The sequence below is a fragment of the Capnocytophaga periodontitidis genome (assembly GCF_016126015.1).
Taxonomy (GTDB): domain Bacteria; phylum Bacteroidota; class Bacteroidia; order Flavobacteriales; family Flavobacteriaceae; genus Capnocytophaga; species Capnocytophaga periodontitidis.
In genome coordinates, this window is record NZ_JAEFDB010000013.1 from 1 (window position 1) to 57,671 (window position 57,671).

The window sequence follows — 57,671 nt, forward strand, 5'->3', positions numbered from 1 at the left end:
GCGGAAGATACTCCCGCCCAAGCCTATATTGCGCAAGCGTTCCATTGGTTGGTGATAACTGATACTTCCATTGGTAGGTGCTCCACTGATACCTACCCATTGAGTACGAAACATTCCAAAGAGACTCCCCACTTCACGCGACCCTGTATAAGCAGGGTTAAAGAGCATCGTATTATACATATACTGAGTATATTGAGATTCTTGTTGGGCAAAAATCTCGGTACAGAATAACATTGTTAGTGCTGAAAAAACTGCTTTTTTAATCATTTTATTAAACTTTCTATACTTATTTATCTTGTTAAATTTGGAGTAAAGTCGGGCAAAGGTACATATTTTTTCGCAATAACACAGCTTCTCGTGAAAAATATTTTCACTTAGTGTTTATTTTTTCAAATATAACCAACCTATTTTTCTTTGTTTTTGATGGTTTTCATCGGTATATTCTATAAAGTAAAAATAAGTACCTATGGGTAATTCTAAAGATTTTTTAACTGTCACTTCCCCTTGTGTAAAACCTTTAAACGATTGGTTTTTATTATCATAGCCCGTTACTTCAAATACTTTAAGTCCGTTTTTATTATAAATTCGGACTATATTCTCAGGGTATTTTTCAATGCCTTCTATATGGAAATAATCATTTTTGTTATCCCCATTGAGAGAGATACCATTATAAGGAGTTAGTGAAGTGGCAGGGTTATCATCTTGAGATTGAGGAGGTATAGGAGGTGTAGGAGTAGTAGGAGTAAGCACATCAGGCACAATTACTTCAACTGTTGTAGCGTCGCAAATGGTGAGATTTTCTATACACAACTCATAATTAAGTGTATAAGTACCTGCAGGTGTATGAGTAGGCACAAGTACATCACCTGTAGCTGTATCTATGTAAGGTTCTTTATCGGTAGGTTCTTCAGCTTCGATATTGATATCGTCGTCGGGTAGTTCGATAGGGTTATCGTTGATCGTATCGTTATCCAATATATTCCCAACGATTGTATTCCCCGTATAAGTGAATGTATCGGGTGTTACCACCAAGGTAGGAGGCGGTGCGGAGGGAGGAATTACGGACACCCTCACCGTAGCACTATCACAATTAGAACGATGATGTACATCGCAAATGCGATATTCCAAAGTATATGTACCAATGGGCGTAGCTTGAGGAATAAGTACATTTCCTGCTAAATTAACTGACAAAATATAAAAATTATTACTGTCTTTGCTACCGCCAATGGCTTGGAAATTAACCAAAGAAGCATCAACCATTTGATCGCCTATACTATCGTTGTGGTATATACTTTCGGTAATGGTAGTCGTTCCTATAGTAACAGTATATGTATCATCGCGAGCTACAACAGGAAGGATCGGGATTTCAGTTATCACCACTGTAATGGTAGCCGTAGCACAATTATGTATGTCGTTCATATCACAAATGCGATATTGTAAAGTATAAGTACCCGTAGGGGTACCTTGAGGAATAAGGATATTCCCCGCTAAATTAACCGACAGAATATAGAAGTTATTACGGTCTTTGTTACCTCCAATCGCTTGAAAATTAACCAAAGAAGTGTTAGCCGTTTGCTCACCTATACTATCGTTGTGGTATATACTTTCGGTAATGGTAGTCGTTCCAACTGTAACAGTATACGTATCATCACGGGCAATCACGAGAGGTTTGCTAACAATTACTGTAACAGTAGCCAACCCGCTGCAATTATAAGGAGCTACTTTGGCACAAAGACTGTAGGTTAGCGTATAAATACCTGCAGAAGTGTTTGCCGGTAGGACAACTTCACCCGTAGAAGTAGCAATGTATGGTGCATTTGCCGATGCAGTGGTGGTGCTAATAGTAACACTCACTGTGGTTATCGATTGAGTGTTGTAACTATCGTTGGTGAGGATATTACCTAAGACAGTGCTGTGAGTCGTTGTGGTGTGAGTAAAAGTATCGTTGGCGACAGTTAATTGTATAGGGGAAGGATTTACTACTACTGTAACAGTAGCCAACCCGCTGCAATTATAAGGAGCCTCTTTGGCACAAAGACTGTAGGTTAGCATATAAATACCTGCAGAAGTGTTTGCCGGTAGGACAACTTCACCCGTAGAAGTAGCAATGTATGGTGCATTCGCTGATGCAGTAGTGGTGCTAATAGTAACACTCGCTGTGGTTATTGATTGAGTGTTGTAACTATCGTTGGTGAGAATATTACCTAAGACAGTGGTGTGAGTCGTTGTGGTGTGAGTAAAAGTATCGTTGACAACAGTTAGTTGTATAGGGGAAGGATTTACTACTACTGTAACAGTAGCCAACCCACTGCAATTATAAGGAGCTACTTTAGCACAAAGACTGTAAGTTAGCGTATAAATACCTGCAGGAGTGTGAGCAGGTAAAAATACTTCACCCGTAGCTGTCGCTATGTAAGGGACATTTGTCGATGCAGTGGTGGTGCTAATAGTAACACTCGCTGTGGTTATCGATTGAGTGTTGTAACTATCGTTGGTGAGGATATTACCTAAGACGGTGCTGTGAGTCGTTGTGGTGTGAGTGAAAGTATCGTTGACAACAGTTAGTTGTATAGGGGAAGGATTTACTACTACCGTAACAGTAGCAACCTCACTACAATTATAAGGGGCTGTTTTGGCACAAAGACTGTAGGTTAGCGTGTAAATACCTGCAGAAGTGTTTGCGGGTAGGACAACTTCACCTGTAGGAGTAGCGATGTAAGGCGCATTTGCGGATGCAGTAGTGGTGCTAATAGTAACACTCGCTGTGGTTATCGATTGAGTGTTGTAACTATCGTTGGTGAGGATATTACCTAAGACGGTGCTGTGAGTCGTTGTGGTGTGAGTGAAAGTATCGTTGACAACAGTTAGTTGTATAGGGGAAGGATTTACTACTACCGTAACAGTAGCAACCTCACTACAATTATAAGGGGCTGTTTTGGCACAAAGACTGTAGGTTAGCGTGTAAATACCTGCAGAAGTGTTTGCGGGTAGGACAACTTCACCTGTAGGAGTAGCGATGTAAGGCGCATTTGCGGATGCAGTAGTGGTGCTAATAGTAACACTCGCTGTGGTTATCGATTGAGTGTTGTAACTATCGTTGGTGAGGATATTACCTAAGACGGTGCTGTGAGTCGTTGTGGTGTGAGTAAAAGTATCGTCGGCGACAGTTAGTTGTATAGGGGAAGGATTTACTACTACTGTAACAGTAGCCAACCCACTGCAATTATAAGGAGCTACTTTGGCACAAAGACTGTAGGTTAACGTGTAAATACCTGCAGAAGTGTTTGCGGGTAAAACAACTTCACCCGTAGGAGTAGCAATGTATGGCTCATTTGCCGATGCAGTAGTGGTGCTAATAGTAACACTCGCTGTGGTTATCGATTGAGTGTTGTAGCTATCGTTGGTGAGGATATTACCTAAGACAGTGGTGTGAGTCGTTGTGGTGTGAGTAAAAGTATCGTTGACGACAGTTAGTTGTATAGGGTGCAATAAGAGGTCGTCTATAGGAATGGTTACTTCTTTTTTGATTGAGGTATAGAGGAGTGCAGCCTCGCAAGCTCCATTACCACTTTCTTCTGTGGTGTAATACACCATCTTTGAGGTAGGTACAAATGATAGTTTTTCATTGGTTTGCAACTTTAAGGTATAATCAAAAGAATCGTTTTTCTTCTTTCCTTGTGGTAACAAAAAAGTATGTTCTACCAACCCTTCTGGTAACTGAAATACTTTTTTCACGCCTCCTAATGAAAATATAGGAGTAATACCTTTAGGTAATTGCACTTTTAAATACGATTTTTCACCCGTTTGGAATGTTTTATCTTTTGTACTTATTGTAGCCTTGCCTTTATATAGTACTTCATCAGTTATTTTTCCAGTTATTTTTCCTTTTTGGTAAGACAATTTGTTTAATACTGTATAGTTAGAAACTATCTTTTTAGTTATTTCACTAACTTGAAAGAAACCTTCAGTTGAGAAATCACTTCCCCAATAAACTTGATATTGTATAGGGGTTGGTGAAAAACAATTGTCAATCTCATATTCTTGAGCAAGAGAGAGTTCAGCATCCTCTTCTTTTTTCAATAGTTTTACATTTATTTTGTACAAATAGAATCCTTTTTTAGCAAATTCTTTGGGGACTGCTGTTTCAGGAGTGAGCAGGTGGTAGTTAAGTCCTTTTTTGTAATAAAGAGCTTTGTTTTTTATGTTATCGGGATATTGTATAGATAGGTAAAACTCCTTTATATAACCCTCACCTAAATTTTTCACAGTCAATCCTCTTCTATTTTCTCCTTTGGAGCCTACCTCTATAGGATCCATTGCTGTGGTTAATTTTGGGAATTTGAGCTGGTAAAATTCTGAGGTTTGTTTTTCTACTGTTTTACCTCCAAGTATAGCTTCTACTACATCACTATAATTTACATTGGCTTTTACTTGTTTATTAAAATTTCTATGAATTAAAATTTTCACAACACTTTCGGGGGCAGCTGTAATTATAAAAATAGGTTGATTAGCTGTAGAAGTTGTTGTTTTTTCTATCTTGACAGAAGTTTTTTCTTGTTGAGGTATTTCTATTTTTGAATAGCTTATCCCTTCGGGAAAAGAAACTTTTAAGCCCACTGAGGTCTCTCCTTTAGGTATTTTTACTTCAACCACTAAAGGAGTGGCAAACTTTGACATAGCAATATGAATAGATGTATTAACAGTGAGTTTATTGATAATATTCTGGCTATGAACAGTGCTTATTAAAAAGAAAAGCAGTAGAGTGTTCATAAATATTTGCATTTTCCTACACATTTTCTCGTATCATTTAATAAATACGGTGCAAATATAGGAATTTTTCATTAACAAAACAACAAAAAACATTAAATATTTTTTATCAATATTTAACAAGTATTTTTTAATCAACGATAAACTCTACACGTTTATTAGCCTGATGTTCTTCTTCGGTACAAGGTACCCCTTTTTCACAACCATTTACCAACTGGGTAGCCCCATAACCTTTGGCGGTGATACGATGGGAAGCAATCCCTTGTTTGATAAGCCATAGTTCAATAGATTTGGCTTGTGTTTCAGTGAGTTCTCTGTTGTATTTATCGTTTCCTCTACTATCAGTATGTACTTTTACAATGATATTTAAGGACGGGTTTTCTTCTAAAAAAGCGACTATTTTAGCCAATTGTACAGCGGCATCTTTACGGATATTAGTATGACCAAAATCGAAGTGAATATTATCAATATTGAATATATTTGCGAGATTATCACCTTTGTTCACCTCAAAAACATTAGGGAACAAGGTATATACTTTTTGTTGAGCTGTAGTTAAAACAATAGGCTGACTCATCAGTTCGTAGTTAGGTTTTTGTATTTCGATATAGGCTTCTTGGAAGTTAGGATATATTTTATTAACAGAAAAGACGAAAAATCCATTTATATCGGTAGTATCGGTGAGAGTTTCGCCATCAGCATTTATTAAAAGGATTTGTGCCCCCTCTACTACAGTTCCTTTCTCGGCATCAGTAACTAATCCCATTAAATCATTTGGGGTTGTATTGGGGTGTTTAGTAAAAAGCAATTGCATTTTATCATCAAAGATATTCATTTGCTTTTTAGCTTCGCTATTTTTATTAGTTTTTTGCAACAATACAGCATAGCGATAATGCTCTATAGGTTCTAATTGGTAGCCTATCCCTCTCATCAATTTTTGGTAGTATTTAAGTGCTTGCGCCTCGTTATGAGTACTGTAGTAGTAGTTCGCTAAACGCGTAACTACTTCTTGTGTTTCATAACCACGCTCTACTACTTTTTGATATAGTTGAGCGGGAATCACTTGAACTTGAGCTGTAGCCAAAGTAAGATTGACCAATAACAGCCATAATAGTTTTGCTTTCATATTATTATATCTTTCTTTCCGACTACAAATATACAAAAAATAAATGAAAGTTGTATCTATAAAAGTAAAAAACACCTCTAAAAGTATTAATTTAGAGGTGTTTTTTGAAAAATTCATTAAGGTAAGCCTATACTTTTAGAAAAGTATGTAAGTTAAACCAAATGCTGCGTGGCTTCCAAAGAAGTTGTTAAACTCATTGATGTTTACATTAAATTCATTAGCAGCTTCACTATTTTCAGGCTTAAGAGATTTGAATGATACCACATCAGCTAAAACAAAGTTGATAGCAAGTTTAGGAGTTACGAAATAATTAACACCTGCTCCTACTCCAATACCAAATTGTGTGTATTTGTCTTTTTCAGTACCACTTGCTCCTTGTCTTCTAGGGAAATTTAAAGATGCACCACCTTCACCATACACTTTGAAACGTTTTCCTAATTCAAGGAAGTAGTAACGTCCAAAAACATCAAAACCAAAAGAGGTGTTCTTACTTACTTGGCTTCCATTACTTTTTTGTTTTTCACTTGTAATGATCAGTCCTGCACCCAAAGCAAACTTATCAGTTAGGAAGAATCCTGCCTGTGGAGTAAATGTAAGTGTATTACTTTTTGTTGATCCTACAGAGGTAGAATGAATCTTAAAGTTACCGTCTAAAAAAAGATTACCTTTTTTAAAGCCAAAATCGCCGTCCTGAGCTGAAGCAATGCCAAAAGCAAATACGGCCACTAATGATAAAATGATTTTTTTCATCGTATAAATGTTTTTAGTTAAAATTTATAACGCAAAGATAAATCTTATTTTTATATCTACCAAATAAAATGTAAAAAATTTTATACCATTTTTATAAAATGTTTGAAATACAACATTTTATAATTATACAGTAATTATTTTTTTTTACATTTTTTAATAGGCTTTGGCAAATAGTACACGTTTAGCAGAAGGTTTACCCGAATAAATACATACTCCGGCTTCTTCTTTGGTATCCAATGGAATACAACGTATAGTTGCTTTTGTTTCCTCTTTGATACGTTCTTCCGTTTCAGGAGTACCATCCCAGTGAGCTGAAAGGAAACCGCCTTTGGTTTCGAGTAACTCTTTAAATTCGTCATAGCTATTTACTTCAGTAATATGGGTGTTACGATACTCTAATGCTTTGCTATAGATATTAGCTTGTATATCCTCTAATAGTTGCTGGATATGTGCTACAATTTGATCACCTGTTACGGTTTCTTTGGTAAGGGTATCGCGACGAGCTACTTCAAAAGTATTATTTTCTATATCGCGTTGCCCTACGGCTAAACGTAGAGGCACTCCTTTAAGTTCGTACTCGTGGAATTTAAATCCAGGAGACTGAGTATCGCGATCATCGAATTTTACACTAATACCGCGTTTTTTAAGTTCTTCGACTAAAGGTTGTATGTGAGTGCGCACTTTCTCTAATTGTTCTTCACCTTTATAGATAGGTACAATCACTACTTGTATAGGAGCTAATTTAGGAGGTAAAACCAATCCGTTGTCATCACTATGGGTCATAATCAAAGCCCCCATTAGGCGGGTGGAAACACCCCAAGAGGTCGCCCATACATATTCTTGTTTACCCTCTTTGGTAGCGTATTTCACTTCAAAGGCTTTAGCAAAATTCTGACCTAAGAAGTGTGAGGTTCCTGCTTGCAAGGCTTTACCATCTTGCATCATTGCCTCTATACAAAATGTTTCATCAGCACCTGCAAAACGCTCACTTTCAGTTTTTAGTCCTTTTATCACAGGCACTGCCATAAAGTTCTCTACGAAAGTAGCATAGACGTTCATCATTTTTTCAGCTTCTTCAAGAGCTTCGGCTTTGGTAGCGTGAGCGGTGTGTCCCTCCTGCCATAGAAACTCAGCGGTGCGCAAAAACAAGCGGGTGCGCATCTCCCAGCGCACTACATTTGCCCATTGGTTGATGAGTATTGGCAAATCACGGTAAGACTGAATCCAGTTTTTATAAGTACTCCAGATAATTGCCTCGGAAGTAGGGCGTACAATTAGTTCTTCTTCTAATTTAGCTTCGGGGTCTACTATCAATTTACCTTTTTCATTAGGGTCGGTTTTGAGACGATAGTGGGTTACTACCGCACATTCTTTAGCAAACCCTTCAGCATTTTCTTCTTCAGCTTCAAAATAACTTTTGGGAACAAATAGCGGAAAATAGGCATTGGTATGCCCCGTTTCTTTGAACATACGGTCGAGTTCTGCTTGCATTTTTTCCCAAATAGCATAGCCATAAGGTTTGATTACCATACAGCCACGCACGCCTGAACTTTCGGCTAAATCGGCTTTTACAACCAATTCGTTATACCATTTAGAATAGTCTTCACTACGTGATGTTAAATTCTTGCTCATATATTTTTTAAACTCTTTTATAGATTAGCAGTTCTTCTTCTTGTTTTTGATTTGTGAGGAGTAACGTTAGTATGCTTTGTTTTGTAGTAATACAAACATTTTTCTATGTAAAAATCATTTTGATTGCGAATGAGCCCCGCTACATTATCGTTGAACCAAATTTCGGCTAAACTCGCTTTGAGATATTTGGAAATATCGGCTATATTTCTGTTAAAATCTATTTGGATACGCCTATTTTTCAAGAAAGCGGCAAAGGCTTTTAGCATTTCTTTTGATATTTTATAATCGGTGATGAAATACGCTTTAGAGGGTCGTCTGTTTTGTGATGGGTGTTTATCTAAATACTCAAACAGAAAGAAATTAGTAAGCCCCGAATTGAGTACCTCGTTCACCATATAAGTTTCGGGTTTCATATCTATAGGGACATACACATCGGGGTAAATTCCACCACCTCCATATACCACTTTCCCTTTAGGGGTGATAAACTTCAATGAATCAGGGATAGAAGCTTCATCTATTTCAAAACTTCGGCGCTGGTGGCGCAAGTTATAAGGTTTTTGGATAGAACGCCCTGTAGGGGTGTAGTAACGGGCAGTGGTGAGACGTACTGCTGAACCATCGGGTAAGGGCATTTCGCTTTGTACCAATCCTTTACCAAAAGTTCGACGCCCTACAATCACTCCCCTATCGTTATCTTGCAAAGCTCCCGCTACAATCTCACTGGCAGACGCACTATTCTCGTTTACTAAGACGAATAGAGGTTTATTTTCAAAAAGACCACCATCAGTAGCATAAGTTTCTTCAATTTCTTTGCGATTGTTTTTAGTAAATACAATCATCTTGTTCTTATGCAGAAACTCATCGGCAATTTGTATACCTACATTGAGGAACCCACCTGAATTGTTTCGCAAGTCTAAAATCAAACTGTTAATACCTTCTTTTTCTAAGGCTTTCAAAGCAGATGTAAATTCATCGGTAGTGGTTTCGGCAAAGCGATTCATACGAATATAGCCCAGTGTATCATTCACCTTGTAGAAGCAATCTATACTCCTAATAGGGATAAACTTACGCTCTATAGACAATTTGAAAATACTATCACTGCTTTTGCGGTAGATTGTCAAATCGACTTTAGATTCCATTTCACCTTTGAGGATATTTTTGATTTTATCGGTGTTTAAATGTTTTTTAAACAGCGTATCACGTCCAGCCATCAAGATACGGTCGCCAAAGCGGATACCTTTGTGCATTGCATCGCTCCCTTCAACAGGTTTGATTACAGCAATTGTATCATTATACATATAAAAGCTAATGCCTACACCGACAAATTTACCACTCATTGTTTCGGCTACCTCTTGAATATCGTTTTTAGAGATATAGGTAGAATGAGGGTCTAACTTGCGCAAAATGCTATTAATCGTAAGATCGACGATGCTATCGGTATTTACCTTATCCACATAATCTTCCTCAATATAATCTATAAGTTTACCGAGCTTTACCTTATAAGGATTTTCGGGTACCGTATCTATATCGGTGATAGGCATAGGCACGGGAGGAGGCGGTTTGGGAATATAGAAGTTCGCTAACTGACGACCTAATATAAGCCCCAATGCCAAACTTAAACCTATAAGAATTGGGAGTATGTAGAGTTTGTTTTTCATTGAATGATATTATTTGCCAAAGGCTTTAATCCCCTGTTTGAGCCATTTGTAAAACTCATCGGGGTCGTCGGTATCGAGGGTATAACCAATAGGGGCTACCAAGTTCTCTCCTTGGTGATTCATCAACACATAAAAAGGTTGAGTGTTAGCTTTATACTTGAGAGTTTGAAATTCACTCCATTTTTGCCCAATAGTTTTAATCATCTTGCCCTCTCTGATTTGCGATGGTTTCACCTCGCTCTCAGGGAGTTCTCGTTTGTCGTCTACATATAATGAAATCAATACCACTTCATTTCTAAGGGCATCGAGTACTTGAGGATTAGGCCATACGTTTTGTTCCATTTTACGGCAGTTCACACAAGACCAGCCTGTAAAATCTAACATTACAGGTTTATTCACTTGTTTGGCATAAGCCAATCCTTTTTCATAATCATCAAAAGTAACAATATTGTGAGGTTTGAATAAGTGAGCTCCTTCAGGTAGCGCGCCTTCTTCTACCCCAACGGCTCCTTTACCTACTCCATATGGCGATTCGCTGTAGTGTTGTGGGGGAGGAAAAGCGTTGATAAGGTTCAGAGGGGCACCCCATAATCCTGGTATCATATAGATAGTGAAACTTAAAGTCAGTAGCCCCAAAATGAGTCTCCCTACTGATATGCGGTCAGAAGCATCATCGTGTGGCAAACGTATTTTGCCAAATAAGTATAACGAAAGGGCACCAAATATTGCTATCCAAATAGCGATAAATACTTCGCGTTCTATCCAGTGGTATTGTACCACTAAGTCAGCATTCGATAAGAATTTAAATGCCAATGCCAATTCCAAAAATCCCAATACTACTTTCACAGTGTTCATCCAACCACCTGATTTGGGGAGTGATTGCAACCACCCTGGGAAAGCCGCAAATAGTGCAAAAGGCAAGGCTATAGCTAATGAAAAACCAAACATTCCCATAATAGGGGCGATACCCCCTTGCGAGGCTGCTTGTACTAATAAAGAACCTACTATAGGCCCTGTGCACGAGAAAGATACAATGGCTAAGGCCAACGCCATAAAGAAGATACCTACAAAACCACTGCGGTCGGCTTGGGCATCAATCTTAGTACTCCACGAGCTGGGTAAGGTGATTTCAAAAGCTCCTAAAAATGAGATAGAAAAAACTACTAAAATAAGGAAGAATATAAGGTTAAATAAAAAGCTACTTGAAAATGCGTTTAGCACATCTGCCCCAAAGATAGCAGTTACTACCGAACCTAATAACACATAAATCACAATGATAGAGATTCCATAGATTACAGCATTTTTAATGCCTTTAGCTTTTGTTTTGCTCTGTTTGGTAAAAAAGCTCACCGTCATCGGTATCATAGGGAAAACACAAGGAGTGAGCAAGGCTGCAAAACCAGCTAAAAACGATAAAAGGAATATCGTCCAAAGACCTTGATGTGAGATAGGGGTAGTTGCAGGAGCTTTTGGTGTTGTTTGGCTTACAGTAGTTGCAGGAACTGTATTATTTGCATCGGTATTATTACCAAAAGTAAACTGAGGAGTTGCCCCTTGGTTAGCAGTAGCTGTTCCTGAAAGGAAAAATTCTAAATCCACAGTATCAGGAGGGAGACAGTTGCTATCGTTACAACTCATAAACTCAACTTCAGCTTTGATAGAAGTAAGTTCGCCCAACAGTTTGATGCGTTGTTTGAAAACTGCTTGTTTATAGAAATAAGCAATTTCCATATCGAACACCTTATCGTGTTTTACTATGGGTTTAGACTCTTCTGTTTTTCCTACTAACTCAAAAGTAGGTGTTTGGGTGTATTTAAAGGAGGTAGGTACCGGTCCGTTAGGTGGGATGTTTTGTCCGTAGAGTTTCCAACCTGCCTCAATGGAAGCTGTTGCTACCAAATAATATTCGTTATCGTTGATTTTTTCAACCGCTGTTTTCCATTTTACAGGGTTGTGTATTTGAGCATTTGCTATAGTTGCAAAAGCAATAAGCAGTAATGTAATGAGTTTTTTCATTTGGTCGTTTTATTTAAGGGTGCAAAATTACAACAAAATAATGATATAGGCAATAACAAGCTTTTATAAAGTCTTAAAGCCTCTAAGTTACTTACTTAGTAATTGCTAACAATCCTAATTTACAAAAGTAATTAACGTGAGTTCAATATAATTAATCACTTAACAATCAGCAAAATATTTTTAATCTCCCACGAATTTCACGAATTTACACGAATTTGGGACTGTATAAAACTCTTCGCTTTATATTATCTCACGAATTTTCACCTTACGGTGAATTATTTTGTGAATATATTGTGATACTTTAAAAGTAATTGATTATCAAGGTTATCAACTTTGCCAAAGGTCGTAACACGACGAGCAATTAAAACTTTGGCAAAGTGTAGCAACACAAAAGGTTTATAATAGTAGGGCTAATTGCTATTAGCCCCTACAACATACCTAAAAAGCAAGTCTCGCCATATAGAAGCCATCGTAACCTGATTGATGTGCAAATATCACTTCTTCAGCCTCTAAACGAAAATCTTTTCCGGCTTCTGAAGCTAAGAATTTTTCTACTTGTTGGTGGTTTTCACTCGGCAATATAGAACAAGTTGCATAGACGAGTTTTCCTCCTTTCTTAAGTAATTTACTATACTGTTGTAAGATTTCTTGTTGGGTAGCGCGTATCTCATCTAAAAACTCAGGGCGCAATTTCCATTTGGCATCGGGGTTGCGGCGCAATACTCCCAAACCACTACAAGGGGCATCGATAAGCACACGGTCGGCAGTGCTTTGCAAGCGTTTGAGCTGTTTAGGGTCTATCAGTTTGGTTTCTATGTTGAAAGCTCCATTACGGCGCGCTCGGCGTTTGAGTTCTTGTAACTTCTGCTCATAGATATCCATTGCAATCACCTGACCTTTGTTTTGCAATAGGTTAGCTATATGGAGCGTTTTGCCTCCTGCCCCAGCACAAGTATCGATTACACGCTTCACGTTGCTATCTATCATCATAAAAGGAGCAACTTTTTGAGAGGAAGCATCTTGCACTTCAAAGAGACCATCGGCAAAGGCTTGAGTTTTAAAGATATTGCCGCGTTCTACTAATTGCAACGCATTAGGATAGTCACGCAAGGGATAAGTAGCCACTCCTTCTTGTTGTAAAAACTGTTGCAAGCGTTCCAAAGAAGTTTTAAGGATATTGACACGCAACACTACAGGTGCTAAACTATTGAGAGCGTGGAGTTCGTTATTCCACAAGTTTTCTCCTAACTCTTGTACTCCCAAGGAATCTAACCAATCGGGGACTGATTCGCGGAGTTTTCTGACCTTAGAAAGCTCATCAAACTTGCCTTTGATACGACGGGCAGGGGTATCCTCAAAGTAATTTCCCCAATCGGGCAAAGTAATACTTTTTAGGGTTGCCCACACGGCAAACATACGGCGCAGGTTATGTACTGTAAAGGGTTCGTGTACTTCTGCTATTTCGGCATAAAGACGTTTCCAACGCACGATGTCATAAATAGTTTCGGCGATGAAAGCTCTATCACGAGCGCCCCAACGTTTATCTTTTTTGAGTTGTTTTTCAACTACTTTATCGGCATATTGCCCTTCATTGAAGATAAAGGTAAGCCCCTCTATCACGGCATCAACTAAGTTTCTGTGTAATTTCATTATACTAAAAATGAGACGGCAATTTTTTTATTACCGTCTCTTTTTTGAAGGGCGAATTGCAATTCGCCCCTACAATATGATACAAAAGTAATTCTAATTTATTTAATTAAAAGAGCTGAGCAGTAAAGGTAAACAAGAAGTTACCATAAGTAGATTTGATTTGAGCATTATCAGTAAGTACACGATCGTACATTTGGTATAGGTTAGTTTGTTTAGCAATATCATAAGAGGCATCTAAACGAATACCACCTAAAGTAACTCCTGCTCCAAACGAATAACCTGTAAGGTCACCTACAGTAGCTATAGCTTTGCGATATGGACTTTGCTCGTAACGATAACCTGCCCGAAGGCTTACATAGTTAGTAGTTGCTGGATTATCTTTGAGCAGTTGGAAAGGAATACGGAACTCTCCTCCTATGCGCAAAGTAGAAGTGTCACCTAAATCATTATTGAAAGCTGTGTTATAGCCTTTCATATTATTACTTGTGTATTTCAGGTTTTCATAAGCTTTATAAGTATAATCTACACTCAGGATAGCTCTTTTCATTATAGTATAAGCAATACTTCCCGTCCAAGCGCTGGGGGTGCGGAATTTATATTCTCGTTCGTACCAAATTTCATCACCATAGCGATTTATAAGGTCTATATCGGTATCCATTTCCTTCCCAGTATTTGTATTGAGTACTGTTGCTTTCAATTCTTGGTGAGATTCTTCTTTCATTGTATACCATGTAGGTGATTGGTAACTAACTCCTAAACGCAAATTTTCAGTAGCTTTTATAATTGTTCCTAATTGTAATGAAAACCCCTCTCCTTTTGTATTGATATATTGTTGATGATTTGCATAGCGCAAAAATGGATTAGCTGCTTGAAAATCATTATCTCTTAAACTATAAAAAGCTTTTTCATTGATATTGTGAAAATTCAAGTTTAACCCTAAGTTAATAAAATCACCCAACTGTGAGGCAAAGTTGAAATTATACTTATTGGCATAACCAGAACGCTCTACTTCATAGAGCTGTAATCGTTCTAAAGCATCGCCATTTGCGTGATAGGCAGTTTCAGTAGCAGCTCCAGAGTTAGGAGATATCACCTGACTTAAAATTCCTAAATAAGCCATTTGAGCTGCATAACCTTGTCGTTTACCTAATGTAGCGAAGAATTCTCCTATATCTCTTTGATTATTTGCTGTAACGCGGTCGGGACCACCAGAAAAAGTGCCTAAAGGAAAAGGATTTCCGTTGTTGCCATTTGTAGCATAATCAAAAAAGTAGTTATCTATTCCTCGACGATTATAGGCTGAATAAGAGAATTTATCATTATCTAACACTTTTGTTTGTAGATAATTAAATCCGAAGCTTATTTTTTTCCAAGTTTCTGAAACATTAGGTAGTACAAGCACTATTCCAAAATGATTTAGATTAAAATCATTTTTTGTTTGTTTACTACTTCTATCAAGAAAAGTAATATTTCTCTTGTGATTATTATTAGTTAAAGAAAATGAAATTTCTGATCCACTAAAAATAGCACTCCCAGCAGGATTGACATTAATAGCTGAAAAATCACCTCCTAATGCTCCAAAAGCACCACTCATAGCTTTAAAACGAGCTGTTCCTGTAAGATCTTCTGTTCCATAACGAAAGATATCGGTATATTCTTGTGCTTTTACATTAGCTACTAACAAAGAAGCTCCTAAAAATAATATGTAATTAATTCTTTTCATTTGTTTAATAGTATTTATCGACGGTTAGAACTTCTGTATCCTTCATTAGAAGAAGAGCCACTACTATAATTACCTCCTCCACTACTGTAATTACCACTTCCCGAGTTACCATAGTTAGAACTTCTACCAGAATTCATTCCTGAGTTCATAGAGTCGTAATTTCTTCTGTTTTCATAACCTGTAGGAGGTGTATTGTATTGTTGTTGACTTTGGTAAGAGGGTCGTCCGCTATAATTAGTGTTGTTATTGTAGTAACCTTGACTTTGTGAGCGATTATAAGAGCCCCTACCTTCTTCATAACGATTAGCATTGCTTCTGTAATTGTCATCTCTTATAATAGCGCGCCCTCTACCACTATATTCTCTTCCATAAGAGCCTCCAGGTTCATAATAGTAATCTCTTGGACGGTAATAGTAATCATAATATCCTCTGTAATAAGGATAATAACCGTAAGGATAGCCATAATAAGGATAATAGCCATAACTATACCCATAATAAGGATAATAGCCATAATAAGAATAATAGCTATAGTATGGATCATAACCATAGTAAGGGTAGTAACCTCCATAGTAGTAGTTATCCCAATAAGGGTCGTAATAACTACCCCAACCTAAAGATAGACTCCAACCAGAACGATAAGAACGGTAGTATGGATAATTATAATATCCATAGTAAGGATTTGTCCAACTGTGATTGTAGACATTTACATTCACTTGTGAAGGGTTAGAACCCCAACCGCCATAAGAAGAAGTTCCTGAAGCATAGGCATTAGAACGGTAGCTATTTACATCGGTAAAATGGGTAAAACTGCTATCGACAGCAGGATTTTCATACTGTTTGGCTTTATCTCTAAAATAGCTATTATAACCATTGTCGGCATAGCGATTTTCGGGTGGATAATCATAACGTTGAGGAGGCATTTCTCTCTCTACATAACGTGGCCTTTCGGGCACGGGGTCGTTATAAATGCCATCGGCATAGTAGTAGCCGACGCAAGAAGTGAATGTGAATGAAACTACGATTGCCAAGACAAGTTGTTTCACTACACTTGTAAGTTTTGCATTCTTTTTCATAGTCATTTTTATTTTAGTTAATAGAGATGAGTTAATAGTTTATAGTCACAAATCAATTTTTATGCCAAATTCTTTTTGTTTTCAGTCTTCAGTTTTCACTTCTTTGAGTTGAGTTCCCCAAAAAAGAACTTTCTCTCCAAAAGTTTCGGCAGCTTGTTGTAAAAGTTGAGGAATGGTATTTTCAATAAAATGCATTAACTGAGCGGGAGATGAGGTTTCACAATGTACTGCATAATGTTTTTCGGGAGCGTCTAACAATTTGAATACTCGTACTTTTTCTATAGTTTCTGAGGCTTTTACTATTGGTAAATAAACAGATTGCAGCCAATCTTGCCAAGATAAAAACACCTCATCATTCACTACCATCGTTAAATTGTATACATACATAACTGATTTATTTTTTGCAAAGATAAGAATTAATTTGTAACTTTGCCGGCAAATCACCAATAAATTAAAAACGTATGGCAAGCATTCGCATTTTAAAAAAAGAGATCAACTATGTGTTGGGAGATATCATTGACGCTGTGTATTTCACTGGCAAGATGGGCACTGAAGAAGGTAAAGCTCTTGTAGGAGAAATACTAAATGATTTTGACTCACTTATTGATAAAGTAGCTGATAAATCAGTAGAAAACAGAGGAGTTCATCTCAAACAAGTAAGAAGAGAGTTTGAAGAAAAAGCAGCTATCTTGATTGGAAAACTCAACGCCTTAGCGTAATTTCACTTTGCTAAAGTCATAATCTGCCTTTAGCAAAGTTTTTTAATAACAAAAAGAAAACAATAATGAAAAAAACATTACAATACATTCTTATCAGTGGTGGTGTAGTACTGCTTTCAGGGTTCTTAGTAAACGCTATGTCGGTTAAAAAAGAAGATAATAATATTTTTGAACAAGCTGAAGCTGAACTAACTGAAAATCCTCTTGCTGTTGAAGATGCTGCTCACCACAAAGATGATTTTTTTGATAATTATAGAGTTTACGCTATTGACTTACCTGAAAAGTTAGATTTTGCAGGTGAAAAAGTGCCTATGGATGACCCTGATGTATATGAACGATTAGACCGAGAATTTCTCGTGAATGTTTATTGGCAGTCCAACAGTTTATTGTTATTCAAGCGCGCTAACAAATATTTCCCCATTATAGAACCTATACTCAAACGCAATAATATTCCCGATGATTTTAAATACTTAGCTGTTATAGAAAGCGGGCTCACCAATGCTGTATCGCCCTCAGGAGCTAGTGGTTTTTGGCAGTTTATGAAAGCTGCCGCCCAAGAGTACAGTTTAGAGGTAAGCGATCAAGTAGATGAACGTTACCACCTAGAAAAAGCGACACAAGCAGCTTGTGATTACCTGAATAAAGCTAAACGTAGTACGGGTTCGTGGACAATGGCGGCAGCTGCCTACAACGCTGGTGTAGCAGGAATGAATAAACAGACTACTTTTCAGCAAACAAACAACTACTACGATTTGTACTTAAACAGTGAGACTTCGCGCTATGTATTCCGTATTTTGGCAGTTAAGGAAATAATGAAACACCCCAAAAAGTATGGATTCATTTTTGATAAAAAACACTTATACAACGAATTTCCTACTTATAATGTAATGGTAGATAGCACCATAGAAAATCTTACTGATTTTGCTAAAAGCCAAAACGTAACTTACAAAGAGTTAAAAAATTACAATCCTTGGCTACGTGATAGAAAACTTGACAACAAAGATGGCAAAACCTATTACATCAGGATTCCTAAGAGATAGGGATTAGGAGATAGGAATTAGGAGTTAGGAGCTGAAAATTAGAAATTAGAAATTTGCAAGTTTTCTAATCCTTTTTCTTTGGGGGCAAATTGTTTTAATACTTCTGTATTACCATTGGCAAGCCAAAGGTGTTGTGGTATTGCTGTTGTATCTTCGTTGAGCAAATGGTGTTGCAACAGTATATTTCTCGTTTGTTTAGCAACAGCATAGCCCGAATCTATAACTTTGATATGAGCTGGAATGAGTTGTTGTATCTGTGGTAACAAATAGGGATAATGGGTACAGCCCAATACTAAATAATCAATACCTAAGGCGACCATTGGCAAAAGGTGGCGGCGCAACAATTGAGTCATTTCGGGGCTTTCTATACGTCCTGCTTCTATAAGGTCTACCAGCCCCTCGCCTACTTGTTCTATAATTTCGACTTGTTCTTCTTGTTTTAGATGCTCGCTTGTTTTGGCAAAAAGATCGCTCGCAAGAGTGCTACGGGTAGCTAAAACCCCTATTTTTTTTGTTACACTCTGTAAACTTGCTGGTTTGATAGCAGGTTCGATACCAATAAAAGGCACATCCTTATACTTATTCCTCAAATATGAAATTGCATTAGTAGTACCAGTATTACAAGCTACTACTATAATTTTAGCTTTTTGAGCCAACAAAAATTGAGTATTGGCATCACAGAGTGCTATGATTTCTTCCTTAGTTTTTTCTCCATAAGGAGCATTCTTATTATCAGCTAAAAAGAGAGTACTTTCATTAGGCATTAGGGCATTAACTTCCTTCCAAATAGTAGTTCCTCCTACCCCTGAATCAAACAAACCTATAGGAGCAGTACGAAATGTAATCTCATTCATTTTTCTATTATTATTTTATATCTATGATAGTGCAAAAATAGAAAAAAGTGTTCAGATAGGGAACACTTTTTTCTGTAAAATAAAACCATTTGTAATATGTAATTCTTCAATTAGAAGCCTAATTTCTTTTTCACACTGCTGTAGAGGTCTTCACCAGTAGCAACAATCACGCTTGAACCAGCACTTGAATCTAACACATATTGCAAGCCTTTTTCTTTAGCGATATTTTCGATAGCAGTTTTTACTTTTTTAAGCAATGGTTCTACGAGTTCTTGTTGTTTTTTTTGCAAGCTTTCAGCAGCTGTTTGTTGAGTTTTACGGATATTTTCTTCCATTGTTTTTATTTCCTCAGATTTTTTAAGGAACTCAGCCTCTCTTGCTTTTCTTTGAGCTTCGGAGAGAGCAGCATACTCATTGTCGTATTTTTGAGCTTTAGCTTGCAATTCTTTGATAGCAGCTTGAATGTCGTTCATATAGCCTTGCTCTAATTTTTTTAACTGAGCTTCAACTGACTTTCTTTCAGGCATTTCTTCCAAGAGTTTTTGCACATTTATATGGGCAACTTTCACTTGTGCAGTGAGCATTGTAGTAGCTCCGAAAAATAGAGCCAATGCAATCATCAATGTTCTAATGTTTCTCATCATCTTGTTTGTAATATTAGTTATTTTAAAATTTTTACTTAATTTGTAGTGCGCGTTTGAGTTCGCACTTCTTGTTGTTTTTGCAAGCGTTCTGCCTGTTCTTTTTCGCGTTGTGCTTTTAGTGCTTCACGCTCTTGTTGCATTTTCTGTACACGCTCAGCTTGTTCTTTTTCACGTTGTGCTTTTAGTGCTTCACGCTCTTGTTGCATTTTCTGTACACGCTCAGCTTGTTCTTTTTCACGTTGTGCTTTTAGTGCTTCACGCTCTTGTTGCATTTTCTGTACACGTTCTGCTTGTTCTTTTTCGCGTTGAGTTTTTAAAGCTTCACGCTCTTGTTGTGCTTTTTGTTGGCGTTCCGCTTGTTCTTTAGCGCGTTGTGCTCTAAAGGCTTCGCGTTGTTGTTTCATTTCCTCTGTTTTGCGCAAACGCTCTTGTTCATACTGTACGCGGCGTTCTTCACGTGCTTTTTCGGCTTCTTTGCGTTTTTTCACACGTTCTTCCACAAACTCAAAATCATAACTTTCTTTCAAGAGTTCTGCCATATCCTTATTACGGTCGGCAGCATTATCTTTTTTCTTCAAGGCACGGAGTACTACTTTGCTAAGATTGTGTTGTTCATTAGAGAACAACATAGTCGCATCGCTTTTTTCAAATATAAAGTCGTACTTACGCATTTTTCCTATTTCTTGGACTATATTGAACACTTGGTCTTGAATAGGTTTGGCGAGCAAGAACTTTTGATTGATATACTCTCCATTTTTAGCGTCAAATTTCTGTTGTTTATAAGCATTGAGATTATATTCCATCAAAGCGATTTCCTCTTCCTTATCTTTTATCAATTCGGGGGTGAGCAAAGCTTTTTCAGCTTCTAACTTATCTTTTTCAGCTTGTATTTTAGTTTGTCGTTTTTCTATTTCTGCCTGCCATTGTTCTACTTGCAATGCAAACTGTTGGTTTGCAACCTTGTAGTCTTCCAAATTAGCCAAAATATAGTCCATATCCACATAGCCTATACGTGAAGGTTTCTGTGCGAATGAAAGTGTTATTGTTGCCAATAGCACTACAAAAAGAACTGGTAACTTTTTCATAGAAAATATCGTGCCAAAAATTAGAATTGTTGTCCAAAAATGAAATGGGTTTGCCAACCACTGCGGTTTGTACTATTGGCCGGATTATCAAAACCATAGCCAAAATCAATACCTAACATACCGAATTGAGGCATAAAGAGTCTCAATCCTAAACCAGCAGAACGCTTGAGTTGGAAAGGATTAAAGTTTGAGAGACCATCGTGTACATTACCACCTTCGGCGAAAGCTAACCCATAGATAGAGGCCATTGGTTTTAGGGTGATAGGGTAACGCAACTCTAATGAGAATTTATTGAATACAGTTTCACCACTATCAGAGGAGAGAGCATAATTCTCATAACCGCGCATTTGTATGTTCTCACGACCATCCATAGAATAATAACCTAAGCCGTCGCCTCCCATAAAGAAGCGTTCAAAAGGTACTATACCGCGATTGTTGTTATAAGCACCGAGATAACCAAAATCGGCACCAAATTTCAATACAAACTTACTATACAAATTAGTGTACCAAGCTGAAGTGAATTTGAGTTTATAGAATTCCAACCAACGGAAACGTTGTTGGTCTATAGAGGCTATCTTATCACTATCGTTGTTAGCAATAGCTTGTGTACGTTCGTCTAACAATTTAGCATAATCCACTCCATTGAACAGAGAGTAAGGAGGAGTAACCTTTGCACTGATGTTGAAACTACTTCCCGTCATAGGGTAGATAGGGTTAGGGCCACTAGAGTTACGCGATAGAGCAATAGTGTAAGCAAATGAGTTAGACGAACCATCTTTGAAAGTAAAGAGTCCTAAATTAGGATAGTCTTTCAAGTCGTAGTGTTTATAGGTGAGAGTGTGAGCTATTTGGAAATAGTCGTCGGGGACTCTAAGTCGTTTTGCCAAACCGACGTTAAACTCGGTGATGTATACGCGGCGGCTTTTATCGACATCATAACTTCTGTAACTATAGCCAAATTGTTCAGTACGGCTAAAGGATACTGAGAACTGCACTGGCTGTTTACCTCCCATCCAAGGTTCGGTAAAAGAGAATCCATAAGTGCGATAGTATCTACTCACTTGTAAGCTGAGTGATAAGCTTTGACCATCACCCATAGGTACAGGTCGGTAAGCTTTTCTATTAAATATATTTTTGATAGAGAAGTTGTTGAATGACAGAGCTACTGTTCCGATGAAAGAGCCTCCCCCATAACCACCTTGTAATTGTACTTGACTTGAACCTGTTTCGGTGAGGTTATACTCAATATCTACTGTTCCTGCATTAGGATCGGCGTTTTTAAATTCGGGGTTGATATTTTGTGCATCGAAGAGTTGCAACTGTCCTAACTCACGTACGGTACGCACAACAGCATCCTTACTATATAAGTAACCAGGACGGGTACGCAATTCGCGATAAATCACATAGTCGTTAGTTTTTTCGTTACCTTTTACTGTTATTTTATTGAAATAAGCAGGTTTTCCTTCTACGATACGAATTTCAAAATTGATAGTATCGTTGACCACTGAGGTTTCTACGGGGTGTACTTGAGAGAAAAGATAACCACTATTTTGGTATAAGTTGGTAATATCTTCGGCATCGGGTTTGGTATTGTCCTGCACACGTTTTTTAAGTAAGACTCCATTATACACATCGCCTTTTTTGATTCCTAAAATTTGGTTAAGTACACGGTCGTTGTAAACGGAGTTTCCAAGAAAGCGGATATCACCAAAATAATAACGTTTTCCTTCTTCCACAGCAATATTTAAACTCACATTACCGTCTTTTTCTTTAATAAGAGAATCACTTACTACACGGGCATCTCGGTATCCTTTTTCTTTATAGAAATCGATAAGATTCACGAGGTCTTCATCGTAATTCTTTTTAACATATTTAGAGCGTTTCCAGAAACGACCAAACTGTATTTGTTTAGTTTTTTTGAGTTTTTTGCGCAACTTAGCAGAAGTGAATTGCTGGTTGCCTTCAAAAACGATTTTGTCTATTTTTATTTTGTTACCTTTATCGATATGTATAAGCATATCGACTCCGTTTGCATCGGTAGTATCTATTTTAGTATCAATAGTTACTTTAGTATTTAGGTAACCGTCTTTTCGGTATTTATTGGTGATATAGTTTCGGGTATTTGCAATCAAACTCTCATTTACTTTCACACCTTTTTTAATATCCGCATCTTTGAGGAGAGTTTCACCTTTTTTCTGACTAACACCAGATATTTTCACATCAACGAGAGAAGGAGTTTCTCTAATAGCTAATTCCAAAAATACGGTATCACCTTCTACCTTTTTAATATAGATATTGATATCGCTAAACAACTTATAGCTCCATAGTTTATGGATAATAGCGCTAAATTTTTCACTGGGAATTTCGATTACATCGCCCACTTTCAAGCCAGAAGTAGTGAGGATGGTTTGTTCGTTATAACGTTTAGCACCAGTAACTTCGATGCCACCTATGGTATATTTTTTTCCTTGTCCTAATGATATTCTTTCTTCTTCTTGTGCATTCACAAGGCTTACCAAAGCCAAAAAGGCGAGTAATATAATTTTTTTCAGCATAGTTTTACGTAAGTTGTTCGCTTGTTTTTCCAAATCGTCTTTCTCTATTTTGATAATTAAGGAGCGCTTCCTCTAAGTGTTTTTTAGTAAAGTCTGGCCATAGAACCTCAGCAAAATAGAGTTCGGCGTAGGCTATTTGCCATAACAAAAAGTTACTAATGCGGTATTCACCACTGGTACGGATGAGCAAATCTACATCGGGTAGATTATTAGTATACAAATGTTGTTGTATAGTTTGCTCAGTGATTTCATTGGAGGTTAGGGTACCATTTTTCACCTCAGTGGCAATCTGTTTAACAGCGGTGAGCAATTCCTCTCGTGCTCCATAGCTAAGGGCTAAGGTAAGGGTAACCCCCGTGTTGTTTTTTAGTTTATCAATAGTAGCGAGCAATGTTTCACGGGCTTTGGGTGGGAAGCGGTCTAAATTGCCTATTGTATTCAATTTCACATTGTTTTTCAGTAGGTTATCCATCTCTTTTTTTAAGAACTTCACTAATAGTTCCATTAAGGCTTTTACTTCTAAGGCGGGGCGGTTCCAATTTTCAGTAGAGAAAGCGTATAAGGTAAGATAAGGGATTTGATGTTCAACACAATATTCCACTACTTGCCTTACTGTTTGTACACCTTTTTCGTGACCGAAAGCTCTGAGCAAACCTTGTTTTTTTGCCCAGCGCCCATTGCCATCCATTATAATAGCCAAGTGTTTCGGGTATTTGGTTATTTCCATTTAAATTTCACTAATTTCTACAATAACAAGGCCATTCTCCAAAAGTATAGGTAAGAGTGAGTCCTGAAAGGGTATACCAATCATAACTTCTACCTATATTGCCAAAAACAAAGGGGCGGTTTTTAGGCGCTGTACCATCTAAGTTGTTGGTAAGGGTAAAGTGGAACATCACCTCACCTGCCAAGACCAATCGGTTTGTAATTTTAGCTTTTACGCCAAAAGCTACAGGTACGGCAAAATCAAAATCTCGTCGAGAGGTATCAATAGCGTCTGTAGGTTTAGGGTAAGCAGGATCAAAATACAAATCGTCGTGCCAAAATCCTGTAATTCCTCCAAAGATATAGGGGGTAATGGGGCGATCGAGCAGGTTTTTGATTTTGTAGCTAAAGAAATGCCATTCGACACCAGCGGTCATATCGGTAACATCGGTACGGAAGGCAAACTGACGATTGCGTTTTCCTGGGATATCTGATTGAGCATCATTACCACTGATAACTGTTTTAGTAATCTGCACACGAGCAGACATACGTTCGTGGAAGTTCCATTTGAACAATCCTCCGAAAGCAAATTCATTAGGGTAGACGTAGTGAGTGCGACCAATATCAGCAATAGGGTTACTTCCTCCTAAGAAGACCCCTAACTCATATCGCTGTGCTGAGGCGAGTTGCGCCACCAATACTATAAATACGATGTATAACTTTTTGTACATATATACTATTCTATGCAAGGCGCAAATATAGGTGTTTTATGCGACATAACACTCATCATTTGTTATTTTTTTGTTTTATTTAACATTTATAATTCTTTAAAAAACACAGTTATATAACTGATTATTAAATACATACAAACAAAAAACTACTCCTTTACAAAAAATCGCACTACAAGAGTTTGCTACCAAGATTGTGCCAAAATAACAAAATTGGGATATAAAAATAAAAAAAGGTGAGATGGTTACAATTCAATTTTGCCAAAGTTCGCATCATAATGGGTGATAGAACTTTGGCAAAATTTTGTGTTATTATTATTTTACGCGTGGATAGCACGATTTTCGGTAGCTGCTAAGGCGGCTTCTTTTACAGCTTCGGTGAAAGTGGGGTGTGCGTGGCAAATACGAGCTATATCTTCAGCACTAGCACGGAACTCCATAGCTGTAACGGCTTCGGCTATCATATCGGCAGCACGAGCTCCAATGATATGTACTCCTAATACTTCATCGGTTTGGGAATCTGCTAAGATTTTTACAAAGCCATCGGTATCCATACTAGCACGCGCACGCCCTAAGGCACGAAATGCAAACTGACCTACTTTATAAGCAACTCCATCGGCTTTGAGCTGTTCTTCAGATTTTCCTACTGAGGCAACTTCAGGCCACGTATAGACCACCCCTGGTATGAGATTATAGTCGATATGAGGTTTTTGTCCAGCGAGTTGTTCTACTACTAATACCCCTTCTTCTTCGGCTTTATGAGCGAGCATAGCGCCACGTACCACATCGCCTATAGCATAGATATTAGGCACATTAGTTTGCAAGCGGTCGTTTACCACTACCCTACCCCGTTCATCTTTTTGTACACCAGCAGCTTCGAGATTGAGTCCACGTGTATAAGGAAGACGTCCAACGGCTACCAAACAGTAATCACCTTCTAAGCTGATAGTTTCCCCTTTAGGAGAGTTTGCTTTTACAGTCACTATATTACCGTCGCGAGTTACTTCGGTTACTTTATGGCTTGTATAGAGATTAAATCCTTGTTTTTTTAGCACTTTAGTAAGCTCACGTCCTAAACCTCTATCCATTGTAGGGATAATACTATCGGTATATTCCACTACGGATACTTTAGCCCCGAGACGGCTGTACACTTGTCCTAATTCCAAGCCAATCACACCGCCCCCTATTACAATAAGATGTTTAGGTACTTCGTTGAGTTTAAGAGCTTCGGTAGAGGTAATCACACGTTCTTTATCGAGTTTGATAAAAGGTAAAGTTGCGGGTTTAGAGCCTGTAGCTATGATGGTATATTTAGCTTCGATAATTTCGGGAGTACCTTCTTTAGGAGTAATTTTAATTTGGGTAGGAGATTCAAAACTACCTACGCCTGTAAAAACATCTACTTTGTTTTTTTCCATTAAGAATTTTACTCCGGTACAGGTTTGTTCAACCACAGCCGCTTTGCGTTCAATCATTTTCTCTAAGTTGAACTTCACTTCACCTGTAATTTCGATGCCGTGATCCTCAAGATGTTGTGTTGCTTCCTCGTAATGATGAGAGGAGTCAAGTAAGGCTTTAGATGGAATACAGCCTACATTGAGACAAGTACCCCCCAAAGTGTTGTATTTTTCTACAAGGGCAGTTTTGAAGCCCAATTGTCCGGCGCGAATTGCAGCCACATAGCCTCCTGGACCAGAACCGATGATAACGATGTCGTACATTTTCATAATAGTTGATATTTATTTGTCAATTAGTTTTTTTTACAATTCTATTTGGTATTGCAATACAAAGGTACCTAAGCGGGTACTCACCTTTTTGTCAGTAGCACTAAAAACAGGACGGTTCTCATACGCTAAAGAAAGTTTGCTTTTTTGTCCTTTGAAATAAGTATTTACACCAACAGAATATATATTTATATTGTTATTAAGAGCTTTATAACTTGCAAAACGCCAACTTGCATTAGGCTGTAGACGGATGTCAGAATTTTCCCATTTAGGAAGCAGATAACCCAATTGCAAGAACAAGCTACTGCCTGTACCTACTGCAGGAGAGGCATTACCGGCACCATTGAGTGAAGTTCCTCCTTCAAAAATGCTATTTGCTCCTACAAATCTCACATAATCATTACCAAAATAGATATTATTAAAACCTACATAAGCTGTAATAGCATCATTTCGTTCGGAAATAGGGGTATCCATAAAGAAATCGACTCCTAAATTGAAATAATCGCGATAAGAAGTATCAGTAGTATTGGTAAAAGTTCTGGCTTTAGCTTGATATTCATACCCCAAACCGAGATTCATAATATGTTTATTACCTATATAAGTGCCATTTCCACCACTAGAAGGCAAAAGATTTCCCTCATTATCCCAAAATTCGTATTTTAAGTAAACCGATGTAAAGGGTTGAGGATGCCCTTTACTATAGTTGAATGAAGAAGGAGGTATAGTTGAGTTTTGCAAGGCAGCAAAATACTCGAATTTACCTAACTGACCTTTGGCATAAACACCTATTCTACGCCCCATATCATCGAAGTGATTGAGTGTATTGAGGTAATAAACTGAAGGGTCGAGGGTAAGCATAGATGCATTAGAAAATCCGTTAGAATAACGCCCTGCACCGAGGAAAGTAGTTTTGGCTATACCAATACTTAATTTTTCGCTAAAAGTATACTGAGCAAGAGCATCGAGGAGGCGCAAATTAGCAGTGCGAAGGGTGCTCTGGTTGAAGTTGTTATTTCCTAACAACACATAGAACAACCATTTCTTTTCTACTTGGGCATAGACTCCTAAACGGACACGGCGCACTGAAAAGTCAAACACATTGTTCACCACTTCACCATTCACAGCGGTACCAGGGTTGGTTTCGGTATAACGCGCCCAAAACTGAGCACGAGCGATACCTTGAATGAAAGTATTGCCCTCGTCGTCGAAATTATGACGTAACAACTGAGCTGAAGCAGGCATTACCATCCATAAAGTCACTAAAAACAAAAATACTATCTTTTTCATATTTATGTATTGGGTTAAAGTTTATCATACACCCCGCAAAGATATAACTTTTTTCTTATTTATCACATTCTATTTGCAATTATTTCTTATTTTTGCGCTCTAAACGGATTTTACCTCTCATTGAATGAATTACATAGAATACACTTTTACCATTGCCCCTATGGGGGTTGCTTCTGAAATATTAGTTGCCGAACTCGCCGAAGTAGGCTTTGAGAGCTTTGTAGATACCGAAGCCGGTTTGCAGGCTTATATACAAGAACCCTTTTGGAATGCTAATATACTCTCTGATATACAGATACTTCACAGCGAGGAGTTCCAAATTACCTACACACATCAAACTATTGAACAGGTGAATTGGAATGAGGAATGGGAAAAACACTTCGAGCCTATCACCGTAGACGATAAGTGTACTGTACGTGCTACCTTTCACCCCGAAGCACATACCCCTTATGAAATTGTTATCGACCCTAAGATGAGTTTCGGTACTGGTCATCACGAAACTACTTATATGATGTTGCAATTCCTTTTAAAGGAAGAACTCAAAGGCAAAAAGGTGCTCGATATGGGTTGTGGCACGAGCGTACTTGCTATTATGGCAGCCAAACGCGGTGCTACTGAGGTACTCGCCATTGATGTAGACGAATGGTGCGTAGAGAACTCCATTGAAAACGTAGAACGCAATGGTTGCGATCACATCAAAGTACAGCTGGGAGATGCTTCCTCACTGGCTAATGAAAAAAACTTCGACCTTATTATTGCGAATATCAACCGCAATATTCTCTTAAACGATATACCGCAGTATGTGCCAGCTCTCAAAGCAGGAGGCACTCTCTTGCTCAGTGGTTTTTACAAGGAAGATATACCTCTTATCCGCGAAAAAGCGGAAGCATACGCTCTGCAATACATCGAGAACTTAGAACGCAACAACTGGGTAGCAGTAAAATTTGAGAAATAATAGTTATGATTAGTAAAGAGGCTTTAGATAATTAAGAGCCTCCTCATTTAAAAACCTCTCCCCCGTTCCCCCTCCCCGAAGGGAAGGGGGACAATCCGTAAAAGTGAATATTTAGAATACTCTAATGTTGTATTGGAATAAATGAATAATGTTAAAAAACATAATGAAAAATAATACTTTTGCCGATAGAGTTATTAACTTCAACACACATTTGGCATACAACGATGCCCTGCCTAAGGGTTTTGATGTGTTGAATCCTTATATGGATAACCCTGAAACTATGGAGGTAATGCGTGCTTTTTATCACAAGTTCTACAACGATAATCGCAAGCGAAAATTCATTATAGGTATCAATCCCAGCCGGCACGGTGCAGGGGTCACAGGCGTTCCTTTTACTGATACCAAGCGATTAGAAAGCGAGTGTGGCATTACAATGAAGTCGGCACATACACACGAAGTATCATCTGTTTTTATGTATGATATGATAAAAGCATACGGTGGAGTCACTAAGTTCTACAATGATTTTTATATCAATTCTCCTTTTCCTTTGGCTATTGTGCGAAAAGCCTCTGACGGCAAATGGCTCAATGCTAATTATTACGATGAAGAGGCACTCTTCAAATCACTAAAGGACTATATGATAGAAACTTTAAAAAAGCATATCGCCTTGGGAGTAGATACTCAAAAGGTGTTCGTATTAGGCAAAAAGAACGCTACTTTCTTACAAAAATTGAATAAAGAAGCTACTTTATTTAATGAAATGGTAGTATTGGAGCACCCTCGCTTTATCCAACAGTATAAATCAAAAGAAAAACAGCTGTATATCGATAAGTTTTTGACGAGTTTTGGAATATAGACAATGAAGCAATACGATGTTTTGGTGATAGGTAGCGGACTCTCGGGGCTTTTTTCGGCTTTGCTCTTGGCTAAAGCAGGAAAGAACGTGTGTGTATTGGAGAAAAATGAGCAGTATGGGGGTAACCTGCAAACTTTTGTGCGCAATAATACGCTGTTTGATACAGGAGTGCATTACATAGGAAGTCTCGCAGAAGGTCAGGTACTATATGAGTATTTTAAAGATGTAGGTATTGCCTCTCATCTTTCCTTAGAACGCCTCGATATAAACGGATATGACCGCATTTGTTTTGGCGATACACCTAACGTGATGTATCCTCACGCTCAGGGGTATGAGAACTTTGTACAACAACTCCTCTCCTACTTCCCCAATGAAAAGAAAGCCTTAGAAGAGTATGCTCACACAATGCAATCTATTTGCGATAAGTTTCCACTCTACCGCCATAAACAAGCCGTAGCCGATTACGATGTGCATACACTTTCCTTAAACCTCTTAGATTTCCTCAACAGTATCACTACTAACGACCGACTCAAAGCAGTGCTCTTAGGCTCTAACTTTCTCTATGGAGGTGCTGACGAACAGACACCCTTATACGTACACGCACTTTCGGTTAATTCGTATATAGAAAGTGCGTGGCGACTCACACAAGGGGGTAGCCAAATCACCAACTTGCTCATTGAAAAATTGCACCAATACGGTGCTGACCTTTTCAACCAAAGGGAGGTCATAGGCTTTGAATACAGTGAAGGGAATACTATCAACACAGTACTCACCAAACAAGGAGAGCAGTTTGTTGCAAAACAAATCATCTCGGCTATAGATGTAAAGCAACTACTCAACATCACAGGCAAAACGCCTTTTAAGCCTTCTTTTTGCAAACGCGTGCAAGGCTTACAACCTACGGTTGCTGCCTTTTCATTGCATTTAGTACTCAAGCCAAATGCTTTTCGCTACTTGCCCTATAATGTGTATTGGTTTAAGGATAATAACAGTGTTTACCACGCTACTAATTACCCTACTAACGACTTCCCTATTTCATATATGCTCTCTATGAATCCTCCCAAGGACAGCAGGGAATATACTGATAATGTTACTATCCTCACCTATATGAACGTCAATGAATTGCAACGCTGGCAAGATAGTTTTACTACCAACACCGAGGGTAATCATAGAGGCAACCAGTACGAAGTTTTCAAAAGTCAGCGTGCTATGGATTTATTAGATGTAGTCGCTCAACAATTTCCTACACTCAAAAGTGCTATTGCTCATTACTACACCTCTACACCGCTTACTTACCGCGATTATATAGGCAACCCTACGGGAGCACTGTACGGCTACAAAAAAAACGCTAACCATATAATGGAAAGCGTTTTTATGCCACAAACTCACATCAAAAATTTGTATGTTACAGGGCAGAGTGTTGCAATGCACGGATTAGTAGGAGTTACTATCAGTGCGGTGCTCACCTACCAAATTTTGATGCGGTCTTCAGGTTTTTTATAGAGTTTATCACCTTCTTTTACATCAAAGGCTTTATACCAAGCATCTACATTCACAAGCGGACCGAATGAACGGAAATATCCTGGGCTGTGAGGGTCAGTTTTTACTTGGTTTGTAAGGTATTTATCAGTAGAAAGCGTACGCCATACAGTACCCCAAGAGATAAAGAAACGTTGATCTTGAGTGAAATTGCTTATTTTACCTATATTACCTTTGTCTTTTAAGTACATTTGCAAAGCATCAAAAGCGATGTTCACCCCACCGAGATCGGCTATGTTTTCACCACTGGTGAAAGTACCATTTACAAATACACCTTTTACAGGTTCGTATTGGTCGTATTGTTTAGCAAGGGCTTTGGTAGCGTTCTCAAAGTTCTTTTTATCTTCAGGAGTCCACCAATTTTTTAGATTACCATCGCCGTCAAATTCAGCACCACTATCGTCAAATCCGTGTGTCATTTCGTGACCTATTACAGCACCAATACCACCGAAGTTCACCGCAGGGTCGGCTTCGAAATTGAAGAAAGGAGGTTGTAAGATAGCCGCAGGGAAAACGATTTCATTATACAACGGATTGTAATACGCATTCACTGTTTGAGGCGACATACCCCATTTAGTTTTATCTACAGGCTTGCCTACTTTTTCCAAACTTTTTTGGTAAGCCCATTCACTCACGCGTTGCAAGTTAGCAAAATACACCGTTTTAGCAGCCGGTTCAATAGTCAGTTTAGAGTAGTCTTCCCACTTATCGGGGTAACCTACTTTCACTGTAAATTTATTGAGTTTAGCCAAAGCCTTTTCCTTAGTAGCATCTGACATCCAAGTTACATCTTTGATATGTTGTGCAAAGCTCTTTTTGAGATAATCTACCAAAGTAACCATTTCTTCTTTAGCTTTAGGTGGAAAATACTTTTCTACATACAATTTACCAAAGGCTTCACCCAAAATACCATTGATAACGCTTAGAGCGCGTTTGTTCATCGGACGTTGTTCTTGTTGTCCTTGTAACTCTTTGCTATAGAAGTTAAAAGAAAGCTCATCGAGTTCTTTGGTAAGGTTGCTCGCGTTATCAGCTACTAATTGATATTTGAGGTAATCTTTGATAAGAGGCAAGTTCTTTTCGTTGATAAACTTATCGTATTGTTTGTACAAACGAATTTCAGAAACAACTACTTTATCAGTGTTCACCCCTACGTTTTTAAGAAACTGAGGTAGATTGAGGTTCTTCACTAATTTGCTGAGCTCAGCCATTGTTTGAGGGTTATAGCTAAGGTTAGGATTGCGGTCTTCCTCATTGGTGAGCATTAGTTTGGCTATAGAACGTTCAAAATCTACCATTTGTTTAGCTTTCTCAGCAGCTTTATCGTCTTTAAGCACTTTAAAGATAGCCTTTACATAATCTTGATACTTTTGTAAAGCCTCAGTATTCTCCTTGTTGTCTTTTTGATAGTAATCGCGCCCCATACCGATGCTAAAGTTGCCGAGATACACAGTATTCATATTAGAATCCTTCATATCGGCATATACCCCCCAAGCACAGATAGGGTTTTCGCCCTCGCGAGTTACCTCTTCCAAATACTTTTGAAGGTCTGTGAGGTTTTTAATAGCCTCAATCTTATTCAAATAACCTTCAATAGGTTTGAGTCCTTCGGCATCGCGCTTTTTCCAATCGATAAACGATTCGTAGAGGTCTTTTATTTTCTGACCTTCAGTACCTTGAGCAAAGTTTTCCTTGAGGAGATTATCCAAGATAAGCAAGCAATTCTCATCGGTTTTCTCGCGCAAAATATGAAAAGAGCCCCACGTAGGTTTATCGGCTGGTATTTTGGCAGTTTTAGCCCACGTACCGTTCACATAGTTGTAAAAATCATCTTGCGGACGTACCGTAGTGTCCATTTCAGCAAGGGAAAGCCCCTTGTCAGCATTTTTGTCTGTCATTGCATTTTCTGATTTTTTGTTATTTCCGCCACAAGCAACAATGAGTGCTACCGACGAAAACAACAGTGCGGTTTTTACTGTTTTTCTCATCATCTTGTATAATGTTTTTGTTTAATGAAGCAAAGGTAAAAAATAATTAGCAATTAACAATAAAGAATATAAAAAAAAGCTTTGCTAAACCTTGTAAGAGTTTTAGCAAAGCTTTCTTTTTTCTTATCTTAGATAAGCCATTACTTAATACTGAAATTCAAACCTTTGTGTTCTCCCAATCCGTAATAATGTTTAAAGTTATAGATAAGTGGTTTCCACTCTAATGGATTGATTTTATTACCTTCCATTACCAAATGGTCTTCAGCGTGTACTTGCACAAATTCCAACTCTACAAGTACATAAGCATCGCGATCATTCACGTTTCTCACTTTAGCTTCTGCCTGAATAGGGCATTCGGCAATACGCGGAGGGCGTACTTTTTCTGAAGGTAATTGGGTAAATCCTCCAATACTAAACTTGTCGTCAGTATAAGTGTATTTACCCATTTTTTGAGGAGGCACAGGGTTTTGAGCGGTATAAGGGGCAATTGCCTCGACTTTTTCCCACATAGCTGCCGTAGGGAGGTTAAAAACTACCTCGGGCACTTCCATCACATTATAATAAGCCTTGTTTAGTTTTACAAGCGCTATCACAGCATTCGCACCTAAAGTAAAGGTGCTTGAAATAGGCGTTACATCGGCGTTTCCATCTTTATCAGTAGTAGTAAGAAGTACTACAGGAAACCCGTAATAAAACATAGTTGGTAAAAAAGACTTCATACTATTTTTTTATTTGATGGCACAAAAGTAAGAAAAAAATAACAATTGACAATGAAAAGAATAAAAAAAACTTTGCCAAAGTTTCAACTTTAGCAAAGTTCATCATTCGTAACTTGTAATTTGTAACTCGTCATTAAAAAAATGCTGCTTTTACTTTTTCTACGAAATCTAATTTTTCCCAAGTAAAGAGTTCTACTTCTATCGTTTTTGTTTTGTGATAAGGAGATGAGAATACTTTGGTTACAACCTCAGGAGTACGCCCCATATGTCCATAAGAAGCAGTCTCGCTGTAGATAGGATTGCGCAATTTTAGGCGTTGTTCTATATCATACGGACGCAAAGGGAAGATCTCTTGTATCTTCTTCGCTATTTCGCCATCTGTGAGGTTTACTTTGGCAGTACCATAAGTATTTACGTACACGCCCGTAGGTTCGGCTACCCCTATGGCATAACTCACTTGTACCAATATTTCATCGGCAACGCCTGCTGCTACTAAGTTTTTGGCGATGTGACGCATAGCATACGCCGCACTGCGGTCTACCTTGCTCGGATCCTTACCAGAGAATGCACCGCCGCCGTGCGCCCCTTTACCACCATAAGTATCCACGATGATTTTGCGACCAGTAAGCCCTGTATCGCCGTGAGGACCTCCAATCACAAAAATACCTGTAGGGTTGATGTGGTAAATAATTTTATCGTCAAAAAAAGGTGCGTATTGAGGATACTTTTTAATCACACGCGGAATGAGAATTTTCACGATATCCTCTTTAATTTTTTGAAGCATTTTCTTTTCGGTATCAAAGTCGTCGTGTTGGGTTGAAATCACAATAGTGTTCACACGCACCGGCTTGTTGTCATCGCTATACTCAAGAGTTACCTGACTTTTAGCATCGGGACGCAAATAGGTAATCTCCTTGTTTTCACGGCGTAATACTGCCAATTCTCTCAGTAAAGCGTGTGAAAGGTCTAAAGCGAGTGGCATATAATTTTCGGTTTCGTTTACCGCATAGCCAAACATCATACCTTGGTCGCCAGCTCCTTGCTCTTCAGGTTTTCCGCGATCTACTCCTTGATTAATATCGGGTGATTGTTCGTGAATAGCCGAAAGTACCCCACACGATTTGGCTTCAAACATATAGTCGCTTTTGGTATAGCCAATTTTCTCAATCACGTTGCGCGCGATTTGTTGTACATCGATGTAAGTATTAGATTTTACTTCACCAGCCAATATAACCTGACCGGTAGTTACTAATGTCTCGCAAGCCACTTTAGAGTGGGGGTCGAAAGCGAGGAAGTTGTCGATAAGTGCATCGCTAATTTGGTCAGCGATTTTGTCTGGATGTCCTTCTGAAACGGACTCAGAGGTAAATAAATATCCCATTGATAATTATGATTTAGCAGGGGACGCCATTGTAAAGAAGAACTGTTTTAGCATTTTTTGGGAATACCCCAAGAGGTTGCAATCAGTACAAATTTGTCCTCTTTGTTATTAATTGGCGGCAAAATTACAAAATAATTGACAATAGGCAAATAACAACGAACAATTTTTAGTTGCCAAAGCTAAGACTTCTCTGAAATCCTATCTTCTTCTAAATTTGTTAATTCACTAATTATTTACTACCTTTGCGCCCTCAATTACTGATAGTTGTGGCATATTACCTCGTAATAACAACTATCAACTAAATAGCTAACGACTAATTTATACAATGAAAAACATACGTAACTTCTGCATTATTGCACATATCGACCACGGCAAGAGTACCCTTGCTGACCGCCTACTCGACTTTACCCAAACCGTAACCGAACGCGAAAAACAAGACCAATTGCTCGACAATATGGACTTGGAGCGCGAGCGCGGCATCACTATCAAAAGCCACGCTATACAGATGGAGTACCTGTATAAAGGCGAAACTTATATCCTTAACCTTATCGATACCCCCGGTCACGTGGATTTCTCTTACGAAGTATCGCGCTCTATAGCAGCTTGCGAGGGGGCGCTGCTGATAGTAGATGCAGCCCAAAGCATTCAGGCTCAGACGATTTCTAACCTCTATTTGGCTCTTGAAAACGACCTCGAAATCATACCCATACTCAACAAAATAGACCTACCCAGCGCTAACCCTGAGGAGGTGAAAGACGATATAGTAGACCTACTGGGCTGCTCGCCTGAGGATATTATCCCTGCCAGTGGTAAGACCGGCTTGGGCGTAGAGGCTATTTTAGAGGCGATTATCGAGCGTATCCCTGCCCCTAAAGGCGACCCTAAAGCACCGCTGCAAGCGCTTATCTTCGACTCGGTGTACAACTCTTTCCGCGGGGTAGAGACTTACTTCCGCGTGATGAATGGCGAGATACGCAAAGGGCAGAAAATCAAATTTATGTCCAACGGCAAGACCTACGATGCTGATGAGGTAGGTACCCTCAAACTCAACCAAGTGCCTAAGCAAGTGATTAGCGCGGGCGATGTGGGCTACCTTATCACCGGTATTAAAGATGCGCGCGAGGTGAAAGTGGGCGATACTATTACCTCGGCAGTAGACGGCTGTACAGAAGCTATTGACGGTTTTGAGAACGTAAAACCGATGGTATTTGCGGGTATCTATCCGGTAGATACTGAAGATTATGAAGAGCTGCGCGCCTCGATGGAGAAACTACAGCTAAACGACGCTTCACTGGTATTTACCCCAGAGAGTTCGGCGGCTTTGGGCTTTGGTTTCCGTTGCGGTTTCTTGGGTATGCTACACTTAGAGATTGTGCAAGAGCGCTTAGAGCGCGAGTTTGGTATGACGGTGATTACCACCGTGCCTAACGTTAGTTACCACGCCTTTACCAAGAAAGAACCTGAAAAAGCGATTATCGTTAATAACCCATCAGACCTGCCAGACCCTTCGAAATTAGACCGTGTGGAAGAGCCTTATATCAAGGCGAGCATCATCACCAAATCGGACTTCGTAGGGCAAGTAATGTCGCTCTGTATAGAAAAGCGCGGCATTATCACCAACCAGCACTACCTAACCCCTGAGCGTGTAGAGCTTAACTTTGATATGCCTTTGGCCGAGATAGTGTTTGACTTCTACGACCGCCTCAAAACGGTGAGCAAGGGCTATGCTTCGTTTGACTACTCCCCTATCGGAATGCGCGCTTCTAACCTTGTGAAGGTGGATATTCTTATCAACTCGCAGTCCGTCGATGCGCTTTCGGCTCTTATACACGCCGATAATGCTTACAACATAGGTAAGAAGATGTGCGAGAAGTTGCGCGAACTCATACCGCGCCAGCAGTTCGACATACCTATACAGGCGGCTATTGGGGCTAAAATCATCTCGCGCGAGACCATTAAAGCGCTCCGCAAAGACGTTACCGCCAAGTGTTACGGAGGGGATATCTCGCGTAAGCGTAAGCTCTTAGAGAAACAGAAAGCCGGTAAGAAACGTATGCGCCAAGTGGGGAACGTAGAGATACCACAAAGTGCGTTTATGGCGGTGCTAAAGCTAAATGATTAGAGCGAGCCGCACGGCGGGCGGTTTATAGGGATTGTTGTTTGCTAAAGTTTTAGAATTGGGGAAGTTGAATATAATAATCTTATTTTTTAAGACAAAATGTAAAAATAGGGAAAGTATGAAATATGAATTAAATGAAAAAATAAAAGCTTTTTCTCTACTAAAAAAATATGCTGATAGACTTACAGAAGTTACTTATGATGAAATTGTTAATTTATTGCGTAATGGAATTAAACAAATTCCTTTTACAATAACCAAACTACATAAAGGACATTTTATAGATAGAGCAAGAAAAAATGAGAATAATAAATTGTACAAACATATTGATGAACTCAGCTATATAAAAGATACTTATGTTATACAAAATAAACTCACCAAATATGGAAGAGTTAACTTACCTCATCAAGTTATGTTTTATGGAGCCTTGGAAACCCCTTATATTGATAAACCAAGGGCAACAGCTATAGCTGAAACTTCAGATCTTTTTAGAAATGTTCAACAAAATCAGTTTGGAGAAGAGTACTACACAGTAAGTAGATGGAGAATAAAAGAAGAGTTAGAAGGTGTAGAAATTGTATTTTCTGATGATGCTTTAAAGAACAGTAAATACATAAGAAAATCTTATGAAAAACAAAAGCAGTATCTTGAAGGACAAGAATTAACAAAACAAGAAAAAGACTTCTATCTTGAATTTTTAAGATTCATAAGTAATCAATTTTCTAAGAGGGTGAATAATTATGAAGAGTATAAGATTAGTGTAGCTTATGCAAATATAGCATTATCAAAACGTTATAATAACTTCATTGTTTACCCAAGTGTACAAACTGAATATTGGGGTGAGAATATAGCCTTAAAGCCAGAAATTGTTGATAAATATTTAGAACCAGTTATTTGTTCTACACATATTCTATACAAAGATACTAATGGTGCACTTATAGACAATGATAGATATAGAGCTCAAAACATTGATTTCTCAAAAGATTTAGAATGGATAAGAGATGACTCTATTCCTCAAAGAATAAAAAATAGCTATATCATTGACTTTAAAAATTAATATTATGGATAATGATAAAATAAAAAACACTTATCAAAAAGCAAAAATTCATTTTGGATATATTATAGCTATTTTAGTTGCCATAATTATTTTTCTAATAGCTAACAACTTTGGAAATAATACAGAATTGGTAGGGTATGTATCATTTGCAGCAACAATAGCTTCTATATTTTTAGCTGTAATATCAATAATATATGCTTTCTATTCTAATAGTCAATTATCCCAAACTTTAGGGAAATTAGATAATTCTTCTCAGAGTTTAGAGAAGACAGCCCATAGTTTAGATAGCTCTTCTCAAAAAGTAGGTGATATTTCAGAGCAATTATCTTCTGAGATACAAAAACTAACAGAAACTATCAATTCTATACCAAAAAGTATAGAAAGTATGGGAGAAAAAGTTGATAAAATAACTTTATTATTTCAAGAAACGCCAAATCCTACAAAAAACTATGGTAAGGAAAATGTATCTGAAAAAATAAAACTTATGAACAATCTAGTTTATGGGGGATTACTTGCTTTATATATTGCGTTTTTATCACAAAAGCAAAAAAAAGAATGGAAAAAGAAAATAGGGATCAGTTATATAGATGATAAGTATTGGTATTTTTATGGTTGTATAAGTATTTTTGGATCTTTAGGTTATTTAAAAGTTAATAAAGAAAATCTAAATAATAGTTTTAATATAACAAGTTTAGATGAAGAGATATGTAATGAAATAGAAGATAGAATTAAAAGTACGGATAACTCTGATGCAAAAAAGTTAATAAATGATATTAAAGATTATTTTAATAAATAAAACATATCAAATTTTAATGCCTATTAGGGTATAATAAAGAAAAAATAAACCAATAATTATCAAAAAGCTGTGAATTTATTTAAAAATTTATTTAGCAAAGGCAAGGAAGCAAATAAAAGTAATGATGCTATAGTGAACTCTATCCGAAAAAGTAAAGAATTTAGAGAAGGAAAAAGATGTTTTCATTATGCTAATTTTGGTTTTTTCTATATCTGTGATGAAAAAGAGTCTGCCTATTATAAGGATATGAACTGTTTTGCCTTAGACAATGTTAATGCTGATTGGGAAGAAAGGGGATGTATTTACTATACCAAAGATACTGGTGAGGTGTTTTATAAATCATTTATGAAAGCTGATTATAGGCTTGTAAAAATTGCTAATTCTTTAAATGAGTTATTTGGAGAAATTAATATCAATGAAATATTGGTAACAAGGGATGATGACGACTATTACTTGTGGGTAGAAGAAAATTTTCATTCGTATAATATTATTGAATACGTACCCAAATGTGTAGTTCCTAATATTGATTTACGGACTTATTTAAATGAAAAACATTCGTATTTTCTTTCACATTATGAAGATTTTTCTAACAAAACATTTATTGAATACTTAATAAGAAAAGAAAAGCATATAGCTGATTTAGTACCTTCAAATTTTTATTTTCGTCACGCTAAAGAAGAGAAAGTGATAGATTTAATTGCTGAAATCAATTCAAAATCTAAAAAATCACATTTTGAAATAATAGAATTTCTTCCCTCTTGTTTTTTAGGAATCATAGATATGAATGATCTTTCTAAAGAAGATGCAAATGAGTTAATAAGACTGGGGTTGATATTTCCGCCTAAATAGAAAATTCATAAAACTATATAAAGATTGTAAATCCTATGCTCATCCTCATCGGAAATAACCTCTTTATCGAAGAGCTCCCAGTAGATTACAATGGGAAGTTATTAGATCTCAACCCTTATATTGCACCGCTAAATATATTTTTTGATAAGTTAGAGGTAGAATGTGTTAGGGAGTGCTGCGGTATTCAGGCGTTTTCGTTTATGCCTGAGGATATCCACAAGGCGCTTGTAGGACTATCTGCTGAAACTATTGTAACACAACTCAAATCAATGCAAACTGCCATTGAGGAACAATGGTGGTACAACGCCGTAGGCAGCACTATTCTAAACAATAATTTCGATAGAAAAGTATTTTTGCGACTATTAGCGCATATTATAAAAACCATTGAATCACAGTAAAAACACATTTATTTTGTAGAGTGTGTTTTTTTTTTACATTTGCACCATTATTCACCAACAACTATTGTACAATGAAAAGATTGAGTTTCTTATTGTGCCTACTATGCACACTCACAACCCTTTCTGCACAAACACAGTACACCGTAAAAGGTTTTGTGCATAACGCTTCACTCGAAGGCATTGCCAATGTAGCTATCAAAGTATTAGATGCCGATACAAACTTTATTGTAAGTGAACCTATTACCGAAGCTAACGGACTCTTTAGCTTTACTTCTTCCCCTCGCAAATTGCGTATTTATATTGAAGGTACTAACGACTATCTGTCGTATACAGGCGAACCTTTTCAGCTGAACAAGTCTATTGAAATGCTTGCTATCGAACTAAAAACATCAGTTGCTTTAGAAGAAGTAGTCATTACAGCTCCCCAAAAGAAAGCTGCTGTATATATGGAACAGGGCAAGATTGTGTTTTCACCTAAAAACAGCCTAACACACGCCTCTGGAACAGCTCTCGATGCACTAAAAAGCACTCCCAATGTAGTGGTAGATAGCAAAAATCACCTGAGCATTGGCGGAAAAAGCAATGTGTTGGTGCTCATCAATGGTAAACCTACCTATATGCAACCCGATGATTTGGCGAGTTATCTGAAATCTATCCCAATGGCGCAAATCAAAAAAACGGAATTATTGCTCAACCCTCCTGCCGAGTACGAGGCTCAAGGGGGAGCAGGTGCGGTGAACATTGTATTAGATAAAAAAACGGTGGAAGGTACGTTCTTCTCATTGAACAATGGACTGTCGTATTGGTGGAATCTACGCCAAAATACGGAACTCCAACTGCAACACAGCGTAAAAAAAGGCATATTGCGTTTGGGCTACAATCATCAGTTAGGACATTACGCAATGGATTACGGCAGCGAGCGCCTACAAAATGGCTTGCGTTATGAAAGTCCCACCGATGATACCGAAAAACGCAAAACTATTGCAGGACATATTGGCTATGACTATTTGCCTGATGAACAACATACTTTAGGCGTGCAACTCTCTGCCAACACCTTATTTGGCAAAGGAACGACCAGCACAACCACTCGCTTTTTCAATGCTGCTAATGTATTGGAAAAAACATTATCGGGCTACAACGATTACTTTATGCAAAAAGCGAACCGCTACAGTGCCAATGCTTATTATACTTTTGCTCCTTCCGATAACGAACGTTACCAGTTAGATATAGATTACGCTTTTTTCGATGGTGGTTCAGGGAATTGGCAACCTAATACTTACCGTTCGCCTGCGGGCAATGTGCTTTCTCACGAGTTATATCTTTCCGAAAACGACCGCAAAATACATATCTTTGCTACTTCTTTTCGTTCAGAATTACCGCTATGGGGAGGCAGCCTTACAACAGGAGCTAAGTACTCACAAGTGTTTTCGGACAATAGCTTTCAGTTTTACAGACACTTGGCTACCCATAACATTATAGATGTAAACCGCTCTAATGCATTCGACTTCAAAGAGCGTATCTTTGCCGTTTATGCTCAATATCACTACCCTCTTACCGACCGTTTGTCTGCTGAGGTAGGTATACGTAACGAAACTACTTTTTCTAACGGACTTTTATTGCCTATTGAAGGTAGTGGAAATAGCCAACGAGAGCATAAAAAACACTATACTAACTTCTTCCCTACCCTGAGTTTGCAATACCAATACAATGATGACCTACAGCTATTTGCAGGCTATAGCACTCGCATCAACCGACCTGAATACCAAAATCTCAACCCGTTTGAATACCTTTTAGACGAATTGTCGTATTGGAAAGGAAATCCGTTTTTAGCTCCTGAAAAAATACAAAAAGCTACCCTTTCAGCTTCGTATAAAAAAACTTCTTTCACAATGACTTACAGCTACTCTACCGACTTTTTTAGCAGTATCAGTGAGCCTTTTCAAAGCAACAAAATCATTTCAATTCCTAAAAATATAGGCAGTCAGCACCATCTGCTCTTTTCACTCTATCAAGAATTGAATTGGGGCAACGGCTGCCAAACGACCCTTACCCCTAATCTCAGTTATATAGAGAACAAAGGCACTGTATTGGAAGGTAGCGAGTTACACCTCAATCGTTGGCAGTACAGCCTAACAATGCAAAATTACTTTCGTTTGCCTTGGCAACTCAAAGGTGAACTCACAGCGGTTTACAATTCGCGCAGATTAGCAGGCATCAACGAGATAGCCAAATCTTCGGGAGGTATAGACCTTGGGTTACAGCGCATTTTCTTAAACAATCGCCTTACAGCCACCCTTAGTTTTACCGATATTTTCCACACCCAGCGCTGGGATAGCGAGAGTCATTTGCCTAACTTAGACCTTTATGCTTATGGCAATAGCGAAAGCCGGCAAGTCAAACTAAACCTCACTTATCAATTTGGAAAAGCCAAAAAAGTCCATACAAACGAACTTGAAGAAGTAGAGCGATTATAATTTTTTGGTGTTTTATTTCGGTATAATGGTAAAAAGATATATCTTTGCGGTTGAAATCATCCCTTGAAAAATAAATTATCAGTATATTTCAAGCAAATAAGATAAACCGATGAAAAGAACACTTTTTACCATCATTGCCCTATTGCTCACGGGCTACATTTTTGCACAGACCGATACTTCGGGTAGAAGTCTTTACCGTGCAACTCCTGAAAAGAAAACTGCCTTGAAGCACACCAAGTTAAAGGTAAGTTTCAACTTCAACAACCAAACCCTCAGCGGAGAAGAATGGCTCACCGCTGCCCCTTATTTTTATGCTACCGATAGCCTTATACTCGATGCCAAGGCTATGCTCATTCACAAGGTAGCCTTAGACCAGAATGGCAAACAACGTGGGCTTTCTTACAGCTATAAAAACAATTTGCTAAAAATAAAACTCAACAAAACCTACCAGAAAGACGAAGTCTATACCATCTATATTCGCTACACTGCTCAGCCTGAGAAAATAACTGAAAAAGGAGGAGAAGCAATTACCGATGCCAAAGGGCTCTACTTTATCAACCCTAAAGGAGAAGCCGATAAGCCTATGCGCCAAGTGTGGACACAAGGTGAAACCGAAGGCTCTTCTTGTTGGTTCCCCACTATCGACAAACCTAACCAAAAAACAACCCAAGAAATTGAAATCACTGTACCCGAGAGCTTTGTTACTCTTTCTAATGGTCTGCTAAAAAGCAGTGACAAGAAAGGCAATATGCGCACCGACTATTGGGTGATGGATAAACCTCATGCTCCTTATCTCTTCTTTATGGGAGCAGGAGAATTTGCCGTGGTAAAAGATACCCCTTGGCGTGGTACAGTGCCTATTGAATATTATGTAGAAAAGGAATACGAACCCGTTGCTAAACAGATATTTGGCAATACAAGCGAGATGATTACTTTCTTCTCCGAACGTTTTGGCTACGATTTCCCTTGGTCTAAATATGCCCAAATGGTAGTACGCGAATTTGTGAGTGGTGCAATGGAAAACACTACAGCTGTAAGCCACGCCGAGAGCGCTTATCAAACTGCAGGTGCTTTAGCCGACCAAAATTATTGGGAGCCTATCATCGCTCACGAGTTGGCACACCACTGGTTTGGCGATTTGGTAACTACCGAAAGCTGGTCAAACCTCACTGTAAACGAGTCGTTTGCTAACTACAGCGAGTACTTGTGGTTGATGCACAAATACGGCAAAGATGCTGCCGAATACCACTTGAGCAACAACACCCTCCAATACCAACACCGCCCTAACGATTTTGTAAAAGATTTAGTGCGTTTTGGTTACGACTCCCGCGAAGATATGTTTGATTTAGTTTCCTACAACAAAGGGGGAGCTATCTTGCATATGTTGCGCAATTATTTGGGCGATGCAGCTTTCTTTGCAGGACTTACCGATTATCTCAAAACCAATGAATACGGTACTGGCGAAGCTCACCAATTGCGCCTTTCATTAGAAAAAGTGAGTGGTAAAGACCTCAACTGGTTCTTCAACCAATGGTATTTCGGCAATGGTAACCCTACTGTAAATATAGAAAAGGACTTCAAAAGAGGTAAACTCACCCTAAAAGTGATACAAACACAAAGTGAAGACCTCTTGTTCCAATTCCCATTGGATATAGATTTGTACATCAACAATCGCGTGATGAGACACACCGTTTGGATAGATGCTCGCAAAGAAAACGTTTTCACCTTCCCAATGAGAAAAATGCCTACCCTCATAGATATCAACCCTGAAGGAGTGATATTGATGAATGAACAATACCAAAAATCGTGGGCTGAATATTTGTTCCAAATACAACGTGCTAAATCACTTAAAAGCAGATTACAAGCGGTAAGTGCTCCTACCGAATCTGAAGGTAAAGATATTCTAATTGCAGCTCTCAAAGATCCTTTCTTCCAAATACGCGTACAAGCCTTGCAAAAACTCGCTAACTACGATCTCAACGCCAAAGAAATGGCTATGGTAGAAAAAATTGCCTCTTCCGATCCTCAAAACTTAGCTAAATCGGCAGCAATGTGGGTATTAGCAACCTCTAAGGACAAAAATAAATATACTCCTATATTCGAGAAAAACTTTGAATCTCCTTCAGGGGCTATTAGAAATGCAGCTATCAATGGGATAGCTCGTACTGATCCCGCACGTGCTAAGAGTATTCTTGAAAAAGGAAACATCAAAGATTTCGATACCGATCAATTAGCGGGATTATCAGGCGTTATTGTCGATAACCAAATGGAGCAATATCTCCCCGCAATACTTCCTTATTTTGTATACTATCCTTTCTTTGAAAAAGACACTCCCGACACAGCTGCCAACTTTAAAAAAGGCTATGAATGGGCAATGCATTTAGATAATACCTCACACGTAGAATTATTAACTAAATCACTCAAAGAAATCGCTAAAGATATGGAAAATCCTGCAGCTAAAGAAATGCTAAAAAGCGTATTAGATGAAGGTATTACTATCAAACGCGGCTTAAACCAAACTGAATCTGTAAAAAAACAAATTAAAATGTTAGAAGAGATTAAAGGTATGTTCAAATAATGATTAAATAATTGTTACATACTTTTGCCAAAGTCGACTCATTTAAAGATGCTATTATATCAAAATTAGATATAAAACTTCTTTTGTTAGTAGAAATAAATGAGGTAGAAATTTGGTCGTAGAATCCTTTTATTTACCAGTTCTAATTGAGTAATCCATATATTTTTTGATTTTTAGCACAATATCATATAAAATATTTGGATTACTCATTTTTTATAAGTTTAAATTACTTCCCTATATTTTAGTACTTTTTTCAAAGGTCATTCTTCGTTATTGGTCATTCACCTTTGTCATTAATTTTGCGTTTTCTTCAGTAAAAAACATCTAAAACTAACAATCTTTCAAAAAATATCCTTACAGTGGGTTCTATTTTGATATTCTCTTAAAAATCAAGAATGTTACAAAAAAAATATTAAAAGGTTAATCTTTGTTAATATTTAAACTTCCTCTTGTTCATTACGAAAGATATTGATACTTTTGAGCCGTTAAAACAAATAAAAGTATGAATAATACACGTAAAATCGCTTCGTTTATCTTCTGTTGTCTTTTCCCTTTTTGGCTTGTAGCACAGGAAATAACTATCAAAGGTACCGTAAAAGATCAGGACGGTCTCGAATTGCCTGGAGCAGCTATAGTTATCAAAGGTACTAACAAAGGTATAGCTACCGATGGAAATGGAGCCTTTGAAATCAAAGCTCATCAAGGGGATATTTTAGTATTCTCAACTATCGGCTATGCTCCTAAAGAGGTAAAAGTAGGTAAGGAACGCAACCTAAACATCGTTCTATCTGTTGATGTACTTCAGCTCGAAGGTACTGAGGTGGTAGCAGTAGCCTATGGTACTACCGATAAAAAATCGTTTACTGGCTCTATGGCTACTATCAAAGCTGAAACTATTCAAGCTAAACAATCTTCCGACGTAGCTAAAACCTTAGAAGGCGCTGTAGCAGGGGTACAAATCTCCACTTCATCGGGGCAACCTGGGAGTAATTCGGCTATTCGCATTAGGGGGATTGGCTCTATCAACGCCTCAAGTGCACCACTTATCATCTTAGATGGTGTACCTTTTGAAGGAACGCTCAACGCTATCAACAACAGCGATATAGAGAGTGTGAACGTACTAAAAGACGCTTCTTCTTCAGCACTTTATGGGGCTCGTGGCGCTAATGGGGTGGTGCTCATCACTACCAAAAGTGGTTCTAAAGGACGCTTATCTATCACTTTAGACAGTAAGTTGGGCTTCAACTATCGCGGTATTCCTGAGTACGATATCATCAGCAGTCCAGGGGAATATTACGAAACCCTTTGGTCTGCTCTTTACAACCAAAACCGCTATGCCCAAAACCAAGCCGACGCCTTAGCGCGTACCAATGCGAGTCAGTCGCTTATCAACAATGTAGGTACAGGTTATAACATCTACAATGTTGCTGATGATCAAGTGGTACTCTCTAACGGCAAACTCAACCCTGCGGCTACTATCAAATATTCCGATGCGGCGACTTTCAACCAATGGGAGAAAGCGCTCTTCAACAACCGTGTGCGCAAAGAACACAACCTGAGTATGACCAAAGGCACAGAATACAATAGCTTCTATTTCTCTTTTGGCTATTTAGGTGATGAAGGCTATAATATGAATACTTATTTCAATCGCTATGCTACTCGTTTTTCTTATAAGGGGGATATCACTTCTTGGCTTAAAACCAATGCTTCCTCTATGATTACTTATACTGAACAACAAGGAAGTACAGAAGATGATGGCTATGACAACCCTTTTGCGTGGACGCGCACCATCGCTCCTATTTACCCTATCTATGAACACGATGCCAATGGCAATCGCTTGAGTACTTACGACTATGGGATTACCCGAAAATTCAACAATAATACCAATCCCGTGGCAACACAACGCGAAAACTTGAACTACAATCGCGATTACTATTTCAATCAGTCGCTTTCATTAGATGCAACGCTACATAAAAATCTTACCCTTTCTGCCAATGGTAATTTCTATGCCAATTTCTACGATGTGAATTACTTCACTACCCCATTAGGCGGAGCTGGCAAGAACTATGGCGGGGCATCTACTAAGTACAAATCGGATAATATAGTGCTAACATTCAACCAATTGTTGCGCTATAATAAGAACTGGGACGACTATGGTTTTGAAGCCTTTTTAGGACACGAAACTTATCTAAAGCGTTTTGGTACCATTGAAGGGTCTAAGAAAAATTTCGTAGATCCGCGCAATAGTGAGTTTAACAATGCGGCTGTACTCAGTTCACTCACTTCATACTCCCGTCGTTATTTTGTAGAAGGCTATTTTGGTCAGATAAATGCTAATTATAAACATAAGTATTATCTCTCAGGCAGTTTGCGCCGCGATGGGTCTTCGGTATTTGCCCCCGAAAATCGCTGGGGTACTTTTTGGTCGGTAGGAGCATCGTGGTTGCTTAGTGAGGAAAAATTCTTAGAAAAAGCAAAATTCATCGATTTGATAAAACTGAAACTCAGCTATGGGGTACAAGGTAACGATGCTCTTTACCTCCCTGGGGGTGGACGTTCGTACGTACCTTATATGACGCTCTATAGCGTAAGTACCAATGGTAATACCCCAGGACTTGAAGCCAGCTATAAAGGTAATCGCAATATTACTTGGGAAGAGAGTGGCAACCTCAATGCAGGGATAGAACTAGGGTTCTTTAGAAACCGACTTACCTTAGAGGCTGACTATTTTGTAAAGAAAACTAAAGATTTGTTATTCAATATGCCGCTGCCTGCTTCTACTGGTTTTTCTTCAGAACCGCGCAACGTTGCCGATATGATGAACAAAGGATTTGAATTTTCATTAGGTATAACCCCAATACGCACCGACAAAGTGGAGTGGACAATCTCTCTAAACGGATTGCACTACAAAAACGAAATAACCCGCTTGCCTGAGGAACTACGCGAAAAAGGACTCACTCGCGGCTACCAAATATTAAAAGAAGGCGGTAGTATCTATGATTTCTATATGGTAAAATGGGGAGGCGTAAATCCCACTAATGGTGATGCGCAATTTTACGTAAAAAATGCGACTACGGGTGAATACAAGCTAAAAGGTAGTGCCGATTATGATAGCACCAATAGCAAGCAATATGTAGGTACTTCTATCCCCGATTTGCAAGGAGGCTTTGGCACAACGCTCAGCGCCTATAATTTCGACCTTGCGGTACAATTTTCTTACCAATTCGGTGGTAAATTCTACGACTCTCAGTACGCTAACCTAATGCACTCTGGCGACTTGGGTAGGACTTGGCATACTGATATTCGCAATCGTTGGACTCCTGAAAACACTACCTCCGACATTCCTCGATTGGAGTTTGCAAACCAAAAGGTGCTTAGTCTTTCTGATCGTTTTATAGTATCATCAGACTATTTATCGTTGCGCAATGTAAGTTTAGGCTACACTTTCAAACAAGGAATTGTAGAAAAATTAGGACTTACTAAATTGCGTTACTACCTCACTGCCGATAATGTATATTTGTGGAGCAAACGCAAAGGATTAGACCCCCGCACCAGCTTGGCAGGTAGCAATGACTATGCAGTATATAGCCCAATCCGCACGGTATCAATGGGATTAACACTCAATTTTTAAAATCGTAAAAGCTATGAAAAAATATATACTTTCCACCGCTTTTCTATCACTGCTTATTACTGCTTGTTCTAAGAGTGATTTCGACCCCAAGGTAAACGAGTACCTCACCGACCAACGCAAAGAGGAACTCAAAGCCGATGTACAAACCAAAGCCAACCTCCTACAAGTAGAACTCAACGGTATTTACAACAATAATGTAGCACTACAGAGTGGCGATCACGATTCGTTCGGGCTGAAGTCTATCCATCTGTCATCAGACCTTACAGGGCTTGATATGGTGCAAGCTTCGTATCATTGGTTCGGCCATGACTATTATTTCAATATGCGGGACGCTACCTATACGCGTACCAGTTTTATGTGGTCTTTTCTCTACCGACAAATCAGTGCAATTAACAAAGTGTTAGCCGATTATTTTACTGAAACACCTACCGAGCAAGTGCTTTACCAAAAATACGCCGAACTCAAATCGTTACGCGCGATTTACTATTTCTATTTGGTAAATTTATATCAACAATCATACAAGGGTAACGAAACAAAATTAGGCGTTCCACTAATGCTCAAACCTACCGATAGCAAACTGCCGCGTGCCACAGTAGCTGAAGTATACCGTCAAATGGAAGAAGACCTATCAGTGGTAGATGATGCCCGATTTACCATCACCGAAAGCAAAGAAGATGTAGATAAAGCTGTCGCCGCTGCCTATTTCGCCAAAGTATACGCTCATAAAGAGGAGTGGGCAAAGGTAGCCCAATACGCCCAAATTGTGCTCAACGCAAGCGATTTCAATTATACTTCTATGGCTGAAGTGCAAGGAGCTAAATGGGATATCAGTAATACCTCTTGGCTTTGGGGGTATGATATCACCCAGCAGACTACAAGTTCCTTTGGGTCTTTCTATTCGCATATCGATAATACCATAACACAAGGCTATGCTGGGGGTTCAGGAGCTTATAAAAATATGTACAGCAACCTCTATGCTAAGATAGCCGATACTGATGTACGTAAGAAAATATATATCAATAGTACACTTTTCCCCACCATTGCCGATAGGTATAACTTACCCGATTACGCCAATGTGAAATACGCTACCGACCAGCAATTTTTGAGCGATTATTGCTTCATACGTATAGAAGACCCTTTCTTTTTGTATGTAGAGGCTTTGGTAGAACAGAACAATTTGAGCGCTGCTAAAACTGCCCTTGAAGACTTTATGCACGACTATCGCGACCCTTCTTACACGCTCACTGCTACCACTCAAGCGGCTATGCGAGACGAAGTACGCACTCAGCGCCGCATAGAGTTATGGGGTGAAGGCACTAGCTTCTTCGATTTCAAACGTTGGCATTTAGGGGTAAACCGAAATGAGGCTGGCAGCAACCATACCTTTATGATAACAGTACCCGCTGGCGATAAACGTTGGGTATACCAAATACCACAAGACGAAATAGAAGCAAACTCACTAATAGTACAAAACAAATAAAAAATAACACAAAAACCTAAATAGACACGAACTACCTAAAAAAGAATACTTTTTGGGTAGTTCTTTTTAATATTGCGCAAGCATTGGCTAATTAGCAAATTAGTCGTAACTTTGCCCCCTTGATAGTTAAAAATGAAAAACAGAGAAATTCTTATAAAGGGTGCTAAACTGCACAATCTTAAAAATATTACCGTGGGGATTCCCCGCAACCAGTTGGTGGTGATTACAGGGCTTTCAGGCTCAGGTAAATCATCATTGGCTTTTGATACACTTTACGCCGAAGGGCAACGCCGTTATGTGGAGAGCCTCTCGTCGTATGCACGTCAGTTTTTGGGTAAGTTAGACAAGCCCAAAGTAGACAATATCATAGGGATTGCCCCTGCTATTGCTATTCAGCAGAAAGTAAACACCTCGAACCCACGTTCTACTGTGGGCACTTCTACCGAGGTGTACGACTACTTGAAACTGCTTTTTGCTCGTATCGGGAAGACGTATTCGCCAATCTCGGGACAAGAGGTGAAAAAACATACGGTTACCGATGTGGTAGATGCAGTGATGCGCTATCCAGAAGGCACAAAACTGTTGCTTTTAGCCCCTGTGAGTATCCCCAAAGACCGTACCGTAGAGCAAGTGCTCAAACTCCTATTACAACAGGGTTATGCACGCATTCTATACAAAGAAGAAATCATCCGTCTTGAGGAAGACAATTTGCCTAAGAATCTCAACAATTTCCAATTGGTAGTAGATAGGGTGATTGTGCGTCACGACGAAGACTTTCAGCACCGCCTTGCCGATGCCGTAGACACGGCTTTCTTTGAAGGGAAGGGTGAATGCTACATTCAAGAAATGGACGGAGTGGTACAAACGCATTTCAGTAATCGGTTTGAGTTGGACGGTATCACTTTTTTAGAGCCTAACGTACACTTATTCAGCTTTAACAACCCTTATGGGGCTTGCCCCAAATGCGATGGTTATGGTGATACTATCGGACTTGATGAAGACCTTATCGTACCTAACACAGGTCTTTCGGTCTACGAGAATGCTATCTATCCTTGGCGCGGTGAGACGATGAGTTGGTTTCGTGACCAATTGGTGAATAACGCCTATAAGTTCGATTTCCCGATACACAAGCCTTGGTTTGAGCTCACCGATGAGCAGAAACAATTGGTTTGGGACGGCAACAAGTATTTCACAGGACTCACCGATTTTTTCAAAGAGTTAGAAGACAAAAGTTATAAAATACAAAACCGAGTACTCTTGGCGCGCTATCGCGGAAAAACGCGTTGTCACGAATGCCACGGCAAGCGTTTGCGCAAAGAGGCTAACTACGTGAAAATAGCAGGCAAAAGCATTTCGGACTTGGTAGAATTGCCTATTGAAGAACTACAAATTTTCTTTAAAGAACTCAAGCTCACCGACTATGAGCAAGAGGTAGCCAAACGATTGCTTTTAGAAATCAACAATCGCTTGCAATTCCTCGCCGATGTGGGCTTAGGTTACTTAACCCTCAACCGAAAATCGAACACGCTCTCAGGGGGGGAAAGCCAGCGCATTAATTTAGCGACCTCGTTGGGCAGTAGTTTGGTAGGCTCTATGTACATACTCGATGAGCCCAGTATTGGTCTGCACCCACGCGATACCGAACGATTGATAAGCGTACTAAAATCCTTGCGCGACTTGGGCAATACGGTGATTGTGGTGGAGCACGACGAGGATATTATGAAAGCTGCCGACCATATTATCGATATAGGTCCTGAAGCGGGTACGCACGGTGGCGAAGTAGTAGCGACAGGTACTTACGATGAACTTCTAAAAGCCAACACCCTTACGGGGAAATACCTCAGTGGGCGCTTAACAATTGAAGTACCCAAAAAGCGACGCACTTCGCCTCACTACATCACTTTGGTAGGTTGCCGTGAGAACAACCTTAAAAATATAGATGTCACCTTTCCTTTGGATATGCTCACGGTAGTTACAGGGGTATCGGGTAGTGGAAAATCGACTTTGGTGAAAAAGCTACTTTATCCTGCTATTCAGAAAGAATTGGATTTAGGCGGAGAGAAAATCGGTCAGTTTACGAAGATAGAGGGCAAATACAAGCACTTGCAAAGTGTGGAGTTTGTAGACCAAAACCCTATTGGTAAATCTACCCGTTCAAATCCTATTACCTATATTAAGGCTTACGACGATATTCGCGCCCTCTTTGCAAATCAGAAGTTGGCAAAGATGCGCAATTTCCAATCCAAACACTTCTCATTCAACGTTGATGGGGGTCGTTGTGAAGTGTGTAAAGGCGAAGGTGAAGTAACCATAGAAATGCAATTTATGGCTGATGTGCACCTCACTTGTGAGGCTTGTGGAGGCAAACGCTTCAAAAAAGAAGTGCTTGAAGTGATGTACGAAGGTAAAAACATAGATGACCTGCTGAACACTACTATTGACGATGCCGTAGCCTTTTTCCAAAAGCACAAACAAACTAAAATAGCCGAAAAGCTAAAACCTTTGCAAGATGTAGGTTTGGGGTATGTAACACTGGGGCAATCCTCCTCTACCCTATCGGGTGGGGAAGCCCAACGGATAAAATTAGCGTCGTTTCTATCGAAATCGGATAGCAAAGAAAAAGTGTTGTTCATTTTTGATGAGCCAACCACTGGGTTACACTTTCACGACATTCGCAAACTCTTAGATTCATTGCAAGCCCTTATAGAAAAAGGGCATTCGGTTATCATTATCGAACACAATACCGAGATGATCAAATCAGCCGATTATGTAATAGATTTAGGTTTAGAAGGAGGCGCCAAAGGAGGCAATCTCGTAGCGACGGGTACCCCTGAGGAAATCGCTAAAAACAAACAAAGCTACACAGGTAAATACTTAAAACTGAAGTAACAATGAAAGAATTAGAAGAAACTTCAGTCGCTCGAATTTTTCGAGTAACTGCCGACGATGGCAAAATGTAAAATGTACAATATTAATCAAATATGGACATTCAATTCAATACAAACGAAGATTACAATAAATTAGCCCTTAGCGAGTTGCGTAAACGCTTGAAAAAAGTAAAAGAAGGCGGGGGCAAAAAGAACCTCGAAAAATTACACAGCCAAGGCAAACTCTCGGCTCGTGAACGCATAGAATATCTCTTAGACAAAGATAAACCTCAAATAGAAATAGGCGCTTTTGCCGGTGAGGGAATGTACGAAGAACACGGCGGCTGTCCCTCGGCTGGCGTAGTGGTAGTGATTGGCTATGTTGCTGGAAAACAATGTGTAGTAGTAGCCAATGACGCTACCGTAAAGGCAGGTGCGTGGTTTCCTATTACAGCTAAAAAGAACCTACGCGCTCAAGAAATTGCAATGGAAAATCGCTTGCCTATCATCTATTTAGTAGATAGTGCGGGGGTATACTTGCCTTTGCAGGACGAGATTTTCCCCGATAAGGAACACTTTGGTCGCATCTTTCGCAACAACGCCCTGATGAGCAGTATGGGCATCACCCAAATAGCGGTGGTAATGGGCAGTTGTGTAGCAGGCGGGGCTTATCTGCCTATAATGAGCGACGAGGCTCTAATAGTAGATAAAACGGGTAGTATCTTCTTGGCGGGCAGCTATTTAGTAAAAGCTGCTATAGGCGAAAATATCGACAATGAAACCTTAGGCGGCGCCACTACTCATTGTGAAATCAGTGGTGTAACCGACTATAAGGCAACCGATGATAAAGATGCCCTCGACCGTGTGCGCCGTACAATGGCTAAACTCGCCGATGCCGAAAAAGCAGGCTTTAACCGCATTGAAACGCATAAACCACTGAAAGACCCTAATGAAATTTACGGTATCTTGCCTAAATTGCGCTCAGAGCCTTATGATATGAAAGACATCATCCTTAGATTGGTGGACAATTCAGAATTTGACGAATATAAAGAAGGTTACGGACAGACCATCCTCACGGGGTATGCGCGTATTGAGGGTTGGGCAGTAGGCATTGTGGCGAACCAGCGCAAAGTGGTGAAAACTAAAAAAGGAGAAATGCAGTTTGGAGGGGTTATCTACTCAGATAGTGCCGACAAGGCTACCCGCTTTATAGCCAATTGCAACCAAAAGAAAATACCTTTGCTCTTTTTGCAAGATGTTACCGGTTTTATGGTAGGCTCTAAATCAGAACACGGAGGGATTATCAAAGATGGGGCTAAACTCGTGAATGCTGTTGCGAACTCAGTTGTGCCTAAATTTACTGTAGTCATAGGCAATTCGTACGGCGCAGGCAACTACGCAATGTGTGGTAAGGCTTACGACCCTCGTCTTATCGTATCGTGGCACAGTGGAAATATTTCGGTAATGGGGGGCGCACAAGCTGCTAAAGTGCTCTTGCAGATAGAAACTGCTAACCTAAAGAAAAAAGGTGAAGAGCTTACCCCTGAAAAAGAAGCTGCTCTTTTTGCGCATATCAAAGAGCAATACGACGAGCAAATATCACCTTACTATGCCGCTGCTCGCCTCTGGACAGATGCCATCATCGACCCATTAGAAACCCGCCAATGGATAGCAATGGGTATAGAAGCTGCCAACAATGCCCCCATTGAAAGAGCGTTTAACTTAGGAGTGATACAAGTTTAGGTAACAGGTAAGAGATAAGAGATAAAGCCAGCGAGAGCTCACAGCTGGGTATGTGAGTAAAGCCAGCGAGGGTTCACAGCTGGGTATGTGAGTAAACCTACAAGAACTGCTGGGTATATGAATAAGAAAATCACTTTATTAATTTCCCGTCATAATCAATGTGGTATTCCTCATAATTAAAATCTACTAAATCAATACCTTGTGGGGTCATCTTAAAAGCGGGAGTGCGCTCTATGGGCGAGACAAAAATATCCTTCCCGCTGAACTGCCAGAGAATTTCGCCCTGCTTGTTGAGGCGTACTATCCCCACCTCGCCGTGGGTAATATAATCATCTTGATAGGGGACTATTTCAAAGCAAGTAGCCATATCCACCTGTGTATGCCAAAGGAGCTCTAATGTAGGCAAGAGGACACAAAATACCTCATTGCCACAAGCTATGAGCAGTCTATCGCCGTCTAACAGCGCACTTTTCTCCCACAGACTGCTCACGCTTCCTCCTCCCGTGAGGACTACGTTTTTAATCTCCTCTTCTGCCTCGTAGAGATAAACTGCTACTTGTGGTGGGTGTGCTTCCTTTTCTCTTATCTCTATCTGATAAGGATTTTTATAAAGCCAAAGGGTGTTTTTCATAATTTCGATTTTTTTATGTATTACTACATATTACCAATAGAGATAAATCATTGATTGTAATTTCCTCTAACTTGTTGTCCTGCGCAAAAGAATAAGGGTTTTCAAAGAAAAAAGCCATATTTTCATAAGTAGAATTAGGAATATAAAAGAAATTCTCATCATCATCGTATTGAGCCGTAGGATATGTATCCATAAATGTTCCTAAAGTACTCCCTATTCCTATATCATTGAATTTGCCTAAGAACTTATTATAGAAAGATATCTGAGCTACTTTATTATACAACAAATTGACTTTTACAATGATACTATCCATAAAAACGACTATTAGAAAATGTGTATCTAATTGAAAAACCACATTCCCTCTTTGATATTCATCTCTTAATAACCTTTCAAATGCTCCTATAGAATTTCCTAAACCAACCTCTTTCAGTCCGTTAGGTTGAATAGATGATTTAAGTATACTCATTTTTATTACATTAATTCCTCACTGAATGTGATTACATTAAACGCTTTATGCTTTCAACAACACATTTTGAACATTACTTACCCCATTATTTCAGTGTATTTTTTCTTATAATTATTCTTAAAATAATCAATCCCTTCATTATCTAATTTATTTTCTTCCAATGCCCAAGCTAAAAGAAACTCTAATAAGGAATTATCATTAATACAATCTATAAGAGGACAAATTCTTATAACTGATAATTTTTCTTTTGCTGAAAGAATAATCTTAGAACCATATTTTAGTACTGGAATCTCTACCCAAGATAAATCATAAGGTAATTGTTGGAATATGTTTTTATCTCGACCAAGAGCAATCAAAACATCATCATTAACCAATCTGCTATGCATTACTGTTTTCAAAAATAGAATTTGATCTTTTTTGCTTTTTATATGCTTTATGCAAATTAATAAATCACTTGGTTTGGTAATAAGCTGACCAATAAGTATATCAACAAACATATTGAAGATATATTCTAAATCTGTATTTCTGTCTTTATTACTTAATAAAAAACTTAATGTTTCTGAAAATATATCCTCATAAGAATATAAGATAGGAATTACTTTCTTATTTTCTTTTATTAGAGCAATCATATTTTCAATATTTTTCTCTCCTAATATAATATCATAAATATTCATATAATCACTTACTTTTACGATTTTCTTTTATATCCAATAAATAGTATAAAACTCAAACTTACTGCTATATTAATTATAAAATTTAGTAGAGGGGCGTGTTCTAAAAGACCTTTATCTAATAAGAATTCGGCTCCATCTTGCTGCTTAAAAGGTTTGGTAACTACAAACTCATAGAGCGTAAATAACAGCAATCCAAAACTCAGCACAAACAATACATTTTCATAGAGTTTATTTCTATACCTGAGCAAGAAAAGGATGTTAAAAACTAAAAGGAAAAACGCAAAAAATAGAGGTACAGGATACCATTCTATAAGATCTAATTCCCAATAGGGAATTATTGGTCGCACACACCGGAATAAAAAGATTCCTACAGCTATATTATAGACCATTATACCTAATGCTAATAAGATTTCAAGTAGAGAGGAAATAGATTTATTCTCTACTTTTTTTGCCACGAAAGCAATTAAGAGGAATACTAACAAAGGAATTATGAGTTTTCCTGCCAGTTCCAACTCTGAAGATATAGAAGGATATAAGTTCATAATAATTTCTTTTTAAGGTTTTATCAATAACGTGAGTTCGAGGTGAGAAATGTAATTGTATGGATTCCAAACTTGCGCCAACTGGGTAATCAACTTTAGCAAAGGTCGTAGCACGGCGAGCTGGGGGTAGGCACAAGCTACAAGCTCGCGCCAGCTGGGAAAGCTTTTAATCCTGAAAATCATCATACTCAAAGTAAT

43 protein-coding genes (1 of these 43 running past the window's edge) are annotated in these 57,671 nt (G+C 38.6%); 16 read left to right on the forward strand and 27 right to left on the reverse strand.

Annotated features, from left to right (window positions below):
- The 11 genes from I7X29_RS13420 to I7X29_RS13470 all read right to left on the reverse strand — a co-directional run.
- Positions 1–267: type IX secretion system membrane protein PorP/SprF (locus I7X29_RS13420; RefSeq protein ID WP_198475363.1), on the reverse strand; the 267-nt coding region annotated here is incomplete at its 3' end.
- Between the two features lie 114 nt (positions 268–381).
- Positions 382–4,770 (reverse strand): gliding motility-associated C-terminal domain-containing protein, encoded by a 4,389-nt coding sequence (locus I7X29_RS13425; protein WP_198475365.1) that lies wholly within the window; start codon positions 4,768–4,770, stop codon positions 382–384.
- A 127-nt stretch (positions 4,771–4,897) separates the two neighbouring features.
- Entirely contained in the window at positions 4,898–5,890 is a 993-nt protein-coding gene (locus I7X29_RS13430; RefSeq protein ID WP_198475367.1) for an OmpA family protein, read from the reverse strand.
- Positions 5,891–6,025: 135 nt separating this feature from the next.
- Positions 6,026–6,640 carry an outer membrane beta-barrel protein gene (locus I7X29_RS13435; RefSeq protein ID WP_198475369.1) on the reverse strand — a complete coding sequence of 205 codons (615 nt, stop codon included), beginning with the start codon at positions 6,638–6,640 and terminating at the stop codon, positions 6,026–6,028.
- Positions 6,641–6,793: 153 nt separating this feature from the next.
- Positions 6,794–8,272, reverse strand: a complete 1,479-nt coding sequence (gene proS, locus I7X29_RS13440; protein ID WP_198475371.1) for a proline--tRNA ligase — start codon at positions 8,270–8,272, stop codon at positions 6,794–6,796.
- A 17-nt stretch (positions 8,273–8,289) separates the two neighbouring features.
- The gene (locus I7X29_RS13445; protein ID WP_009412804.1) at positions 8,290–9,930 is read right to left on the reverse strand and encodes a S41 family peptidase; all 1,641 of its coding nucleotides are present in this window, start codon (positions 9,928–9,930) and stop codon (positions 8,290–8,292) included.
- Between the two features lie 9 nt (positions 9,931–9,939).
- Positions 9,940–11,946, reverse strand: a complete 2,007-nt coding sequence (locus I7X29_RS13450; RefSeq protein WP_198475373.1) for a protein-disulfide reductase DsbD family protein — start codon at positions 11,944–11,946, stop codon at positions 9,940–9,942.
- A 438-nt stretch (positions 11,947–12,384) separates the two neighbouring features.
- Positions 12,385–13,596 carry an RsmB/NOP family class I SAM-dependent RNA methyltransferase gene (locus I7X29_RS13455; RefSeq protein ID WP_198475375.1) on the reverse strand — a complete coding sequence of 404 codons (1,212 nt, stop codon included), beginning with the start codon at positions 13,594–13,596 and terminating at the stop codon, positions 12,385–12,387.
- A gap of 106 nt (positions 13,597–13,702) precedes the next feature.
- Positions 13,703–15,319 (reverse strand): OmpP1/FadL family transporter, encoded by a 1,617-nt coding sequence (locus tag I7X29_RS13460; RefSeq protein WP_034555380.1) that lies wholly within the window; start codon positions 15,317–15,319, stop codon positions 13,703–13,705.
- Positions 15,320–15,333: 14 nt separating this feature from the next.
- Positions 15,334–16,392: a hypothetical protein gene (locus tag I7X29_RS13465; protein ID WP_198475377.1), complete on the reverse strand. Its 1,059-nt coding sequence runs from the start codon at positions 16,390–16,392 to the stop codon at positions 15,334–15,336.
- Between the two features lie 81 nt (positions 16,393–16,473).
- Positions 16,474–16,779: a DUF4286 family protein gene (locus I7X29_RS13470; RefSeq protein WP_198475379.1), complete on the reverse strand. Its 306-nt coding sequence runs from the start codon at positions 16,777–16,779 to the stop codon at positions 16,474–16,476.
- A gap of 74 nt (positions 16,780–16,853) precedes the next feature.
- On the opposite strand from I7X29_RS13470, the gene I7X29_RS13475 reads away from it, so the two are divergent.
- Together I7X29_RS13475 and I7X29_RS13480 are read left to right on the forward strand one after the other, a co-directional pair.
- Positions 16,854–17,111, forward strand: coding sequence for a hypothetical protein (locus tag I7X29_RS13475; RefSeq protein ID WP_198475381.1), 258 nt, complete (start codon positions 16,854–16,856; stop codon positions 17,109–17,111).
- Positions 17,112–17,176: 65 nt separating this feature from the next.
- Entirely contained in the window at positions 17,177–18,151 is a 975-nt protein-coding gene (locus I7X29_RS13480) for a lytic transglycosylase domain-containing protein (RefSeq protein ID WP_198475383.1), read from the forward strand.
- Positions 18,152–18,189: 38 nt separating this feature from the next.
- Here I7X29_RS13480 and murI read toward each other — a convergent pair whose 3' ends face one another.
- The 8 genes from murI to I7X29_RS13520 form a co-directional block, all read right to left on the reverse strand.
- Complete coding sequence (gene murI / locus I7X29_RS13485; protein ID WP_088593951.1) at positions 18,190–19,005, reverse strand: glutamate racemase; 816 nt, start codon at positions 19,003–19,005, stop codon at positions 18,190–18,192.
- A 110-nt stretch (positions 19,006–19,115) separates the two neighbouring features.
- Positions 19,116–19,649 carry an OmpH family outer membrane protein gene (locus tag I7X29_RS13490; RefSeq protein WP_009412813.1) on the reverse strand — a complete coding sequence of 178 codons (534 nt, stop codon included), beginning with the start codon at positions 19,647–19,649 and terminating at the stop codon, positions 19,116–19,118.
- 35 nt (positions 19,650–19,684) lie between these two features.
- Complete coding sequence (locus I7X29_RS13495) at positions 19,685–20,734, reverse strand: OmpH family outer membrane protein (protein ID WP_198475385.1); 1,050 nt, start codon at positions 20,732–20,734, stop codon at positions 19,685–19,687.
- A gap of 20 nt (positions 20,735–20,754) precedes the next feature.
- The gene (locus I7X29_RS13500) at positions 20,755–23,289 is read right to left on the reverse strand and encodes a BamA/OMP85 family outer membrane protein (RefSeq protein WP_198475387.1); all 2,535 of its coding nucleotides are present in this window, start codon (positions 23,287–23,289) and stop codon (positions 20,755–20,757) included.
- A gap of 4 nt (positions 23,290–23,293) precedes the next feature.
- The gene (locus I7X29_RS13505; protein ID WP_034555371.1) at positions 23,294–24,016 is read right to left on the reverse strand and encodes an isoprenyl transferase; all 723 of its coding nucleotides are present in this window, start codon (positions 24,014–24,016) and stop codon (positions 23,294–23,296) included.
- A 10-nt stretch (positions 24,017–24,026) separates the two neighbouring features.
- Positions 24,027–24,725: a type IX secretion system protein PorG gene (porG, locus tag I7X29_RS13510; protein ID WP_009412817.1), complete on the reverse strand. Its 699-nt coding sequence runs from the start codon at positions 24,723–24,725 to the stop codon at positions 24,027–24,029.
- A gap of 317 nt (positions 24,726–25,042) precedes the next feature.
- Positions 25,043–26,449 (reverse strand): dihydrolipoyl dehydrogenase, encoded by a 1,407-nt coding sequence (lpdA, locus tag I7X29_RS13515; RefSeq protein WP_198475389.1) that lies wholly within the window; start codon positions 26,447–26,449, stop codon positions 25,043–25,045.
- A 33-nt stretch (positions 26,450–26,482) separates the two neighbouring features.
- A complete protein-coding gene (locus I7X29_RS13520; protein ID WP_198475391.1) occupies positions 26,483–27,733 on the reverse strand; it encodes a hypothetical protein in 1,251 nt (416 codons plus the stop codon).
- Between the two features lie 124 nt (positions 27,734–27,857).
- Between I7X29_RS13520 and prmA the strand changes: the two genes are divergently transcribed.
- The 3 genes from prmA to I7X29_RS13535 all read left to right on the forward strand — a co-directional run bounded on the left by prmA (position 27,858) and on the right by I7X29_RS13535 (position 31,047).
- Positions 27,858–28,688: a 50S ribosomal protein L11 methyltransferase gene (prmA, locus tag I7X29_RS13525; protein WP_088593946.1), complete on the forward strand. Its 831-nt coding sequence runs from the start codon at positions 27,858–27,860 to the stop codon at positions 28,686–28,688.
- Positions 28,689–28,851: 163 nt separating this feature from the next.
- Complete coding sequence (locus tag I7X29_RS13530) at positions 28,852–29,544, forward strand: SMUG2 DNA glycosylase family protein (RefSeq protein ID WP_198475393.1); 693 nt, start codon at positions 28,852–28,854, stop codon at positions 29,542–29,544.
- A 3-nt stretch (positions 29,545–29,547) separates the two neighbouring features.
- A complete protein-coding gene (locus I7X29_RS13535) occupies positions 29,548–31,047 on the forward strand; it encodes a phytoene desaturase family protein (protein WP_198475396.1) in 1,500 nt (499 codons plus the stop codon).
- On the opposite strand, the gene I7X29_RS13540 is transcribed toward I7X29_RS13535, so the two are convergent.
- The 3 genes from I7X29_RS13540 to metK all read right to left on the reverse strand — a co-directional run bounded on the left by I7X29_RS13540 (position 31,011) and on the right by metK (position 35,171).
- Positions 31,011–33,074, reverse strand: coding sequence for a M13 family metallopeptidase (locus I7X29_RS13540; RefSeq protein WP_198475398.1), 2,064 nt, complete (start codon positions 33,072–33,074; stop codon positions 31,011–31,013). The genes I7X29_RS13535 and I7X29_RS13540 overlap by 37 nt on opposite strands.
- 137 nt (positions 33,075–33,211) lie before the next feature.
- A complete protein-coding gene (locus tag I7X29_RS13545) occupies positions 33,212–33,790 on the reverse strand; it encodes a flavin reductase family protein (RefSeq protein ID WP_198475399.1) in 579 nt (192 codons plus the stop codon).
- 133 nt (positions 33,791–33,923) lie between these two features.
- Positions 33,924–35,171 carry a methionine adenosyltransferase gene (gene metK / locus I7X29_RS13550; RefSeq protein ID WP_198475401.1) on the reverse strand — a complete coding sequence of 416 codons (1,248 nt, stop codon included), beginning with the start codon at positions 35,169–35,171 and terminating at the stop codon, positions 33,924–33,926.
- A gap of 325 nt (positions 35,172–35,496) precedes the next feature.
- On the opposite strand from metK, the gene lepA reads away from it, so the two are divergent.
- From lepA to I7X29_RS13605, 11 genes are all read left to right on the forward strand, one after another.
- The gene (lepA, locus tag I7X29_RS13555) at positions 35,497–37,293 is read left to right on the forward strand and encodes a translation elongation factor 4 (RefSeq protein ID WP_198475403.1); all 1,797 of its coding nucleotides are present in this window, start codon (positions 35,497–35,499) and stop codon (positions 37,291–37,293) included.
- Positions 37,294–37,408: 115 nt separating this feature from the next.
- Positions 37,409–38,344: a hypothetical protein gene (locus tag I7X29_RS13560; RefSeq protein ID WP_198475405.1), complete on the forward strand. Its 936-nt coding sequence runs from the start codon at positions 37,409–37,411 to the stop codon at positions 38,342–38,344.
- 4 nt (positions 38,345–38,348) lie between these two features.
- Positions 38,349–39,140 (forward strand): hypothetical protein, encoded by a 792-nt coding sequence (locus I7X29_RS13565; RefSeq protein WP_198475407.1) that lies wholly within the window; start codon positions 38,349–38,351, stop codon positions 39,138–39,140.
- Positions 39,141–39,209: 69 nt separating this feature from the next.
- A complete protein-coding gene (locus I7X29_RS13570) occupies positions 39,210–39,989 on the forward strand; it encodes a hypothetical protein (RefSeq protein ID WP_198475409.1) in 780 nt (259 codons plus the stop codon).
- 35 nt (positions 39,990–40,024) lie between these two features.
- Positions 40,025–40,387: a DUF6331 family protein gene (locus tag I7X29_RS13575; RefSeq protein ID WP_198475411.1), complete on the forward strand. Its 363-nt coding sequence runs from the start codon at positions 40,025–40,027 to the stop codon at positions 40,385–40,387.
- Between the two features lie 71 nt (positions 40,388–40,458).
- On the forward strand, positions 40,459–42,861 hold the full coding sequence (locus I7X29_RS13580; RefSeq protein WP_198475412.1) for a TonB-dependent receptor: 2,403 nt from the start codon (positions 40,459–40,461) through the stop codon (positions 42,859–42,861).
- A gap of 109 nt (positions 42,862–42,970) precedes the next feature.
- Positions 42,971–45,439 (forward strand): M1 family aminopeptidase, encoded by a 2,469-nt coding sequence (locus I7X29_RS13585; RefSeq protein WP_198475414.1) that lies wholly within the window; start codon positions 42,971–42,973, stop codon positions 45,437–45,439.
- Positions 45,440–45,941: 502 nt separating this feature from the next.
- Positions 45,942–49,070, forward strand: a complete 3,129-nt coding sequence (locus I7X29_RS13590; RefSeq protein WP_198475416.1) for a SusC/RagA family TonB-linked outer membrane protein — start codon at positions 45,942–45,944, stop codon at positions 49,068–49,070.
- Between the two features lie 13 nt (positions 49,071–49,083).
- The gene (locus I7X29_RS13595; RefSeq protein ID WP_198475418.1) at positions 49,084–50,550 is read left to right on the forward strand and encodes a RagB/SusD family nutrient uptake outer membrane protein; all 1,467 of its coding nucleotides are present in this window, start codon (positions 49,084–49,086) and stop codon (positions 50,548–50,550) included.
- A gap of 132 nt (positions 50,551–50,682) precedes the next feature.
- Positions 50,683–53,439: an excinuclease ABC subunit UvrA gene (gene uvrA, locus I7X29_RS13600; RefSeq protein WP_198475420.1), complete on the forward strand. Its 2,757-nt coding sequence runs from the start codon at positions 50,683–50,685 to the stop codon at positions 53,437–53,439.
- Between the two features lie 92 nt (positions 53,440–53,531).
- Complete coding sequence (locus I7X29_RS13605) at positions 53,532–55,160, forward strand: acyl-CoA carboxylase subunit beta (RefSeq protein WP_198475422.1); 1,629 nt, start codon at positions 53,532–53,534, stop codon at positions 55,158–55,160.
- A gap of 130 nt (positions 55,161–55,290) precedes the next feature.
- On the opposite strand, the gene I7X29_RS13610 is transcribed toward I7X29_RS13605, so the two are convergent.
- The 5 genes from I7X29_RS13610 to I7X29_RS13630 all read right to left on the reverse strand — a co-directional run.
- Positions 55,291–55,791 carry a hypothetical protein gene (locus I7X29_RS13610; RefSeq protein ID WP_198475424.1) on the reverse strand — a complete coding sequence of 167 codons (501 nt, stop codon included), beginning with the start codon at positions 55,789–55,791 and terminating at the stop codon, positions 55,291–55,293.
- 13 nt (positions 55,792–55,804) lie between these two features.
- Positions 55,805–56,257 (reverse strand): hypothetical protein, encoded by a 453-nt coding sequence (locus tag I7X29_RS13615; RefSeq protein ID WP_198475426.1) that lies wholly within the window; start codon positions 56,255–56,257, stop codon positions 55,805–55,807.
- Between the two features lie 77 nt (positions 56,258–56,334).
- Positions 56,335–56,931 carry a hypothetical protein gene (locus I7X29_RS13620; protein WP_198475428.1) on the reverse strand — a complete coding sequence of 199 codons (597 nt, stop codon included), beginning with the start codon at positions 56,929–56,931 and terminating at the stop codon, positions 56,335–56,337.
- Between the two features lie 14 nt (positions 56,932–56,945).
- On the reverse strand, positions 56,946–57,473 hold the full coding sequence (locus I7X29_RS13625; protein WP_198475430.1) for a hypothetical protein: 528 nt from the start codon (positions 57,471–57,473) through the stop codon (positions 56,946–56,948).
- Positions 57,474–57,639: 166 nt separating this feature from the next.
- Positions 57,640–57,671, reverse strand: partial view of a hypothetical protein gene (locus I7X29_RS13630; protein ID WP_198475432.1) — the 3' portion only. Its footprint extends 313 nt past the window's final position; only the last 32 of its 345 coding nucleotides appear in the window; its start codon lies beyond the right edge, outside the window — the gene reads right to left on this strand; it ends in the stop codon at positions 57,640–57,642.

Coding starts and splice junctions, on each gene's coding strand:
- lepA (WP_198475403.1), top strand. CDS start 35,497: ATGAAAAACATACGTAACTTCTGCATTATTGCACATATCGACCACGGC.
- I7X29_RS13620 (WP_198475428.1), bottom strand. CDS start 56,931: ATGAATATTTATGATATTATATTAGGAGAGAAAAATATTGAAAATATG.
- I7X29_RS13540 (WP_198475398.1), bottom strand. CDS start 33,074: ATGATGAGAAAAACAGTAAAAACCGCACTGTTGTTTTCGTCGGTAGCA.
- I7X29_RS13500 (WP_198475387.1), bottom strand. CDS start 23,289: ATGCTGAAAAAAATTATATTACTCGCCTTTTTGGCTTTGGTAAGCCTT.
- I7X29_RS13575 (WP_198475411.1), top strand. CDS start 40,025: ATGCTCATCCTCATCGGAAATAACCTCTTTATCGAAGAGCTCCCAGTA.
- uvrA (WP_198475420.1), top strand. CDS start 50,683: ATGAAAAACAGAGAAATTCTTATAAAGGGTGCTAAACTGCACAATCTT.
- I7X29_RS13505 (WP_034555371.1), bottom strand. CDS start 24,016: ATGGAAATAACCAAATACCCGAAACACTTGGCTATTATAATGGATGGC.
- I7X29_RS13445 (WP_009412804.1), bottom strand. CDS start 9,930: ATGAAAAACAAACTCTACATACTCCCAATTCTTATAGGTTTAAGTTTG.
- I7X29_RS13610 (WP_198475424.1), bottom strand. CDS start 55,791: ATGAAAAACACCCTTTGGCTTTATAAAAATCCTTATCAGATAGAGATA.
- I7X29_RS13530 (WP_198475393.1), top strand. CDS start 28,852: ATGAAAAATAATACTTTTGCCGATAGAGTTATTAACTTCAACACACAT.
- I7X29_RS13460 (WP_034555380.1), bottom strand. CDS start 15,319: ATGAAAAGAATTAATTACATATTATTTTTAGGAGCTTCTTTGTTAGTA.
- metK (WP_198475401.1), bottom strand. CDS start 35,171: ATGGGATATTTATTTACCTCTGAGTCCGTTTCAGAAGGACATCCAGAC.
- I7X29_RS13435 (WP_198475369.1), bottom strand. CDS start 6,640: ATGAAAAAAATCATTTTATCATTAGTGGCCGTATTTGCTTTTGGCATT.
- prmA (WP_088593946.1), top strand. CDS start 27,858: ATGAATTACATAGAATACACTTTTACCATTGCCCCTATGGGGGTTGCT.
- I7X29_RS13560 (WP_198475405.1), top strand. CDS start 37,409: ATGAAATATGAATTAAATGAAAAAATAAAAGCTTTTTCTCTACTAAAA.
- I7X29_RS13470 (WP_198475379.1), bottom strand. CDS start 16,779: ATGTATGTATACAATTTAACGATGGTAGTGAATGATGAGGTGTTTTTA.
- I7X29_RS13545 (WP_198475399.1), bottom strand. CDS start 33,790: ATGAAGTCTTTTTTACCAACTATGTTTTATTACGGGTTTCCTGTAGTA.
- I7X29_RS13465 (WP_198475377.1), bottom strand. CDS start 16,392: ATGAAAAAGAATGCAAAACTTACAAGTGTAGTGAAACAACTTGTCTTG.
- I7X29_RS13535 (WP_198475396.1), top strand. CDS start 29,548: ATGAAGCAATACGATGTTTTGGTGATAGGTAGCGGACTCTCGGGGCTT.
- I7X29_RS13495 (WP_198475385.1), bottom strand. CDS start 20,734: ATGAAAAAGTTACCAGTTCTTTTTGTAGTGCTATTGGCAACAATAACA.
- I7X29_RS13520 (WP_198475391.1), bottom strand. CDS start 27,733: ATGAAAAAGATAGTATTTTTGTTTTTAGTGACTTTATGGATGGTAATG.
- I7X29_RS13585 (WP_198475414.1), top strand. CDS start 42,971: ATGAAAAGAACACTTTTTACCATCATTGCCCTATTGCTCACGGGCTAC.
- porG (WP_009412817.1), bottom strand. CDS start 24,725: ATGTACAAAAAGTTATACATCGTATTTATAGTATTGGTGGCGCAACTC.
- I7X29_RS13625 (WP_198475430.1), bottom strand. CDS start 57,473: ATGAACTTATATCCTTCTATATCTTCAGAGTTGGAACTGGCAGGAAAA.
- I7X29_RS13490 (WP_009412813.1), bottom strand. CDS start 19,649: ATGATGAGAAACATTAGAACATTGATGATTGCATTGGCTCTATTTTTC.
- I7X29_RS13480 (WP_198475383.1), top strand. CDS start 17,177: ATGAAAAAAACATTACAATACATTCTTATCAGTGGTGGTGTAGTACTG.
- I7X29_RS13605 (WP_198475422.1), top strand. CDS start 53,532: ATGGACATTCAATTCAATACAAACGAAGATTACAATAAATTAGCCCTT.
- I7X29_RS13455 (WP_198475375.1), bottom strand. CDS start 13,596: ATGAAATTACACAGAAACTTAGTTGATGCCGTGATAGAGGGGCTTACC.
- I7X29_RS13450 (WP_198475373.1), bottom strand. CDS start 11,946: ATGAAAAAACTCATTACATTACTGCTTATTGCTTTTGCAACTATAGCA.
- I7X29_RS13430 (WP_198475367.1), bottom strand. CDS start 5,890: ATGAAAGCAAAACTATTATGGCTGTTATTGGTCAATCTTACTTTGGCT.
- I7X29_RS13425 (WP_198475365.1), bottom strand. CDS start 4,770: ATGAACACTCTACTGCTTTTCTTTTTAATAAGCACTGTTCATAGCCAG.
- I7X29_RS13580 (WP_198475412.1), top strand. CDS start 40,459: ATGAAAAGATTGAGTTTCTTATTGTGCCTACTATGCACACTCACAACC.
- I7X29_RS13595 (WP_198475418.1), top strand. CDS start 49,084: ATGAAAAAATATATACTTTCCACCGCTTTTCTATCACTGCTTATTACT.
- proS (WP_198475371.1), bottom strand. CDS start 8,272: ATGAGCAAGAATTTAACATCACGTAGTGAAGACTATTCTAAATGGTAT.
- I7X29_RS13565 (WP_198475407.1), top strand. CDS start 38,349: ATGGATAATGATAAAATAAAAAACACTTATCAAAAAGCAAAAATTCAT.
- lpdA (WP_198475389.1), bottom strand. CDS start 26,449: ATGAAAATGTACGACATCGTTATCATCGGTTCTGGTCCAGGAGGCTAT.
- I7X29_RS13590 (WP_198475416.1), top strand. CDS start 45,942: ATGAATAATACACGTAAAATCGCTTCGTTTATCTTCTGTTGTCTTTTC.
- I7X29_RS13475 (WP_198475381.1), top strand. CDS start 16,854: ATGGCAAGCATTCGCATTTTAAAAAAAGAGATCAACTATGTGTTGGGA.
- I7X29_RS13615 (WP_198475426.1), bottom strand. CDS start 56,257: ATGAGTATACTTAAATCATCTATTCAACCTAACGGACTGAAAGAGGTT.
- murI (WP_088593951.1), bottom strand. CDS start 19,005: ATGAATGAGATTACATTTCGTACTGCTCCTATAGGTTTGTTTGATTCA.